The 56,428-nt window shown below is 68.7% G+C and carries 53 protein-coding genes (2 of these 53 running past the window's edge); 34 read left to right on the forward strand and 19 right to left on the reverse strand.

Annotation, left to right across the window (positions count from 1 at the left end):
- The 4 genes in view from GPX89_RS00550 to GPX89_RS00565 are tightly spaced (at most 14 nt apart) and all read left to right on the forward strand, a layout consistent with a single transcriptional unit that may run on beyond the window.
- Positions 1-360: the 3' portion of an SRPBCC family protein gene (locus GPX89_RS00550; RefSeq protein ID WP_407939350.1), read on the forward strand. The gene continues 273 nt to the left of window position 1, outside the view; only the last 360 of its 633 coding nucleotides appear in the window; its start codon lies beyond the left edge, outside the window; the stop codon is at positions 358-360.
- Positions 348-1,379, forward strand: a complete 1,032-nt coding sequence (locus tag GPX89_RS00555) for a 3-oxoacyl-ACP synthase III family protein (RefSeq protein ID WP_157354474.1) — start codon at positions 348-350, stop codon at positions 1,377-1,379. Before GPX89_RS00550 ends, GPX89_RS00555 begins: the two co-directional genes overlap by 13 nt.
- A 14-nt stretch (positions 1,380-1,393) precedes the next feature.
- A complete protein-coding gene (locus GPX89_RS00560) occupies positions 1,394-2,398 on the forward strand; it encodes a pyridoxal phosphate-dependent aminotransferase (protein WP_198347208.1) in 1,005 nt (334 codons plus the stop codon).
- Positions 2,398-2,910, forward strand: coding sequence for a MarR family winged helix-turn-helix transcriptional regulator (locus tag GPX89_RS00565; protein WP_157354476.1), 513 nt, complete (start codon positions 2,398-2,400; stop codon positions 2,908-2,910). The genes GPX89_RS00560 and GPX89_RS00565 overlap by 1 nt, the downstream gene beginning before the upstream one ends.
- 22 nt (positions 2,911-2,932) lie before the next feature.
- Here GPX89_RS00565 and GPX89_RS00570 read toward each other — a convergent pair whose 3' ends face one another.
- The gene (locus GPX89_RS00570) at positions 2,933-3,661 is read right to left on the reverse strand and encodes a Mut7-C RNAse domain-containing protein (protein WP_198347209.1); all 729 of its coding nucleotides are present in this window, start codon (positions 3,659-3,661) and stop codon (positions 2,933-2,935) included.
- 358 nt (positions 3,662-4,019) lie between these two features.
- Here GPX89_RS00570 and GPX89_RS00575 point away from each other — a divergent pair, with 358 nt between their 5' ends.
- The 9 genes from GPX89_RS00575 to GPX89_RS00615 all read left to right on the forward strand — a co-directional run bounded on the left by GPX89_RS00575 (position 4,020) and on the right by GPX89_RS00615 (position 13,612).
- Positions 4,020-4,454, forward strand: coding sequence for a hypothetical protein (locus tag GPX89_RS00575; RefSeq protein ID WP_157354479.1), 435 nt, complete (start codon positions 4,020-4,022; stop codon positions 4,452-4,454).
- Between the two features lie 124 nt (positions 4,455-4,578).
- Complete coding sequence (locus GPX89_RS00580) at positions 4,579-6,243, forward strand: condensation domain-containing protein (protein ID WP_157354481.1); 1,665 nt, start codon at positions 4,579-4,581, stop codon at positions 6,241-6,243.
- Between the two features lie 158 nt (positions 6,244-6,401).
- Positions 6,402-6,671, forward strand: coding sequence for a hypothetical protein (locus GPX89_RS00585; protein ID WP_157354483.1), 270 nt, complete (start codon positions 6,402-6,404; stop codon positions 6,669-6,671).
- Positions 6,668-7,963: a glycosyltransferase gene (locus GPX89_RS00590; protein WP_157354485.1), complete on the forward strand. Its 1,296-nt coding sequence runs from the start codon at positions 6,668-6,670 to the stop codon at positions 7,961-7,963. Before GPX89_RS00585 ends, GPX89_RS00590 begins: the two co-directional genes overlap by 4 nt.
- Positions 7,960-8,934, forward strand: a complete 975-nt coding sequence (locus GPX89_RS00595) for an ATP-binding cassette domain-containing protein (RefSeq protein WP_157354487.1) — start codon at positions 7,960-7,962, stop codon at positions 8,932-8,934. Before GPX89_RS00590 ends, GPX89_RS00595 begins: the two co-directional genes overlap by 4 nt.
- On the forward strand, positions 8,931-9,764 hold the full coding sequence (locus GPX89_RS00600; protein WP_157354488.1) for an ABC transporter permease: 834 nt from the start codon (positions 8,931-8,933) through the stop codon (positions 9,762-9,764). Before GPX89_RS00595 ends, GPX89_RS00600 begins: the two co-directional genes overlap by 4 nt.
- A 13-nt stretch (positions 9,765-9,777) precedes the next feature.
- A complete protein-coding gene (locus tag GPX89_RS00605; protein ID WP_328601377.1) occupies positions 9,778-11,130 on the forward strand; it encodes a hypothetical protein in 1,353 nt (450 codons plus the stop codon).
- A gap of 96 nt (positions 11,131-11,226) precedes the next feature.
- Complete coding sequence (locus GPX89_RS00610) at positions 11,227-12,054, forward strand: esterase/lipase family protein (protein WP_157354490.1); 828 nt, start codon at positions 11,227-11,229, stop codon at positions 12,052-12,054.
- A 7-nt stretch (positions 12,055-12,061) separates the two neighbouring features.
- Complete coding sequence (locus GPX89_RS00615) at positions 12,062-13,612, forward strand: hypothetical protein (RefSeq protein ID WP_157354492.1); 1,551 nt, start codon at positions 12,062-12,064, stop codon at positions 13,610-13,612.
- 4 nt (positions 13,613-13,616) lie between these two features.
- Here the strand turns inward: GPX89_RS00615 and GPX89_RS00620 are convergent, their stop codons facing one another.
- Entirely contained in the window at positions 13,617-14,111 is a 495-nt protein-coding gene (locus GPX89_RS00620; RefSeq protein WP_157354494.1) for a PadR family transcriptional regulator, read from the reverse strand.
- A gap of 209 nt (positions 14,112-14,320) precedes the next feature.
- Between GPX89_RS00620 and GPX89_RS00625 the strand changes: the two genes are divergently transcribed.
- From GPX89_RS00625 to GPX89_RS00640, 4 genes are all read left to right on the forward strand, one after another.
- Complete coding sequence (locus GPX89_RS00625) at positions 14,321-15,328, forward strand: AurF N-oxygenase family protein (protein WP_157354496.1); 1,008 nt, start codon at positions 14,321-14,323, stop codon at positions 15,326-15,328.
- Positions 15,329-15,437: 109 nt separating this feature from the next.
- On the forward strand, positions 15,438-16,940 hold the full coding sequence (locus GPX89_RS00630) for a flavin-containing monooxygenase (protein ID WP_157354498.1): 1,503 nt from the start codon (positions 15,438-15,440) through the stop codon (positions 16,938-16,940).
- A gap of 70 nt (positions 16,941-17,010) precedes the next feature.
- The gene (locus GPX89_RS00635; protein ID WP_157354500.1) at positions 17,011-18,417 is read left to right on the forward strand and encodes a tetratricopeptide repeat protein; all 1,407 of its coding nucleotides are present in this window, start codon (positions 17,011-17,013) and stop codon (positions 18,415-18,417) included.
- A gap of 47 nt (positions 18,418-18,464) precedes the next feature.
- Positions 18,465-19,514 (forward strand): aminotransferase class V-fold PLP-dependent enzyme, encoded by a 1,050-nt coding sequence (locus GPX89_RS00640; RefSeq protein ID WP_157354502.1) that lies wholly within the window; start codon positions 18,465-18,467, stop codon positions 19,512-19,514.
- 2 nt (positions 19,515-19,516) lie between these two features.
- Here the strand turns inward: GPX89_RS00640 and GPX89_RS00645 are convergent, their stop codons facing one another.
- Positions 19,517-20,218 (reverse strand): chymotrypsin family serine protease, encoded by a 702-nt coding sequence (locus GPX89_RS00645; protein ID WP_157354504.1) that lies wholly within the window; start codon positions 20,216-20,218, stop codon positions 19,517-19,519.
- Between the two features lie 52 nt (positions 20,219-20,270).
- Entirely contained in the window at positions 20,271-21,827 is a 1,557-nt protein-coding gene (locus tag GPX89_RS00650) for a carboxylesterase/lipase family protein (protein WP_157354506.1), read from the reverse strand.
- 67 nt (positions 21,828-21,894) lie between these two features.
- On the opposite strand from GPX89_RS00650, the gene GPX89_RS45250 reads away from it, so the two are divergent.
- Positions 21,895-23,274 (forward strand): ROK family transcriptional regulator, encoded by a 1,380-nt coding sequence (locus GPX89_RS45250; RefSeq protein WP_198347210.1) that lies wholly within the window; start codon positions 21,895-21,897, stop codon positions 23,272-23,274.
- Between the two features lie 161 nt (positions 23,275-23,435).
- On the opposite strand, the gene GPX89_RS00660 is transcribed toward GPX89_RS45250, so the two are convergent.
- Both GPX89_RS00660 and GPX89_RS00665 read right to left on the reverse strand, forming a co-directional pair.
- Entirely contained in the window at positions 23,436-24,005 is a 570-nt protein-coding gene (locus GPX89_RS00660) for a hypothetical protein (RefSeq protein WP_157354510.1), read from the reverse strand.
- Between the two features lie 33 nt (positions 24,006-24,038).
- On the reverse strand, positions 24,039-24,401 hold the full coding sequence (locus GPX89_RS00665) for a hypothetical protein (RefSeq protein ID WP_157354512.1): 363 nt from the start codon (positions 24,399-24,401) through the stop codon (positions 24,039-24,041).
- A 343-nt stretch (positions 24,402-24,744) separates the two neighbouring features.
- On the opposite strand from GPX89_RS00665, the gene GPX89_RS00670 reads away from it, so the two are divergent.
- The 4 genes from GPX89_RS00670 to GPX89_RS00685 are packed head-to-tail and all read left to right on the forward strand — an operon-like array spanning position 24,745 to position 31,081.
- Positions 24,745-25,764 carry a helix-turn-helix domain-containing protein gene (locus GPX89_RS00670; protein ID WP_157354514.1) on the forward strand — a complete coding sequence of 340 codons (1,020 nt, stop codon included), beginning with the start codon at positions 24,745-24,747 and terminating at the stop codon, positions 25,762-25,764.
- The gene (locus GPX89_RS00675; RefSeq protein ID WP_157354515.1) at positions 25,761-28,154 is read left to right on the forward strand and encodes an aminotransferase class I/II-fold pyridoxal phosphate-dependent enzyme; all 2,394 of its coding nucleotides are present in this window, start codon (positions 25,761-25,763) and stop codon (positions 28,152-28,154) included. Before GPX89_RS00670 ends, GPX89_RS00675 begins: the two co-directional genes overlap by 4 nt.
- 57 nt (positions 28,155-28,211) lie before the next feature.
- On the forward strand, positions 28,212-29,561 hold the full coding sequence (locus tag GPX89_RS00680) for a M20/M25/M40 family metallo-hydrolase (protein WP_157354517.1): 1,350 nt from the start codon (positions 28,212-28,214) through the stop codon (positions 29,559-29,561).
- Positions 29,558-31,081 (forward strand): YfcC family protein, encoded by a 1,524-nt coding sequence (locus GPX89_RS00685; RefSeq protein ID WP_328601378.1) that lies wholly within the window; start codon positions 29,558-29,560, stop codon positions 31,079-31,081. The genes GPX89_RS00680 and GPX89_RS00685 overlap by 4 nt, the downstream gene beginning before the upstream one ends.
- Here the strand turns inward: GPX89_RS00685 and GPX89_RS00690 are convergent.
- On the reverse strand, positions 31,078-31,659 hold the full coding sequence (locus GPX89_RS00690; RefSeq protein ID WP_157354519.1) for a TetR/AcrR family transcriptional regulator: 582 nt from the start codon (positions 31,657-31,659) through the stop codon (positions 31,078-31,080). The genes GPX89_RS00685 and GPX89_RS00690 overlap by 4 nt on opposite strands.
- Positions 31,660-31,726: 67 nt before the next feature.
- Here GPX89_RS00690 and GPX89_RS00695 point away from each other — a divergent pair, with 67 nt between their 5' ends.
- Positions 31,727-33,046: a family 1 glycosylhydrolase gene (locus tag GPX89_RS00695; RefSeq protein ID WP_157354521.1), complete on the forward strand. Its 1,320-nt coding sequence runs from the start codon at positions 31,727-31,729 to the stop codon at positions 33,044-33,046.
- A gap of 269 nt (positions 33,047-33,315) precedes the next feature.
- On the opposite strand, the gene GPX89_RS00700 is transcribed toward GPX89_RS00695, so the two are convergent.
- Positions 33,316-34,308, reverse strand: a complete 993-nt coding sequence (locus GPX89_RS00700; RefSeq protein WP_328601379.1) for an LLM class F420-dependent oxidoreductase — start codon at positions 34,306-34,308, stop codon at positions 33,316-33,318.
- On the reverse strand, positions 34,308-34,778 hold the full coding sequence (locus tag GPX89_RS45255) for a MarR family winged helix-turn-helix transcriptional regulator (protein ID WP_198347211.1): 471 nt from the start codon (positions 34,776-34,778) through the stop codon (positions 34,308-34,310). The genes GPX89_RS00700 and GPX89_RS45255 overlap by 1 nt, the downstream gene beginning before the upstream one ends.
- Positions 34,779-34,863: 85 nt before the next feature.
- Here GPX89_RS45255 and GPX89_RS00710 point away from each other — a divergent pair, with 85 nt between their 5' ends.
- Both GPX89_RS00710 and GPX89_RS00715 read left to right on the forward strand, forming a co-directional pair.
- Positions 34,864-35,187, forward strand: a complete 324-nt coding sequence (locus tag GPX89_RS00710; RefSeq protein WP_157354525.1) for a rhodanese-like domain-containing protein — start codon at positions 34,864-34,866, stop codon at positions 35,185-35,187.
- Between the two features lie 59 nt (positions 35,188-35,246).
- The gene (locus GPX89_RS00715) at positions 35,247-35,936 is read left to right on the forward strand and encodes a dienelactone hydrolase family protein (protein ID WP_157354528.1); all 690 of its coding nucleotides are present in this window, start codon (positions 35,247-35,249) and stop codon (positions 35,934-35,936) included.
- Between the two features lie 21 nt (positions 35,937-35,957).
- On the opposite strand, the gene GPX89_RS00720 is transcribed toward GPX89_RS00715, so the two are convergent.
- From GPX89_RS00720 to GPX89_RS00730, 3 genes are all read right to left on the reverse strand, one after another.
- The gene (locus GPX89_RS00720) at positions 35,958-37,064 is read right to left on the reverse strand and encodes an arylsulfotransferase family protein (protein WP_328601380.1); all 1,107 of its coding nucleotides are present in this window, start codon (positions 37,062-37,064) and stop codon (positions 35,958-35,960) included.
- Positions 37,065-37,152: 88 nt separating this feature from the next.
- A complete protein-coding gene (locus tag GPX89_RS00725; protein WP_157354531.1) occupies positions 37,153-38,379 on the reverse strand; it encodes an MFS transporter in 1,227 nt (408 codons plus the stop codon).
- The gene (locus tag GPX89_RS00730; RefSeq protein WP_157354533.1) at positions 38,379-39,029 is read right to left on the reverse strand and encodes a GntR family transcriptional regulator; all 651 of its coding nucleotides are present in this window, start codon (positions 39,027-39,029) and stop codon (positions 38,379-38,381) included. The genes GPX89_RS00725 and GPX89_RS00730 overlap by 1 nt, the downstream gene beginning before the upstream one ends.
- A gap of 151 nt (positions 39,030-39,180) precedes the next feature.
- Between GPX89_RS00730 and GPX89_RS00735 the strand changes: the two genes are divergently transcribed.
- Positions 39,181-39,642 carry a PaaI family thioesterase gene (locus tag GPX89_RS00735; RefSeq protein ID WP_157354535.1) on the forward strand — a complete coding sequence of 154 codons (462 nt, stop codon included), beginning with the start codon at positions 39,181-39,183 and terminating at the stop codon, positions 39,640-39,642.
- A gap of 59 nt (positions 39,643-39,701) precedes the next feature.
- On the opposite strand, the gene GPX89_RS00740 is transcribed toward GPX89_RS00735, so the two are convergent.
- Together GPX89_RS00740 and GPX89_RS00745 are read right to left on the reverse strand one after the other, a co-directional pair.
- Positions 39,702-40,085, reverse strand: coding sequence for a hypothetical protein (locus tag GPX89_RS00740; protein ID WP_157354537.1), 384 nt, complete (start codon positions 40,083-40,085; stop codon positions 39,702-39,704).
- Between the two features lie 102 nt (positions 40,086-40,187).
- A complete protein-coding gene (locus GPX89_RS00745) occupies positions 40,188-41,414 on the reverse strand; it encodes a cytochrome P450 (protein ID WP_157354539.1) in 1,227 nt (408 codons plus the stop codon).
- Positions 41,415-41,625: 211 nt separating this feature from the next.
- Here GPX89_RS00745 and GPX89_RS00750 point away from each other — a divergent pair, with 211 nt between their 5' ends.
- From GPX89_RS00750 to GPX89_RS00775, 6 genes are all read left to right on the forward strand, one after another.
- Positions 41,626-43,215 carry a carboxylesterase/lipase family protein gene (locus GPX89_RS00750; protein WP_157354543.1) on the forward strand — a complete coding sequence of 530 codons (1,590 nt, stop codon included), beginning with the start codon at positions 41,626-41,628 and terminating at the stop codon, positions 43,213-43,215.
- A 41-nt stretch (positions 43,216-43,256) separates the two neighbouring features.
- On the forward strand, positions 43,257-44,144 hold the full coding sequence (locus tag GPX89_RS00755) for an alpha/beta fold hydrolase (RefSeq protein WP_157354544.1): 888 nt from the start codon (positions 43,257-43,259) through the stop codon (positions 44,142-44,144).
- 10 nt (positions 44,145-44,154) lie between these two features.
- Positions 44,155-44,877, forward strand: coding sequence for a MerR family transcriptional regulator (locus tag GPX89_RS00760; RefSeq protein ID WP_328601381.1), 723 nt, complete (start codon positions 44,155-44,157; stop codon positions 44,875-44,877).
- A gap of 103 nt (positions 44,878-44,980) precedes the next feature.
- Positions 44,981-45,403: a nuclear transport factor 2 family protein gene (locus GPX89_RS00765; RefSeq protein ID WP_157354545.1), complete on the forward strand. Its 423-nt coding sequence runs from the start codon at positions 44,981-44,983 to the stop codon at positions 45,401-45,403.
- A 72-nt stretch (positions 45,404-45,475) separates the two neighbouring features.
- Positions 45,476-46,258, forward strand: a complete 783-nt coding sequence (locus GPX89_RS00770; RefSeq protein WP_157354547.1) for an SGNH/GDSL hydrolase family protein — start codon at positions 45,476-45,478, stop codon at positions 46,256-46,258.
- 77 nt (positions 46,259-46,335) lie between these two features.
- Positions 46,336-47,292 (forward strand): PLP-dependent cysteine synthase family protein, encoded by a 957-nt coding sequence (locus GPX89_RS00775; protein ID WP_157354549.1) that lies wholly within the window; start codon positions 46,336-46,338, stop codon positions 47,290-47,292.
- Here the strand turns inward: GPX89_RS00775 and GPX89_RS00780 are convergent.
- The gene (locus GPX89_RS00780) at positions 47,274-47,849 is read right to left on the reverse strand and encodes a TerD family protein (RefSeq protein WP_157354552.1); all 576 of its coding nucleotides are present in this window, start codon (positions 47,847-47,849) and stop codon (positions 47,274-47,276) included. The two genes, GPX89_RS00775 and GPX89_RS00780, sit on opposite strands and share 19 nt — an antisense overlap.
- 119 nt (positions 47,850-47,968) lie before the next feature.
- Positions 47,969-49,723: a hypothetical protein gene (locus tag GPX89_RS00785; protein ID WP_328601382.1), complete on the reverse strand. Its 1,755-nt coding sequence runs from the start codon at positions 49,721-49,723 to the stop codon at positions 47,969-47,971.
- Positions 49,724-49,973: 250 nt separating this feature from the next.
- Between GPX89_RS00785 and GPX89_RS00790 the strand changes: the two genes are divergently transcribed.
- A complete protein-coding gene (locus GPX89_RS00790; protein ID WP_328601383.1) occupies positions 49,974-51,089 on the forward strand; it encodes a serine hydrolase domain-containing protein in 1,116 nt (371 codons plus the stop codon).
- A gap of 55 nt (positions 51,090-51,144) precedes the next feature.
- Here the strand turns inward: GPX89_RS00790 and GPX89_RS00795 are convergent, their stop codons facing one another.
- Genes GPX89_RS00795 through GPX89_RS00805 form a run of 3 tightly spaced genes read right to left on the reverse strand, consistent with a single transcriptional unit; the run spans position 51,145 to position 54,476 of the window.
- Positions 51,145-52,908 (reverse strand): oleate hydratase, encoded by a 1,764-nt coding sequence (locus tag GPX89_RS00795; RefSeq protein ID WP_157354556.1) that lies wholly within the window; start codon positions 52,906-52,908, stop codon positions 51,145-51,147.
- A 57-nt stretch (positions 52,909-52,965) separates the two neighbouring features.
- Positions 52,966-53,820, reverse strand: coding sequence for a 3-hydroxyacyl-CoA dehydrogenase (locus tag GPX89_RS00800; RefSeq protein ID WP_157354558.1), 855 nt, complete (start codon positions 53,818-53,820; stop codon positions 52,966-52,968).
- Positions 53,821-53,822: 2 nt separating this feature from the next.
- Positions 53,823-54,476, reverse strand: coding sequence for a TetR/AcrR family transcriptional regulator (locus GPX89_RS00805; protein WP_235946614.1), 654 nt, complete (start codon positions 54,474-54,476; stop codon positions 53,823-53,825).
- Between the two features lie 108 nt (positions 54,477-54,584).
- Here GPX89_RS00805 and GPX89_RS00810 point away from each other — a divergent pair, with 108 nt between their 5' ends.
- A protein-coding gene (locus GPX89_RS00810) for a molybdopterin-dependent oxidoreductase (protein WP_157354560.1) crosses the window boundary here: on the forward strand, positions 54,585-56,428 show its 5' portion. It continues 445 nt past the right edge of the window; only the first 1,844 of its 2,289 coding nucleotides appear in the window; the start codon lies at positions 54,585-54,587; its stop codon lies off the right edge, out of view.

Raw genomic sequence — 56,428 nt, forward strand, 5'->3', positions numbered from 1 at the left:
ATCGGCTCGCACACCCGCATCTACACCCGCACGGTCGCCAATGCCGAAGCGCACACGGTCGACTACCACTGCGCCTGGGACCAGGCCGACCACCTGTGGATGATCTACCTGATGCGGGTCGTGGACGCGCAGCTGGTGCTGAACAAGCCGGGTTCCGTTGTCACGTGGACCAATTGCCACCACCCGTTCTACGACGACAACGGCTACCCGGAGACCGAGCCGCAGGGCCGTCCGGTATGGGTAGGCGACTTCTGGCACCTCTTCGCCGCCGGACACCTGCTGGAGCTGCGCAATCTCAAGGCGATCTGCGAGCACCGCCACGCCAACCGCCAGCCGATCAAGCCGGAATGGATGAACTGAGCATGAGCACCGACACCGTCAGCCTGATCGACGTCTCCGGCTATCTACCCGAGAACATCGTCGCCGCGGACTATTTCGTACAGCACGCGGACCCCGACGAGGTCACCTCGAACATCATGTTCAAGGCGCCCAAGTTCCGTCACCACATCGCCGCCGGTGAGACGCCCGCCGATATGGCCGAGCGCGCGGTCGCCCCGATCCTGGAGCGCCAGGGCCGGGACGTGTTGCGCGACATCGACGTTCTCATCGTGCACACCCAGCTGCCCGAGGTCGCCATCGTCGGCAACGGCGGCGAAGTGGCTGCCCGCCTGGGTATTTCGCCGGAATGGCTGATCGACCTGCACAACGGCGGCTGCGCCGCGTTCGTGCACGGCATGAAGCTGGCCCGCCAGATCCTGCTCTCCTCGCCGGCCCGCTCCGCGCTGGTGGTGACGGTGCAGAACGCGGCCGGCCAGATCTTCACCCAGGAGCAGGTGCGCGGCAAGGCGCAGGCCGCCATCCCGGGCGACGGCGCGGGCGCGGGACTGCTGGTGAAATCCGGTGATTCGCCGATCCTCGACATCGAGACCCGCCACCTGCCGGAGTTCGCCGGGCAGATGACCGCCATCGCCGAACCGCCGCGCCGCTACTGGGAGGCCGGAGCCGGGCAGATGCACGTCGGCTTCACCGAATCCAAGATCGCCAAGGTGCTGCAGCGCGGCAACCGGCTGGTGCCGGAGGTGGCGCACACGGTGTGCAAGCGCATCGGAGTGAAGTCCGAGGACCTGGACCTACTGGTCACCAACCAGCCCAACCGCGCCTTCCTGCGCAACTGGCGCGACGCGCTGCAACTGCCGCAGGAACGGCACCCCGACACCTTCGACGAATGCGGAAACCTGTTCGGCGCGGGCATTCCCGTCACCTTCGACCGGGCCGTCGACGAGGGCCGGGTACCGGCCGGCTCGGTGGTCATGTTCGCGGGCTTCGCGCACGCGGGCGATTTCGCCGCGGCCGCCGCGGTCCGATGGGGCGGACGCTGAAGGGGGCCAGCACGATGACCTCGCTGATAACGGCCGGACACCGGCTGCAGCTGAACGAGCTCCCCTTCGGCCCGCCGCCCTCGGTGCGCGAGGCGCTGAGCCGCGCGCTGGCCTCGGCCAACCGGTACCCGGAATTCCTGCCGGCGCGGCTGTCGCGGCTGATCGCGGAACGGCTGGGATGCGAGCCGGACCGGATCGTGGTGGGCGCGGGCGCGACCGGTGTGATCATGCACATCGTTCAGGAATTCGGTTCCGGCGCGGCCGAAGTCGTGATGGCGACCCCGACCTTCGACGGCTTCCCGATCCTGACCGGCATGGCGGGCGGGCGCCCGGTCACGGTGTCGCTCACCGGGGACGGCCGCCAGGATCTGGCGGCCATGGCCGCCGCGGTGACCGAGCGGACCCGCCTGGTGGTGGTGTGCAGCCCGCACAATCCCACCGGAACCCTGGTGCCGCCCGCGGACTTCGAGGATTTCCTGCGCGCGATCCCCGCCTCGATCACCGTGGTCCTGGACGAGGCGTACGTGGACTTCGTCGCCGAGGCCGAACGCGTCGACGTGTTCGCGCTGTTGGACCGGCATCCGAATCTGCTGGTCCTGCGCACCTTCTCGAAGGGGTACGGGCTGGCCGCGCTGCGGGTCGGCTACGCCGTCGGCGATCCGGAACTCATCGAGCGGATCGCCCGCTGGCAGTTGCCCTTCGGCATGACCGCGCTCGCCGAGGTCGCGGTGCGCGCCTGCTACGAGGCGGAGGCCGAGATCGAGGCGCGCATCGCGGTGCTGGGTGAACACCGCGATCGGCTCACCACCGGCCTGCGCGAGCTCGGCCTGTGCGTTCCCGACAGCTACGCCAACTTCTCCTACCTCACCCTGCCCGGTCCGGATGCCGAGCGGGTGGCAACCGCGCTGGCGGGGGCGGACATCCACGTCAAGACCTATCCCACCGGTATCCGCATCACCGTCGGCGATCGCGCGGCCACCGACGCGGTCCTCGCCACCGTCCGCAGTACAGTGCAGTAATGCACGAACATCCGCCTTCCGCACCCGACGGGCACCGGGCCGGAGCGGACGAGGAGATCGACTACGCGCTGCTCTCGCTGAATGCGCAGCTGTGCTTCGCGCTGTACTCCACGTCACGGTCCATGACCGCCGCCTACCGGCCGTTCCTGGATGACATGAACCTCACCTACCCGCAGTACCTGGTGCTGCTGGCCCTGTGGGAACGCCCCGGCATCACCATGAAGGATCTGGGCGAGCAGGTTCACCTCGACTACGGCACGCTCTCGCCGCTGGTGCAGCGACTACAGTCGCGCGGCCTGGTCGAGAGCGTCCGCAGCGCGACCGACGGGCGGGCGGTGGTGCTGCACGCCACAGAGTCCAGCCGCGAACTCCAGCAGGGCGCGCAGCACATGATCCAGACCGTGCTGGAGTTGGTCGGGGTTCCGGTCGAGGACATCGAGGAACTACGCGATCAGGTCAAGGCGCTGGGTGCGCGCCTGGACGCCGCGGCGGCGGCCGCCCGCGCTCGCTGAACCTCGCGGCCCTTCGCGGCCGTCAGGCGTATTTCGCCACCGCGTCGGCCACGATGGCGTCGAGTCGTGCGTGGTGTGCGCCCTTCCAGTAGGTCTGGCCGCACTCCACGCACTGGGCGAAGGAGTCGTAGCTGTCGCCGGTGTTGTCGGGCAGGTGGGCGCGCACGGCCTCGCGTGCGGCGGCGCGCAGCTGCCCGTTGCAGGAGGTGCAGCGCGTCCACGGCGCCAGGCGCGGGGCGAAGCGGGAGAGCACGTCGTCCAGCTGCTCGGCGGGCTGATGGCTGTAAACGTAAGCGCCGGAGTAGATCTCGCGTCGACGCAGCAGGCCGCGGTCGCGGGACAGCAGCACCCGCCGTTCGGCGGCCGAGCGGGCCGCCAGCGCGGCGTCGCCGATGTCCGGATTCTCGTAGGCCGCGTCGATTCCCAGTAGCCGCAGCCGCCGGGCCAGGGTGCCCAGGTGGATGTCGAGCAGGAAGCGCAGCGGCTCCGGACTCGGCTGCGGGCGGGCCACGGCCGCCACGGTGACGGTCTCGCCGGCGGTCGGGATGTGGCCGGTCGCAACCGGTTCGCCGTTCACCCGCAGCGTGCCCACCTCGGTGAGCGGTATCCCCAGCGACTCCACCACGTGCCCCAGCGTCGAGGTGCCGTCGATGCGGACCGGCGTGGCCCGGTGGCCGTGACCGTTCGAGCGCTGACCGACGAACACGCGCAGCTCCGGCGCGAACTCGACGGTGATTTCCCCTGCGTTCACCAGCCCAGGATCCCAGAAACGGGGGTCCGGCGAGCAACTCAATTTCGATCTTGGTCCGCGCGCGGGTTCCCGTGAATAGTGAAGTGGAGACCAATTTCTTCGGTGCAGTGGCGTGAAGCACAGTGGAAGGGCATCGGAACAGGTCGTTAACCAATTGTTTGCGTTCCTATGGCTTGCGCGGTTGGAATGTTGGTGTTTTTCTATCTGCGCAGGTCGATTTCGACCAACCGATGGACGAAGGAGTAATTCCCATCGGGTGCCATTCTCGGCAGCGTCGCCGCCGCACATACCGACCTGCTGCCACCGAGCCGCCCCTCTCGGCGCTCGCCCTGATGAAGGTTCGAAAGGAATACAGGCCATGAACGCACCCCGATTGGCCCGTGCGGCCATTGTTCTCGCGGGTCTCGCGGCGCCCCTGCTCACGCCTGCCCTGGCTACCGCCGCGCCGGCGGGCGGCGACTCACCCGCCCCCGCCGGCCCGGGCGCCACCTCCGCCCCGGGAGCCACGGCGGCTCCCACTCCCGCTCAGCCGACGATCCTGCCGCAGCTCGGAACCGGTAGCGCCGCGGTCGGCACCGGAAGTTCCACCGCCGCCGGGCTTGCCGGAGCCCTCGGCACCGGAAGCGCCGCGGCGGGCAGTCTGGCCTCGCTCTTCCCCGGTCCGGGTTCGGTATTGGGACTGCTCGGCACCGGCAGCGGCGCCGCCAGCGGTTCGGCGCAGGCCGGTGGCACGGCCGCACAGGCTCTGGGTTCTGGAAGCGCCGCCGCGGGCGCTGGTTCGTCGGGTAAGTAGAGCATTAGCTTTCAATTCGCCAGACGGCATAAACCGTTTAATGAGCGAGGGTTTCGCTCGCCGTGATTTATTTACGGATTTCTAACGGCTACTGCCTCGGCGGAATTAGATGAGGGAGACGGTCATGGATTACACCCATCTGTCCGAATTCGCCGTGCGCCCCGGCGCACTCACCCTGTGGCGGGCCGAACTGGCCGCCGGATCCGATTGGGCCACCGACGAGCGACCCTTCACCAACGTGCACGTCCGGCACTGCCGGGAGGCCGATGCCGCCGACCCGCGTCCGGGCCGGGGCCGCTGGATCGGAACGATTTTCGAAATGGACGCGCCCTTCGACGCCGGGCACTGGCGCGAGACGGTCCGGCTGTGGCACGCCCGGCACGAGGGCCTGCGCACCACGCTCGCCGCGCCCGGGCCGGGCGAGACTGCCATCGAGCCCGAGCGGCTGGTCTGCGCCGCGGCCGACCTCACCGTCGCCGCCGAACCCGTGCCCGGCGTCACCGGCTCCGAGCAGATCAACGAATACCTCACCGACACACTGGAATTGCGGCTCTCGCCGCTGCAGTGGCCGCACTGCCTGCTGGCCACCGTCGAGCATGCCGACACCGGGGATTTCACGGTGCTGGTGGGCGCGGACCACTCGGTCCTGGACGCCTACTCCCAGGCCATCGTCATCCTGGAACTGCGCAGCATGTATCGCGCTGTCGCACAGGGTGAGCCGGTGCGCGAATCGCCGACCTTCGGCAGTTCGGCCGACTTCGCGCACTGGGAGCGCACCGCCGCGGCCGCCCTCACCACCGAATGCGAACCCGTCCGCTACTGGCGGCGCTTCCTGGACGGCTCGGGCGGCATGCTGCCGCGCTTCGAACCGGCCATCACCGCCGCGGCCGGCGCGGTGTCGGAGCGACCGCAGGTGAGCGTGTCGCGAAAGCTGCTGTCGCTCGGCGAACTCGAACAGGTCGAACAGGCCGTCACCAACCGTGGCCACCGCCTCTCGGTCGCGGTCTTCACCGCCCTGGCCATCGCCTACCGCCGCACCTTCGGCTACATCTCACTGCGCGCCATCATGCCCATCGCCACCCGCTCCGATCTGCGCTTCCTCGAATCCATGGGCTGGTTCGTGAACGTCGTCCCCATCGACATCACCCTCGCCCCCGACCTGGACGCGGACAGCGCCCTGGAAACCACCCGAACCACCCTGCGCCGCTCCAGGATCGCCAACGACGCCACCTGGACCCGGGTCCTCGAACTCCTCGACTGCACCGACCGCCCCCGCTTCGGCATCTCCTTCCTCGACATCCGCGTCCTCCCCGACTACGAACTCGTCGAATCCCTGCGCGGCCACACCCTGCGCGCCGAGTCCTACTCCGGCGACGAGGTCTTCTTCTGGATAGTCCGCGCCGCCGACGGCCTCCGCCTCTCCACCCGCTTCCCCGCCTCTTTCCCGGCCGTGGAAATGGACCGCTTCCTCGCCGAATTCACCCGCGCCATGCGTGAATTCGCACGAAGCGCACGTCCCGGGCGCGCCTCCACACCGGCCGGCCCCACTGCCTCCGAGGTGCTGGCCGTCGAATCGGCTACGGCGGCCACGGCCCTCCACCACGGCGCGCCTGCTCGAACCGCCGCCGCGCGAGCTACGTTCGGAGTTCCACCAGGTGCGGGCGACCAGCAATCCACCTCCGTTCCGGCCGATGCGCCGGCCGCGCCCCAGACCATCCCCACCGCGCACACGGCCGCGGCGACACCGACCGAGCCGGCCCCGGCGGCCCTCACCCCGGCCCGGGTGTGAGCCATGCGCGCGCTATCGAAGGCCATAGGGGCTCACCGTGATAACCGGCCGGGCGGTCTGCTCGGCCGCGACCCCTCCGGCCGTACCCACCGGCTCTCGGCCACGGCCGCGCACGCGGCAGCCCGGCCGTGCGTCTACTTCCGGAATGGAGGTGCGCGATGACGCTGTTCAAGGTCTGCACCGGCATCCACGGGTATCGCCCGGGCCGTGGTGGAGCCGGCTCGCGATCTGTCGACCCGGGCCGGTTCGCGGTCGGCCGCATCTGTGCGGCCGTGGGTCCGGTGGCCAGCCTCTCGGCCTGGGCGGGCGACCATCGCGACGTGCGTGCCGGTGCGCTGCCCGGGTGCGATGTGCCGGGTGATTTCCACGCGCTGCCCGCCGCATCGGTCCAGCGCCGCACGAGCATCCGAATCGGAGGCGGGCGATGAAGGTGTTGCTTGCATTCGCCGGCAGCCGGGGTGACGCGCAACCCGGGATGTTGCTGGGCCGGGAGTTGGCTGAGCGGGGGCACGACGTCACGGTTGCGGTCTCGCCGAATTTGGTCGAATTCACTGAGCGGCATGGAGTTTCGACTGTGCCGTTCGGGGTCGACAGTGATGAGCTGTTGCGGGCGCAGCGGGATGATCGGCGGTTCCGGCATCCGAATCCGGTGCAGCGGGTGCGGGCGGTGGTGGATCTGCAGCGGCGCGGGTTCGCCGAGGCCGCGCTGGATCTGCTGAACCTCGCCGAGGACAGTGAGGTGCTCGTCAGCGGGATGGCGTGTGAGGAGATCGCCGCCGAGGTGGCGTGCCAGCAGGACATCCCGCTCGCGGCAATGCATTTCTTTCCGATTCGGCCCAGTGCGGCGGTCCCGGTCGTGCCGGCCGCCTGGGCGCGGCGGTTGCCTCCGACTCTGAATCGGCTCGGCTGGCAGGCGCTCACCCGGGCCCGTGCCGCGGCGCTCGCCTCCGAGATCACCGCCTTCCGGACCGTCGGCTCGGCGCCGGAATGCTCGTCGCCGTGCGAGATTCACGGCGACGGGCGGTTCACCGAGGACCCGGCTTCCTACGTCGCGATTCAGGCGTACGACCCGAATCTGTTCCCGGGCTTGGCCGAGGAGATCGGACCCGTGCCCTTCACCGGATTCCCGGTCGTGACCGACGCGGGCGCCGGGATCGGCGGGGAGTTGGGGGAGTGGCTGATCGCGGGGCCCGCGCCGGTGTATGCCGGGTTCGGGTCGATGCCGGTGGCCGATCCGATCGCGATCGAATCGATGGTGCGTGAGGTCGGCCGTCGGCTCGGGCTGCGAGTGTTGTTGGTGGGCAAGATGTTCCGGGAGAGGATCAGCCCGGATCTGGCGGTGGTCGATCAGGTCGATCACCGCGCGGTGCTGCCCCTGTGTGCCGCCGCCGTGCATCACGGCGGAGCCGGGACGACCGCGGCCGCGCTGCGAGCGGGGGTGCCGTCGGTGATCTGCTCGGTGCAGGCCGACCAGCCCTACTGGGGGCGGCAGATCGAGGCGCTCGGGTTGGGGGCGACCGCGCCCTTCGCCGGGCTCACCGCGAATCGTCTGGAGCGCTTGCTGATTCGGGCGACCGCGCCGGAGATCACGCTGCGGGCGGCAGCCTACGGCGCGCGGTTCCGCGACGACGGGGTCCGCCGCGCCGCCGATGTCATTGAATCCATTACCCCGGACAGGGTCGTCCGCGAGGTGCCGACCGAGATCGGAGGTGTGCGATGAGCACGGAGATCGCAATCGAAACCCGGGGGCTGGGCAAGAGTTTCGGATCCATGAACGCCGTGGAGGCGGTGGATCTGCGGGTCGAGGCGGGAACGGTGTTCGCGCTGCTCGGGCCGAACGGGGCCGGGAAGACGACCACCGTGCGAATGCTGGCCACGCTGCTGCGGCCCTCGCGGGGCACGGCAACGGTTTTCGACCACGACGTGGTCGGGCAGGCGACGGCCGTGCGGTCGATGATCGGGCTCACCGGCCAGTACGCGGCGGTGGACGAGAACCTCACCGCCTGGGAGAACCTGCGCCTGTTCGGGCGGCTGCTCGGCCTGAGCCGCCGGGCCGCCCAGGACCGGGCCGCCGAACTGCTCGAGGAGTTCGAACTGACCGGCGCCGCCCAGCGGCGGGTGAGTTCGTTCTCCGGCGGCATGCGCCGACGGCTGGACCTGGCGGCGACGCTGATCACGGTGCCGCCCTTGATCTTCCTGGACGAGCCGACCACCGGCCTGGATCCCCACACCCGCGAACGCATGTGGGGTGTAGTGCGCGGCCTGGTCGGGCGCGGCGCGACCATCCTGCTCACCACCCAGTACCTAGAGGAGGCCGACGCCCTCGCCGACCGCATCGCCGTCATCGATCACGGCACGGTGGTGGCCGAGGGCACCGCGGGCGAGCTGAAGGCGTCCATCGGCGAGGAGATGCTGCGCATCGACCTGGCGGATCCCGAGCAGCGGGCGCTGGCCGACGCCGCCGTCGAACGGCTCACCGGTATCACGCCCCTGCACGGGGACAACCCGTCCACCCTCACGGTCCCGCTCAGCGACATCGGCACCGCCGCCGACGTCATCACCGCCTGCCGCGACAGCGGAATCCGCCTGCGCGGCTTCGGGGTCGACCGCCCCGACCTGAACTCGGTGTTCCTGGCGCTGACCCAGCGCCCGGCCCGCACCCCGCTCCCGGCAGAAAGGGCGAGCGCATGACCGCCGTCTCCGGCACCTCGATCCTGGTGCATCCAACCGCGCGCATCGCGCGCGAGCCGCGGCTCACCCACGTCGGCCTGCGCGCGGGCCTGGCCCAGTCGCTCTACATGGCGCAGCGCGGCATGCTGACCTTCCGGCACAGCCCGCAACTGCTCTACGACGCCGTCCTGCTGCCCATCGTCGGGCCGCTGCTGTTCGGCAATGTCTTCGGCAAGGCCATCGCGGGCAGCCTCGACAACTATCTGCCGACGCTGATCCCCGGCGTGCTCGTGCAGATCGTGCTCACCTCCTCGGTCGCCATGGGAGTCCAACTGTCCGAGGACATCCGCTCCGGCGTCTTCGACCGCTTCGTCTCCATGCCCATCGCCCGCTTCGCGCCGGTGGCCGGGGGACTGCTCGCGGGCGCGACCCGCTACGTGATCGCGGCGCTCATGGTGCTGCTGGTCGGCGTCGGTATGGGCTATCGGCCCGACCATCCGCTCGGCCTGATCCTGGGTGCGGCCCTGGTCGTGTTCGCCACCACCGCCATGAGCTGGCTGTTCGCGTTCATCGGCGTGACCGTGGCCAAACCGGCTGCGGTGCAGGGCATGTCGATGCTGGTGCTGACCTTCGTCAGCTTCGCCTCCAATGCCCTGGTCCCGGTGGCCGCCATGCCCGCCTGGCTGCGCCACGTCTCCGACTACAACCCCGTCTCGCATCTGGTGGCGGCCGTGCGCACCCTCGCCGACTCCGGTTCGGTCGGCTCCGACTTCGCCTGGTCGGTGGGGGCCGCGCTGGTTGTCGCGATCGTGTTCGCGCCCTTGACCGTCCGCACCCTGCGTGCCCGTTGATCGGGAGACCTCCGTGACCGCCGTGCTGAACCGGCTCACCGCCGACGATGATCTGTTCCTGAAACTGCACGACCTGTACGGCAACGCCCTGGTCAACCAGCTGGCCTGGCGTTTCGACGAGTCCCTGGATCCGGCTGTGCTGGAACGCTTTCACGCGCACCTCGCGCACGGGTTCCTGGCACGCCGGGTGATGACCACCTCCGTGCCCTTCGCCCGTCCCTGGTGGGTTTCGGCGGCCGTCTCGGAACCGCTGGCCTATCAGGAGGAACCGGTCGACGAGAACGGCGTCCTGGATTGGCTTTTCGCACAGAGCCGGGTCGAGTTCGATCCGATCACCGGCCGGGTATGGCGGCTCTCCGCCGCGCCCACGACCACGGGCGGCACGCTGCTGTCGCTGGTCACCTCGCACGTGAGCTCCGACGGCGGTGCCGTGCTGTACGCGGTGGGCGATGCCCTGCGACGCCTGGACGCGGGCGACACCCCGGACATCGCAACCAGTTCCGGGCGACTGGTGGGCGCGATCCCCGCCACCGGCCTGCTGCGCGCCCACCTCACCGACGCGCTGGGCCGGCTGCGCGCCGCCGCGCTCAGCCTGCGCGCCGCCTTCGTGGCGCGCGATATCACCGAGCCGGAACGCAATCCGCGCCCGGAGGAGCCCCGCCGACTGCTGCCGGACACCTATTCGGCCGCCGACCTGGTGGTGGAAGTCGATGCGGCCGAATGGAATTCCATCGCCACCGCCCACGACGGCACCGCCAACGGACTCATGGTCGGCGTCGCGGTCGGAATCCTCGGCCGCAGCGGCCGCATCGGCGACGGCTCCTCGGTCCGCGTGGACATTCCGCACTCCATGCGCGGTCTCGACGATCCGCGCGCCAATGCCACCACCGGCCTGCCCATCTCGGTCCCCTACCGCAAGGGCGAGCACACCGACCTGCGCCAGGTCCGCACCGCCGTCAAACAGGCCGCCCGCGCCTACGCCGACCCGGCCACCACCCCCGCCCTGCAACACCTGCAGCCGATCCAGCAGATGCTCCCGAGATTCGTCCTCGGCTACTTCTCCCGCACCGCCAAGGCCCCCGAGTGCCTGTGCACCAACCTCGGCGAAACCGGCCAGAGCGTGGCCACCCTCGCCGGTGTGCGCGCAAGCTCGGTCCTCATGCGCCCGCTGCTCTGCACCGGCGAAACCGAACTCTTCCGCCGCCTCGAGATCGGCCTCAACCTCTCCTGGTCCAGCGACGGCCACACCGTCACCCTCGCCATCACCGGCGCCGACCCCGACCGCTTCCCGACCCGCACCGCCCTCCGCGATCACGTCACCGACGAGCTCGAAGCCTGGGGTCTCCGGCCGCGATTCTGGGCATAAGTGTTTGTGCACATATTAAGAAATCGATCCACCTGGATGACATCAAGTTGGTCGCGCTGGTAGATATATGCGTGCAACCCCATCCAGGAGGACCTTGTGCGCACTCTCGTAGGCGTCGTGGCCGCGCTCGCGATCATGGGCTCGACCGCGGGTGCGGCCACCGCGGAACCCGCGGGCAGCACACCGCTCGACACCCTCGCCGCCTGTCCCGCGACTGCTCGCTCCGACGCGCCGGTGCTGCTCATCCACGGCACCCATGCTGATGTGGAGAAGAGCCTCGGGCCAGTGCGTCAGGGATTACTGGACGACGGCCGCTGTGTCTACGGCCTCGACTACGACTCCGACGAGCCGCTGTCGGCCTCGGTCGACTATTTCACCGCCGCCGTGCACCGGATTCTCGCGGTGAATCAAGGGAACACCCTCGATCTGGTCGGAAAGTCGCAGGGCGCGTTGATCGCCCGCGCCGTGAGCCTGCGGTTCGCCGACCGGGCGACGAACCCGATCCGAACCGTCGTCGCGGTGAGCGGACCCCAGCAGGGCACGAGCATCGCGGGTATCCGGCTGCCCACCCTGCCCACCGGTTCGTCGGTACCGCAGGGGCTTCCGTTCCTCTCGCCCGCCATGTTCGACATGCTGGCCGGTTCGCCGTACCTCACCCGGCTCAACAGCGGACCGATGGTCGCGCCCGGGGTCCGCTACGTGATGACCGCGACCTCCTACGACGAGATCGTCACCCCCTACACCACGGCCTTCATCCACGCCCCCGGCGTCACCGACATCCTGGTGCAGGACGGATGCGCCGCCGACCACACCGGCCATATGGCGGGCTCCACCGATCCGCGCACCGTGGACCTGGTCCTCAACGCCCTCGACCCCGTGCGGCACCCGACGGTCCGCTGCGCGGCCAACGACAACCGAAAGTAGTCGCGCCATGCAGGAATCGACCTCATCCCGGACCGGCGCGGGCATGGGACGTCGCGCCTTCGGCCTCGGAATCCTGGGCGGCGCGGCCCTGACCGCCGCGGCCCGCCTCGCCCCGCCCGGCCATGCTGACCCGGTGCCGCAGTCGTATCGGATGACACCCGAACAGCTTTCGCGCACCGCCGATCGGGAATTCTTCGGCGTCAACGGCGCTCGCATCATCTCGGCCGAGAATGCCCGGCAATGGCACGATCCCGTCTTCCAGGACGCGCTGACCGCTGTCGGCCCGGGTCTGGTCCGGGTGCAGGGCGGCACCACCTCGCAGTGGATCGACTGGCGCACCGGCCTTTTCGATGAGCGGCCCGGCGGCGGCTTCGCCGGGCGCAATGACGGCCGACCGCCGCTCACCCTGGCCGACTGGGCGGATATCGTACGGCGGACCGGCGCGACACCGCTGTTCGATCTGAACGTGGTCACCTCGACCCTCGACGACCAGCTCGACATGCTGCGGGAGGCCCGGCGGCTGGGCATGCCGGTCCGCTACGTCGAGCTCGGCAATGAGCTGTGGGTTCCGATGCAGGTCTACGAGGACATCTATCCCACCGGCGCCGACTACGCCCGGACCATGAACGAGTGGATCGCCGCCATCCGCCGGGAATTCCCGCAGGCGCGGATCGGCGTGGCGGCCGCGGATGATTCGCTGGTCATGGGCGCCGGATTCGGGCAGCGCTACGCCGACTGGAATCAGGAGCTGTACGCGACGATTCGCGACGCCGACGCGGTCACCTTCCATCCCTACTGGATCGTCGACCCGATCGCGGCCGATATCGGCTCGACGGCCGTCGGCGGCGTCGTGAACTGGACCCACGTCGCCGACACCGTGCTGCGGGATATGCCCTCCGGCCTGCAAGCGTGGTTCACCGAGTACAACCAGATGGGCAAGGAGGCGACCCCGCCGCTGGATCGGCTGCCCGCCGTTCAGCAGACCTGGGCCGTGGGCCTGAGCGTGGCCTCGTTCACGCTGCGCGCGCTGCTCGATCCGCGCGCGGGCATGGCGGTCATGCACTGTGCCCTGAACGGCGCGCCGAGCACGACCACCGGCGGTGGCGGCACCACCAATCAGGCTGTGCACGCCCTCATCTCGGATGGTTCGGGCGGTTCGGTCCCGTACGGACGGACCGCCCTGAACATGGCGCTCACCCCGATCTACCACTGCCTCGACCAGGGGACCACGGTCCGCCCGCTGCGCCTGGATCCGGGCATCGGGACGCCCGCCGCACTGCTGCTGCCACCGTATGCCGGTGCGGCCGACGCGTTCACCGGTGCCGAACTGACCTCAGCGAGCGGCACCCGCGCGGTCCTGATCAACGCCTCGGACCGGCCCCTGCGAATCACCCTGCCGCCCAACCTGGTCGGCGCACAGGAAGTGCGGATCCAGACGGCCGCCCCGACCGCCGCCCCGGCCTTCGTCGCGGGCGACACCGTCTCCGAAACCAGCGCAGCGGTTTCCGATGTCCTCGACCTCCCCGCGTACTCGGAGGCCGTGCTGCGCCGTTCGTGAACGGTCAGGCGTGCGGACGGTTCTCGAAGTCGGCGAGGGTGACCTCGAGCCAGCCGATATAGGCGGCGGTCGACGCGCGGCCCTGCTCGTGCGCGGCCCGCATGACCTGTGCGGCCCAGCCGGAATCGATGTCGTCGATGGGTGCGAGCGCACCGCTGAGCTCATCGATCCGGGTGGGGGTGCGGACTTGCTCGCGACGGTAGTCCAATTCGGTGCGCAGCACCTCGACGGCCAGTTCGCGGCCGAGGGCTCCGGCCAGCAGGAACCGCATCATGAAGTCGGGGTTCATCGGCCGGGGCGCGGGTTCGTAGGGGGAGTGGGCCCAGTCCAGCAGGGTCTGCCGGCCGTCGACGGTGAGCCGGTCGACCTTGGCGTCCGGCTTGCCCTCGCGGGCCTCGACCTCGAATTCGACCAGCCCGCGCTCGACCAGCTTGCCCAGGGTTCGGTACACCTGCGGCAGCGTCACCCGGTAGCCGACGAACCGGCCGGGGCCGTCCATTCATTTGCCCAGGTCGTAGCCGGACATTGGGCGCAGGGCCAGCAGACCGAGGATGAGGGTGTCGAGCATGCGCCCAGCCTGTGCGCCCACACAGATATTCCGGTGACACGCGACGGCGGTCGGAGTCGATCTCTTGTTGACGCCCTGCCAGTGTCGGTGTAACTATGGGTAACAGTAACATGTGTCACTCTCCCCGAGAGGCTCTGACAATGACGTCAGCACCCGTGAAGACCGATCCCACGGTCGACCTCGCCCGGCAGTATGCCGAGAAACTCCTGCTGCTGTCGCAGGGCTCGGTCGACAAGCACTTCGATCCTTTCACCGATATCGATTGGGACAATCCCGATTTCGCGGTCACGCCGAACGACAAGCGCTGGATTCTGCCGGTCTCCGGTGACATGTTCGCCCGGCATCCCTGGTATCAGGCGCAATCCGAGGCTCGCAAGATCGCCATCGGGCTGTGGCGGCAGGCCAATATCGCCAAGGTCGGCCTGCAGTTCGAGACCCTGCTCATCGGCGGCATGGTGCAGCACACCTTCAAGCTGCGCAACGGCTCTCCCGAGTTCCGCTACTGCACCCACGAGGTCATCGAGGAGTGCAACCACACCCTCATGTTCCAGGAGATGGTGAACCGCATCGGGATCGACGTTCCGGGCATGGGGCCGATCCTCAAGCAGCTCACCTATGTCGTTCCGGCGTTGGCCTCGCTGTTCCCGAATCTGTTCTTCATCGCCGTGCTCTCGGGTGAGGAGCCGATCGACCACGTGCAGAAGGCGATTCTGCGCGCGGGCGAGGAGGTGCACCCGATCATGCGCGGCGTCATGGCGATTCACATCGCCGAGGAGGCGCGGCACATCTCCTTCGCGCACGAGTTCCTGGAGCACCATGTGCCGCAGGCGGATCCGTTCAGCAAGTTCGTGCTGTCGCTGGCGTTCCCGATCGTCATGTGGATCGGCGGACGGGCCATCGTGATCCCGCCGCGCGCGTTCTTCCGGGAGTTCGACATTCCGCGCGAGGTGCGCAAGGACGTGTTCTTCGGCTCGGCGGAGTCCAAGGAGGCGTTCGCGGGCTTCTTCGGCGACGTGCGCTCGCTGGCGAAGCGGATCGGGCTCATGAACCCCGTGTCCAAGCGGGTCTGGCGCGTCCTCGGCATCGACGGTCCGACGACCCGCTATCGCTCGGAGCCGGATCGCCCCGGTCAGGTCCGGGCGGCCTGAGGGCCTTGGTCCTCTCCCGGGCGGCGACAGTAGACGTAACCTGAAATAACATGTAATACTCGGTGCGCCCGGACGCCGGTGTCCGGGCGCGACCAGAAGCGAGTACCCAATGACGCGGCATGTCGACGTACTGATCATCGGCGCGGGCCTGTCCGGTATCGGCATGGCTTGCCACCTGACCAGGGAGAAGACCGGGCGCAGCTACCTGATCCTGGAACGCCGGACCGCCATCGGCGGCACCTGGGATCTGTTCAAGTACCCCGGCATCCGCTCCGACTCCGACATGTACACCTTCGGGTACGGCTTCCGGCCCTGGCACGGCACCAAGGTGCTGGCCGACGGACCGCACATCCGCCAGTACATCGAGGACACCGCCGCCGAGTACGGCGTCACCGACCACATCCGTTTCGGCCGCAAGGTCACCAAGACCGCCTGGTCGAGCGACAAGGGCGGATGGACCGTCGAGGTGCTCGACGAGCGCAGCGGCAAGACCGAGACCTACACCAGCGACTTCCTGATCGGCTGCACCGGCTACTACGACTACGACAACGGCTACCGGCCCGCGTTCCCCGGCGAGGAGAACTTCGGCGGGCAGATCGTGCACCCGCAGCACTGGCCCGAGGATCTCGACTACCGCGGCAAGAAGGTCGTCGTGATCGGCAGTGGCGCAACGGCTATCACGCTGCTGCCGGCGATGAGCAAGGACGCCGCGCACGTCACCATGCTGCAGCGCTCGCCCACCTACATCGCCGCGCTGCCCGCCGACGACCCGGTCGCGGTCGGCTTCAAGTTCGCGAAAGTGCCTGCCGCCATTGCCTACAAGGCCGGTCGCGCCCGCAATATCGCGTTGCAGCGGGCCAGCTACCAGCTCTCGCGCACCAATCCCAAGCTCTCGGCCAAGCTCATGCTGGCCGCGGTGCGGGCGCAGGTCGGCCCGAACATCGACATGCGCCACTTCACCCCGTCCTACAACCCGTGGGATCAGCGGCTGTGCGTGGTGCCCAACGGTGACCTGTTCCGGGTGCTTCGCAAGGGGGAAGCATCCATCGTCACCGACACCATCGAGACCTTCACCGAGAAGGGCATCCGGGTGTCCTCGGGCGAGGAGATCGAGGCCGACATCGTGGTCAGCGCAACCGGTCTGAGCGTGCAGATGCTCGGCGGCGCGACCCTCGAGGTGGACGGCGAAACCCTCGCGACCCGGGACCTGGTGGCCTACAAGGGCGCGCTGCTGGGCACCGTCCCCAACATGATGGTCATCCTCGGCTACACCAACGCCTCCTGGACGCTCAAGGCCGACCTGGCCGCCGAGTACTTCTGCCGCCTGCTGAACCACATGCGCGACAACGGATACAACGAGGTCGTCGCGATTCCGGAGGACGGTGACAAGTCCGAGGCCTCGCTCATGGGCGGCGCCCTCACCTCCGGCTACATCCAGCGCGGCGACGGCGTCATGCCCCGCCAGGGCACCCGCGGCCCGTGGCAGGTCATCAACAACTACTTCCGCGACCGCACCATGCTGCGCAAGGCCCCGCTGGAGGACGGCGTCCTCCGCTTCCGCCGAACCACCGCGAAGGCCGCCACGGCTCCCGCCGAATCCCGCTCGGCCTGAGCGATTCCCACTCGCGAACCCGACCGTGCCCTGTGTACGGTCGGTGTTTCGCGTGGAGGGGAGAACACACATGAGTTATCCGGCCGAGTCGGTCGAGCTTCGGGATCGGGGTCTCGAGGCAGTGCGTGCGGGGGACCTCGAGTCCGCGGAGCAGCTGTTCCGGCGGGCGTTCGAGACCGGGCACGCCGGGGCCGCCAACGACATGGCGGATCTGCTGCTGCGGCGCGGCGATCGCGACGACGCCGTGCGGTGGTGGCAGCGCGGTGCCGAAACCGATGATCCCGACTGCCTTTTCGAGATCGGCTACCTCGATGAGGAGCGCGGCGATCTGGTCGCCGCCGAGCAGTGGTACCGGCGCGGCGCCGCGGTCGGCGGCGGCAGCTGCCTGCTGAATCTGGCCAAGATCGTGGAGGGCCGCGGCGAGCGGGACGAGGCTCTGGACCTGTACCGGCGGGCCTGGGAGGCCGGACTGGACAAGGCCGCCTTCAATATCGGCCGCATCCACGACGACGGCGGCCGCGGTGACCAGGAGGCCGCGGCGCTCTGGTACACGCGGGCGGCCGAGCGCGGAAACAGCGGCGCCGCTTTCAATCTCGGTTTCGTGCGTGGTGACCAAGGCGATGTCGCAGGCATGCTGGACGCGTGGCGGCGGGCCGCCGGGTTCGGGCATCCCAAGGCGGGGCACGCGCTGGCCGAGCACTACCGGCGGCAGGGCGCGGCGGCGCAGGCGCGCTATTGGTCCGAATTCGCCGATGGCCCGAGTGTTTTCAGTCCCGAGTTCGAAGCCTTCGGCGGATGGGGTGCGGCCGCCGCGATCCACAAGCAGGACCTGCTCAACGACGCGCTGGGCGACGGCTACCTGCGCTACGACCTCACGGCACGGACGCTGACGACCGATACCGACAGCTACGGCGGGCTGACCATGCTGGGCAGCTTCTCCAATCTCGACCAGAGCTGGCTCTGGGCCTGGGACAACCCGTATCTGGATACCGATCGCCCGGCGTTCGAAGCGCTCGCCGAGATCCGGGAGTACGGTGCGCGGCAGGGCATTCCGGAGTTCATGATCGGCAGGCTGGATCTGTCGAACTTCCCGAATCCGAAGCAGGCGGCGACCACCATGGTCATCGCGGCCGCGACGCTGCTGGGCGGCAACGGGGTCAAGGCGATGGGGATCAACGACGGTAAGGGCGTCACCTATCTGCATGTGGACGATCCGCGCCTGCCGGCCGACGAATATGACCCGATCGCCGCACCGCGCCTGCTGATGACCGCCGCGCAGGTCTTCCCGGTCGACCAGGCACTGATCGTGCGGGGGTTCATCGAGCACTACGGCACCCGGATCCAGCTCTCGCGGGAGGTGATCGCCGGTGATTTCGCGCAGGGCCATCGGCTGGCGGTCGCGTTCACCGAGGATGGATTGATCAAGGCCATCACCTCCGATCCCGCTCGGCAGGAGCAAGATCGAGCCAGTAACTGACCGGGTGGACCTTTTCGGATGGGCGCACGCGGTCGCAGGATGGAGTGATGACTACTGCGCCCGCGTTCGAATCCATTGTGCGAGCCGAGTTCGCGCCCACCACCACCTATCTGAACGCGGCCAGCTACGGGCTGTTGCCGAAATCCGTGCTGGCGGCGGTGACCACGGCCGACGAACAGCGTGCGCACGGGGAGTTCGACATCCCCGGCGTGGACTCGATCATCGACGAATGCCGCGCCGCGTTCGGGCGGCTCACCGGGTTCGCGGCGAGCCGGGTGGCGGTCGGGTCGCAGGTGTCGCAGCTGGTCGGGTTGGTGGCGCAGAGCCTGCGGCCCGGCGCGAACGTGCTGGTGCCCGAGCATGAATTCAATTCCGTGCTCTGGCCCTTCCTGGTGCGCGGCGATCTGAACGTGCGGGTGGTGCCGCTCGCGGAACTGCCCGGGGCCATCCGGTCCGGGGACGATGTGGTCGCGGCGGCGGTGGTCCAATCCGCCGACGGCGCGGTGCTGGATGTGGCGAGGACCGTGGCCGCCGCGCGGGCGCACGGAGCACGCGTGCTCTTCGACCTCAGCCAGGCGGTGGGCTGGCTGCCGGTGCACGACACCGGGGCCGATTGGATCGTCAGCGTCGGCTACAAGTGGCTGCTGGGTCCCAAGGGCACCGCGTTCCTGGCGGGAACGCCTGCGGCACTGGATGACCTGAGCCCGGTCGCGGCCGGCTGGTACGCGGGTTACAACCCGTGGGAGACCTGCTACGACGGTCCGCTGCGGCTGGCCGAGGACGCGCGGCGCTTCGACGTCGGGCCGGTGTGGCAGGCCTGGATCGGGCAGCGCCGCAGTCTCGAACTGATCGAAGGCGTCGGCATCGACACCATCCATCGCCACGATGTCGCCCTGGCCGACCGGTTGCGCAAGGGACTCGGCCTGCCCGAGGGCAATTCGGCCGTGGTGTCGCTCGAGGTGTCCGAGCCGGCGCTGGAGCGGGTGCGGGCGGCGCGCGTCGTGGGCGCCATGCGCGCCGGGCGGCTGCGGCTGGCCTGCCACCTCTACAACACCGAGGAGGACGTCGACCGCGCCCTGGACGCGCTGATCGGCTGAGGCTAGATCGGCTGGAAGCCGCTGCCCACGCCCTTGCCCGCGTCGACGGCATTGCGGACGGTGTCGAAGGCGACGGCGATGACCGGGGTGTGGACCGGGTTGTTGGCGTCGGTGCAGCTGAAGCGGATGACCCGGGTGTCGCTGATGAGCGGGGCCGACACCATGCCGACCAGCTGGTCACCCAGGGTGACCGGCGCGCCCGAGTCGCCATAGCTGGAGCACGCCTGCTCCATGAAACCCACCGGACTCGATGCCCACACGACACCGCAGGCATTGCCACTGGTCCGGCCGTTCTGGCACACCACACTCCAGGCGGGCGGGGCCGCGGCGAGCCCGGCGATGGTGCCGCCATTGACCGATCGCAGCGGGGTGACCACGCTCGGATCGAATTCGATGACGGCGTAATCGAGTTCGGCGTCGGAGTCGCGGACCACGCCGACCACCCCGGCGTCGGGGAACTGCTCCCCGTGGACCGGCGTCCCGGCCTCGGCGCAGTGTCCCGCGGTGAAGCCGACCAGCCGTCCCGCGGCGTCGTAGCCGATGGCGGTCAGGCTGCATTTGGTGGACCGGCCCAGCACCAGCCCGGAACCGCCGCCGAGGGCGGCGACGGTGTCGCCCGAATCGGCGGAGGCGGCCGGTGCGGCGGCGAATCCGCAGGCCACGACCACCGCGGCCGGTGCGATCCAGCGTTGCGCAACCTGCATGACGAACCACCCATCCGATTCGGCGCCTTTAGCTACACCGTAGCCCTCGCGATCAACGCAGCCAGATCGGTCGCTGTGCGGCGAACGGATCGGACTGGACGTGCGGTGCATCGGACCAGATCATGGTCTCGCGCCGGTCGAGAGTGTAGCGGGGCCAGGCCGTACCCGGGTCCGTGTTGCTGACGAAGGCCACCCACGCCCGGTGTACGGCGTCGGCCAGCGCCTGCGGCGGATTGTCGCCCGCCACCGCCGTCACGCCCCGCGCCTTCAGCAGGTCGAAGGCGAACGGCACGTCCAGGCAGTGGAACGACTGTCCTTGGAACTTGGGCGCATTCGAGGTCCAGGTGAATTCGTAGAGCCAGGTCGGCTGATCGCGCCCGGCCCGCATCTCGGCCGCCCGGTAGGACGGCATGCGGATGACGGCGTCGCTCTGCGCCTGTCCGGCAAGCTGATTCGCGGTCAGGCCCGGGTAGGCGAGCCGGAAGGCGTCGCCGGTGGTCGGGGCGAAGCCCAGCGCGCCCAGCGCCGCGGGCAGTGTCGCATCGGTGATCTCGGGCTGCGCGCCGCTCAGCGAGGCGGCGTTGAACTCGTGCGCGGTGAAGCCGATCATCAGCGGAATATCCTGGTCGGCACCGGATTTCAGCACGTCGGCGCTGGTCGCGGGAATCAGCGTGCCGTCCGCGAAGGGGGCCAGGCCCAGCATGGTGGCGGCCGAGCCGTCCGGGTCGGGGGCGCGCAGCTTGTCCTCCATGTCCTGCAGCGCCACCTTGCTCACGTCGCGCAGCGCGGCGGCGGTGGCGGGCATGCCGGTGCGCTTGGTGAACAACTCGGACACGGCCTGCGCGGTGGCCCGGTCATTGGGCTGGGTGAGCGCGCCCGACTCCGAGATGCCCGCGCGGAACAGCCCTTTCGCGGAGGGGGTGTTCATCAGCGCCCACACCGCGCCGCCGCCCGCCGACTGCCCGGCGATCGTCACCTTGGCCGGGTCGCCGCCGAAGGCCGCGACATTGTCGCGCACCCAGGTGAGTGCGGCGATCCAGTCCAGCACGCCGCGATTGTCCGGGGCGTCGTCCAGGTGCAGGAAGCCCTCGATGCCCAGCCGGTAGCCGACCGACACCAGCACCACGCCGTCGCGATTGAAGGCCGCGCCGTCGTACCACGGGCTGGCCGGGCTGCCCGCCACGAAGCCGCCGCCGTGAATCCACACCAGCACCGGCAGTTTCGCGTTCTTGTCCGGGTTCGGGGTGAAGACGTTCGCGGTGAGGATGTCGTCGCCGGGGATCGAGGGCTCGGGAATCGCGGTGACCTCCGCGAGCTGCTTGATCTGCGCGGTCGGGCCGTAGCGGGTGCAGTCGCGGGTCTCGACCCACGGCACGGGCGGCTCGGGCGCGGCGAAGCGCAGATCGCCGACCGGCGGCTGTGCGAAGGGGATGCCCAGGAACGCGATCCCGGTGTCGCGGCGCTCGCCCCGCACCGGGCCGTACGCGGTGCTGACCGTGTCCGGGTGCGTCTCGTCCGATCCGGACTTGCCGCTGGAGCACGCCGCGGTCAGGGCCAATGCGCCCGCTCCGAGTAGTAGAGTCCGCCGCCCGAACCGTTCCACCGCCATGCCACCCTCAGATCCACAATTAACGTCAAGACTTGAAATAATTATTCGACACCATAGTCTCGACCCCGTGGACTCCGCACCCCCGCCCACCGACTCGGCCGCCATCCGCCGCCGCAACCTCGGCCTGGTCCTGCGTCACATCGCCGACCACGGCCCCTGCGCCCGCACCGAGGTCGCCGCCGCCACCGGTCTGGCCCACGGCTCGGTCACCGCCCTGGTCACCGATCTCACCGACCGCGGTCTCCTTCGCGAAGACGATGCCCTCCGCTCCGGCACCCGCGGCCGCCCCGGCCGCCCGCTACGCCTGGCCCCTGACCGCGCCGCCGTCGCCGCCATCCAGATCACCTCCGAACACCTGCGCGTGGCCGTCGCGGACCTGGCCGGTGAGACGAAGTGGCACGAGACGATTCCGCACACCCTGACCCCGGGCACGCCCGAGGCGATGGCCGAGCTCATCGCGGACGTCATCACGCGAATCGGCGACACGCTTTCCCGGCTGTCTGCGGGCCATGAATCCACCTCCGGTGCGACCGCATGGCCGCTGCGGGCAGCATCGTCTTCGGGTCCGACCGCGTCCTCCGCGGATGCGGGATCGTCTGCGGGTGGGATGGCGTGGCCCTGTGGGGAGAAGGTTTCACCGGGACCGGCCCTGGCCCGGGTCGTGGTCGCCATGGCGGGCCCGGTCCTCGACGATCCGGCGCAAACCGTCGTGGTCGCACCGGATTTCGGCTGGCTGGGGCCGGTCCGCCTGCGCGACCTGATCGCCGCCCGGCTGTCTGCCCCGCCGGTGGCCATCGATGTGGTCAACGACGCCAACGCCGCGGCGCTGGCGGAATTCCATGCCTCGAGCCGAGATTCGCGCGGCCTGGTGCTCATCGAGGCGGGCACCGGCATCGGCGGCGGCGTTGTGCTGTCCGGCCGCATCCACACCGGTAGCCACGGTATCGCGGGCGAGCCCGGCCACATCCCGGTCGCGATGGACGGCCCATCGTGCGTGTGCGGCGCGAACGGATGCCTGGTCTGCTATGCCGGTCCAGAAGCGGTCTTCGAGGCCGCCGGCCTCGCCGATCTCCTGCACCGCAAGGGATTACAGTCCGCGCAGGCGGAGTTGCTGACCCGGCTGTCGCGGGCCGACGCGAGGGCCACGGCCGCGATCGACACCGCGGCCCGAGCCTTGAGCGCGGCTATCCTCTCGATCACCGCGCTGTTCGACCCCGACGAGGTGGTGCTGGGCGGGCTGCTCGCCGAATGGTTTCCGTGGTTGATGCCGACCGTGGAGTCCCGCCTGTCCGGCCGCCGCGCCCTGGCCCCCGGCCTCGCCCTGCGGATCACGCCGACGACCCTCGGCGCGGACGCGATCGTCCTCGGGGCCGTGGGCTTCGCCCGCCGCGCAATCCTTTCCGACCCCGCGGCGGTCCCGCCGCTGCCGGCCGCGCCCCGAGCCTGACCGCCGCGCCGAGCCTGACCGCCGCGCCTGACCGCCGCGCCGAGCCCGGCCGCCGCGCCGAGCCCGGCCGCCGCGCCGAGCCCGGCCGCCGCGCCGAGCCCGGCCGCCGCGCCGAGCCCGGCCGCCGCGCCGAGCCCGGCCGCCGCGCCGAGCCCGGCCGCTCAGCCGCGCGCGGTACTGAAGGCCAGCCCGGCGAGGATCACCGAGACCATGACCGTCACCGACGCGACGGCCCAGCGGCTGAAGTGCCGATGCCCGGTGCGGACATTGGTGACCGTGAGCGCCCGGAACTCGCCGTGGCGATTCTCGTGCCCGTCCGCGAACGCGGGATCCCCCAGCAGCAGATCCGTTCCGAACAGCGGCAGGAAATGCAGGATCCATTGGGCCCCCGCATCATCGGTGATCCCCACCCGCATCCCCCGACGCCGTCGAATCGGCGCCACATACCCGGCCACCCGCGCGAGCGGACCGACCCGCGGCCGCGCCGCCCAGTGCACGATCAAGGCGGTGACGGCCACCCCTCCCGCCGTCACCGCCATCGCCGCCCGCGAAAGCGGCAGCATTCCCTCCCAGAGCAGCGCCGCCGCCAAACCGACGAACCAGAGTGGTTGCAGCGCGGGCATAGTCATCGGCCGCGGCGCCGAACTGATCGTGCCGATCAGACTCGACCGCCGATATCCGGAGGTCGGCAGCGCCAGCGCCGCCACCCGGTCGGAGGATTCGGTGGACATGAGATCGCCTCCCCTTGATCTCGAAAGGTGCTGTCACGGCCGCACCGGTGCCGGAACCTCTGATGCGATGCCCTCGGTATCGCGGAGCCACAGGACCGCGACAACCTGCCGCAGCTCGAGACCCAATTCGGCGGCGCGCAGTTCGGCCACCGCGAGGGCGTACTCCGGATCTTCCGACGAGTGATCGCTCAAGGTCTCATCGAGAATCATTGCGCTGCACGCCTCGTCGAAGGAGAGCAGTCGGCCGGGAAGCCAGCCGATCATGTAGGTGTCGATGGAAGGCCCTGTACGGATTGCCTTCTCGGGTGTCCTGTCGCTGCGGATCACCCACGGATTGTCGACCGGTGTCATCTCGAGGGTCATGAGATCCGACACCTCCTCGAAAGTGGTTGTCACACAACGATACTTCAGTGCATGGATGCTACAAAGTAATACCTTGTGCTCATTATGGATACTTCAGAAGCATTTGATGCTTACAGATACGCATGGATGTTTCGAAATGGCTGAAATATCGCGGATATCGATCAAATTGACTGCATTTCAAGGGCTTGATGGCATCGTTCACGCACGGATGCGTGCGTTGTCGACTTCCCGTCATGGGGCATTCGTCCGCTTAGCCTGACCTGTAAAGGAATACGCGATTCCTTGCAAGTGTTGCGATGGCGAAAATGACACATCGTGCTTAGTATGGGCTGCGCATGACACGTCTGAGCAATGCAGATCATGATGGGAGACGAGCATGTCTCGCGAGGCCTCGGACGGCGAGCCTATCGGCGTGACGGTCAAGCGACTCCGCCGGCAACGCAATCTCACCCAGGAGGCGCTGGCCGAGCGGGTCGAGTGCTCGCGCAGTCTGATTCAGCAGATCGAGAACGGCAAGCGCAACCCGCCGCGCGAGCAGCGGGAGAAACTGAGCGCGGTGCTGGGCGAACGGCTGCCCGGGCTCGACGACGAGTCCGACGCCGACGCCGAGCGCAGTGAGATGCGCATCGGCTTCAATATCCTGCTGTCCCGGCAGCCGGATATCGCCTCGCGCGTCCTGGCGATCGGCCAGAGCCTGGTCGCGCTCGGCGACTCGGCCGCGCAACTGGCACCGCTGCGCGAGATCGCCGACCGTCAGCTGTCCCGCGCCGAGGAGGTGCTGACCCAGATCCCCTCGGGCAGTGTCGTTGTGCGCGAATGGAATACGGTCAACGACTGGCTGACCGTGCTCGGCCGCGCGCAACGGAGCATTCGGGCCATCCACACCGCCGATCTCGGCGCGATCGGGGGCGATGTGGGCGACGAGTACCATCGTGCGATTCTGGACAAGGCTCATTCCGGTGTGTCCCTGCAGCGTGTCTATGTCCTCGACGACATCAAGAACGTGGAGCCCTATGAGACCAAGCTCTGGCAGCAGGTCAAGGCCGATGTCGAAACCATCTTGATCAACCGGGCCTTCGCGCCGAACGCCCAGAGCATGCTCATCGTCGACGACGACTTCGTCCTGACCGGTGACTACGACTTCCGTCGCAGGGAGCGCGACTCCAGCCGATTCTCGTCCCTGCGGCACGACGTGCAGACCGCGCACCGCAAATTCGATCAACTCTATGAACTCAAGAGCGCCCAGATGGCCCTGGTGGTCAACGATCTCGTGGATCGGGTGGGATTGACCAAGTTCGAACGTCTGGAGCACGGCGATTGCCGGACCCGGTTCTGGGCGGCGCTCGAGGCGGCGTGGCATGACGAGGAGTTGCCCGTCGAAGGTGGTCGAGGGTGAACGAGCCGGTCGGCGTGCCGGATCCGGTCGAGATCGCGGATCGGTCCGACGCGCGCAAGAAGGTCGCGCGCGCCTTCCTCTCCCCGGCGAGCCGGTTTCCCGGCCTGGACGGACGCGTCCATCACGGCCTCATCGACGCCTATCACGGTGAGACCGGGCTGCCGATGGACGAAAGCGCGGCCGCGGCAGTGAATTCCGCGTGGGCGGAGGTGATGGCGGGACACAATTCGGTGGCGGGCGGGCCTCGGTCGGACGAGTTCCGGGATGTGTCGCTGTACAACAAGCGCCAGCCGCTGGTGTTGCGGCGGCTGGCCGCCGACCGGCTGTTCCAGCGCCTGTCCCGGCCGGTGCCCGGAATGCCCCCGGTCGCGGTCGATCCCGAGGATGTGGTGGTCTGCCCGTACTCCAGCACGGTGCTGCTGGAGGAAGCAATCGCGACACTGGCGAGGCCCGGCGGCGTACTCGTATGCCCGGAGGGCTACTACAAAAGCGTTGCGGGACATATCGCCAAGTTCGGCCTGCGCCTGGTGACCAGTCCGGTCACGGCCGATACCCGCTTCCGGATCGATCCGGAAGCGCTGGCTCGCACCTTGGAAGCGCATGCGCGACAGGGAGATCTGTGCGGCGTGCTGCTCACCTTGCCCGGCAATCCCGTGGTCGCCGACTACACGGTCGAGGAGCTGGCCGAGATCGGCCGGGTGCTGGTCGCGGCGGACGTCCCGATCATCTGCGATATGTCGTTCGATCTGCTGGTGGAGGGCCACACACCGATCGCGACCCTGACCGTGGACACCGACGCGGGGCCGGTCGCGCTCTACGACAGGGTGCTGTCGATCACCGGGAATTCGAAGGCGTACAACGCGTTCGGTCCGTGCAAGCTCGGCGCGGCCTGTTCCGGTGACCGGGCCTGGCTCGACCAGATCCGCGACCGGCTGCGCGTGTCCTTCCAGCGCGAGACGACGCACCTGGTGCGGGCCGTGCTCGAGGCCACCTCCGCCGAGTACCTGGCGCACAACCGGAAACTGCTGCGCGAGCAGGTGGATACGGCGCATCGAATGGTGGCCGCGATCAATGCCCGCTTCGGCCGATCGCTGTTGCGCCCGCTCGGCAGCGCGGACGGCATGTTCATGACGGTCGAATTCGACGATGCGGTCATGGCTGCGGCCGGTGTGCGTTCCAGCGCCGATCTCGAGGACTTGCTCCTCATGGCGGCAGGGGTCGACTGTGTCGCGTTGGATCGCACCGGATCCCCGCGCATGGGTGTGCGGCTCAATGTGAGTACGCCCCGGCGTGGCACCGGCGAGGACGGTCCCGGTCTACTGGGCGAGCTCTTCGACCGGATCGAGCGGCTGCTCGAACGCATCGACGGCGGCCTCACCTACGCGGGCGTCCTGCTGGAACGCCGGATCCCGGCTCGCTCCCGCCGGGTGACGACGGTCGGTGTACTGCGCGAGACGTCCGCGCGCGAACTGCGGGTCGCGCTGACACCCGACGATGTCGAGCAGCTGGTCTCCCACGGACTGCGGGTCGCGGTGCAACGCGCCGCGGGCTGGCGGGCCGATTTCACCGACGCGGCCTACACGGCGGCGGGCGCGTCCGTGGCGGACACCGCGGACGCGGTCTTCGCCGCCGCCGATCTGGTGGTCTGGGTGAAACCGCCGGTCTACGACCTGGAGACGATGCCGCTGCGACCGGGCCAGCTGCTGCTGGGCTTTCAGGATCCGGTGCGCCGGCGGGAGCGCATCCGGGTCCTGCGTGGGCGTGGTGTGGAATCGCTTGCCTTCGAGTGGATTCCGCGGGCTTCCGATACGGCCCAACCCGATCCGCTGTCGGCCATGAGCCGGATCGCGGGCGGCGTCGCCTACCGGGAAGGCCGCGAGTGGCTGCTGGCGGCGGATCCGGAGCGTCCGGTCCGCGCGCTGGTTCTCGGCTGCGGCGCGGCCGGATTGGCGGCCATGGACGCCGCCGACGCCTACCGCGACGAGCCGCCGACCGCGGTGGGAAGGCACATCGAACAGAAAGATGACGCCTACGCACACGGTGCCCAGGAATTCCTGCTCGACCCGAACCCGGCCGAGGTCGCCGAGCACATCGCCGCGGTCCAGCCCAATCTCGTGATCTGCGCGGCCGGGCAGCGCGGTACGCGCGCCCCGGTGCTGCTGGATCACACGGCGCTGCAGTCGCTGCCCAGCGGTGCGGTCGTCGTGGATCTGACCGGCAAGGCCGGAGGCAATTGTGTGGCGACCCGGTCCGACGACACCGTCACCGTGGCGGACGAGGTCACGGTCATGCACCGCTCCAACTTCCCGTCCACGCGTCCGAAGGCCGCGAGCCGCGCCTATGGCGCCGCCGCGTCCGCCGCGATCCTGAGGTTCGGTGCGATGACCTAGGCGGGCGTGTCGCCGGAGATTCGCTGTATTTCGAAGGCGCGGTGGTTCGATAGCGGGATGGAACTGCGCCGGGATTTGGGTGGGACTGTCGACGGGTTGATGCCCGAGTTGAAGGGGCTGCTCGGGCAGCTGGTGGCGATACCTTCGATCGCGTTTCCGGAGTATCCGAAGGAGAACGTGCGGCGGGCGCACGACTTGGTCGCTGAGGAGTTGCGGAAGTCCGGGGTGGGGGAGATTCAGGTGTTGAATCTGCCGGATACCTCGCCGGTCGTGTACGGGCGGATTCCGGCTCCGGAGGGTGCGCCTACCGTGCTGCTGTACGGGCATTACGACGTGCAGCCGTCCGGCGACGAAAGTCTTTGGCATACACCGCCGTTCACGCCCACCGAGAAGGACGGGGCGATTTACGGGCGGGGTGCGGCGGATTGCAAGGCGAATGTGGTGGCGCATATCGGGGCGTTGCGGGCCTATGGGGGCAAGCCGCCCGTCGGGATCACGGTGGTGATCGAGGGGCAGGAGGAGTACGGGTCGGTCTTCGATGATTATCCGGCGGAGAAGCCGGAGCTGTTCCAGGCCGATGCGCTGCTCATCTGCGATGCGGGGAATATCCGGGCGGGGCAGCCGACACTGGTGACGGCGCTGCGCGGGGTGGCGGATGTGTTCGTGGAGGTGCGGACGCTGGCCGCGCCGGTGCATTCGGGACAGTTCGGCGGGGCCGCGCCGGATGCGTTGCTGGCGTTGGTCGCCGCGTTGGCGACCTTGCACGACGCGGACGGGAATGTGGCGGTGCCGGGGCTGCGGCGCGACAAGTGGCAGGGGGCGAACTACACCGACAAGGAGTTCGCCGAGGTGACCGGGATGGCGCCGGGGATGCCGCTGCTCGGGACCGGGCCGATCGGCGAGCGGATCTGGTACGGGCCCGCGATCACCGTGATCGGATTGGACGCGCCGCCGACGAAAACCGCTGCGTCCGCGGTGGTTCCGTACGCGAAGGCGTATCTGAACGTGCGGGTGCATCCGGAGCAGGATCCGGCCGAGGGGCAGCGCGCGGTCATCGAGCATCTGAAGAAGGTGCGGCCCTTCGGGATCGAACTGGAGGTCACCGGCGGTGACATCGGCGCCGGATTCGCCGCGGGCACCAACGGTCCCGCGTACGCGGCGATGGGTGAGGCGATGAAGAAGGCGTGGGGTGTCGACGCCGTCGATTCCGCGATGGGCGGGTCGATTCCGCTGACCAACACCATGGCCGCGGCCAACCCGAACTCCGAGGTGCTCATGCTCGGCGTCGAGGACTCCAACTGCAATATGCACGGCTACAACGAGCGAGTGCTGGTGAGCGAGTTGCGGAATGTGGCGCTCGCCGAGGCCGAGTTCTTCCAACTCTTCGCGGACAGGATGCGCAAGTGAGCGAAGCCGGGACGATCGAGACCGAGTCGAAGCCCGCGCCGCACAAGAAGAAGCGGGCCTTTCCCTCCACGTACACCATTCTCGCGGGCGTCACCGTCGCGGTGTGGCTGGCGGCCTTCGTGATTCCGCCGGGCGCCTACGACATGGACGACAAGGGACACCCGATCGCGGGCTCCTATCACCGCCTCAGCGACGTCAAGGGCTTCGGGGCGCGGGTGCGGGATCTGTTCCTGGCTCCGGTCAACGGGCTCTACGGGATTCAGGACGGCAAGACCGGTCAGGTCGCCCCGGATGTGGACGGTTCGCTCTATGGTGCGGCGGCGGTGTTCCTGTTCGTGCTGGCGGTCGGCGCGTTCATCACCGTCGCCTTCGCCACCGGCGCGCTCGACAGCGGCATCGGGCGGCTGGCGTACAAGCTGCGCGACCAGTCGTATCTGCTGATCGTCGGCATCATGGTGGTGTTCGCCCTCGCGGGCACCGTGGAGGGCTTCGCCGAGGAGACGCTGGGCTTCTACGCGCTGCTGGTGCCCTTGACCCTGGCGCTGGGCTATGACCGGATGACGGCGGTGGGCGCGATCATCGCCGGTGCCGGAATCGGTGTGCTGTGTTCCACGGTCAACCCGTTCGCCACCGGCACCGCGTCCTCGGCCGCGGGTGTCGCGCTGGGCGACGGCATCGTGCTGCGTCTGGCGATGCTGGTGGCGCTGACCGCGGTCACGGTCGCGTACGTGGTCTGGTACGGCCGCCGCGTCAAGGCCGATCCGGACAAGTCGCTGTCCGGCTGGCAGCCCGGGGACCGCGACGTGAAAGCCCATGAGCACGAACCGGATCCGATGACCAAGCGGCAGGTGGGGGTGGTCTGGCTGGTCGGCCTCACCTTCGCGTTCATGATCTTCGCGGTGATCCCGTGGGGCACGGTCGTCAACGGGCAGGGCGCGAAACCGTTTGCGTGGGAACTGGGTTGGAGCTTCTCCGAGCTGACGGCCCTGTTCCTGGTGGGCGCGGTGGTGGTGGGCCTGGCCGGCGGGCTGGGCGAGGGGAAGATGTCGGAGAACATCGGCAAAGGCTTCAGCGACTTCGTGGGCGCGGGCATCGTGATCGTGCTGGCCCGCGGCGTCACCGTCATCATGAACAACACCCAGATCACCAGCACGGTGCTGCACGCGCTCGAAGGCGTGGTGTCGGGCACCTCCTCCGCGGTGTTCGCGGTCGCGGTCTTCCTGGTGAACGTGCCGCTGGCCTTCCTGATCCCGTCGACCTCGGGGCATGCCACGCTGGCCATGCCGATCATGGCCCCGCTGGCCGACTTCGCGCATGTGCCGAGGTCTCTGGTGGTCACGGGCTGGCAGTCCGCGTCGGGCTGGGCGAACCTGGTCACCCCGACCACCGCGGTGGTCACCGGTGGTATCGCATTGGCGAAGGTGCGTTACGACCGTTACGTGCGGTTCGTCGCCCCGCTGATGGGGATCCTGTTCGTGCTGATCTGCGTGTTCCTCGCCATCGCGGCGTGGATCGGCTAGGTGCCCGGGAACTTGCGTCCGGTGAACTGGGTCCAGCACTGCCCGAGGTAGAACTCCATATCGATGGACGGGTCGATGAGCCATCGTGATTGCAGACCGTCGGCCAGGGCCATGAACGCGGTCGCCATGACTTCCGGGTCGACGGTCTCGGGGACGAGGCCGTTGCGCTGCATGCCGCGCAGGAGTTCGGCGAATCCGGCGGTGCCGCGTTCGTAGTGCTCGCGCATGAACTCGTGGGCGGGGTGGCGGGGGTCGGCGGCGGCCGCCTGCATGTGGGTGAACAGTTCGATGAGGCCGGGCACCCGGGTATTGCGCCGGATGATCTCGACCAGGATCTCGGGACCCGGGTTCTCGAGGGTGCTCGCGTCGATCTCGTTGCGTTTGCGCAGCACCGCGACGAACAGCTCCTCCTTGGAGCCGAAGTAGTGCAGCAGCCCGCTCTGGCTCAACCCGACCGCTTCGGCCAGCTCGGCCACCGAGGTCGCCAGGAATCCACGTTCGGAAATCGTGCGCAGGGCGGCTTCGAGAATCTGCTCTCGCCGCTCGATGCCTTTTCCGTAGGGTCCGCGTTTCGCCATCGGCAAAGTCTAAGCGGACTCTGAGAGTTTCTTGTCCTTGAAAACCGAAGACTGTACGGTTTTCGGCATGGGATCCCGCCGCCGTACTCTCAGCCTGGTCGTTCTGGCCGCTTCCGCCGCGTTGACCGCGACCGCCGCCCCGGCGTTCGCGCGGCCGGAACCGCCCGCCCGGATCGATTCGCTGGGACCGGACTTCCTCTGGGGCGTGGCGGCCTCGGGCTTCCAGTCCGAAGGCCACGCGCCCGACAGCAACTGGTCCCGCTACGCCGCCGCCGGGAAAACCGCTGACCCGTACCGGGATTCGATCGACTTCTACGACCGGTACCTCTCGGATATCCAGCTGGCCAAGGGCCTGGGCGTGAAGGTCTACCGGATCAGCGTGGAGTGGGCGCGGGTGCAGCCGCAGCCGGGAGTCTGGGACGAGAACGGATTCCGCTTCTACGACAACGTGATCGGTGCGATCAAGGCGGCGGGGATGCGACCCATGATCACCCTCGACCACTGGGTGTATCCGGGCTGGGAGGTCGACCGCGGCGGCTGGGGCAATCCCGCCATCGTGGACGACTGGCTGGCCAACGCGCGCACGGTCGTCGACCGATTCGCGTCGGCGGATCCGATGTGGGTGACCTTCAACGAGCCGGTGGCCTACCCCATCCTCGAGACCGCGGCCGGACGCCTGCCGATCACCGAGACCGGCGCCATGCGGGATCGAATCGCGCAGGCGCACAACGCGATCTACGACTACATTCACACCCGGCAGTCCGGCGCGATGGTGACCAGCAATGTCGCCTACTTCCCCGGCGCGGACGACGCCGTGAACGGCCCGCTGATCGACAAGATCGCCGCCAAGCTCGACTACGTCGGCATCGACTACTACTACGGACTCACTCCCGAAACCCTGGGCTCCCAGGCGGATTTCAACCAGATGTGGAAGAAGCCGCTGCAGCCCGAGGGCATCTACTACGCGCTGAGCCACTACGCGAACAAGTTCCCCGGCAAGCCGCTCTACATCGTCGAGAACGGCATGCCCACCGAGAACGGCGCGCCCCGCGCCGACGGCTACACCCGCGCCGACGACCTGCGCGACACCGTCTACTGGCTGCAGCGCGCCAAGGCCGACGGCATGAACGTCATCGGCTACAACTACTGGAGCCTCACCGACAACTACGAATGGGGTTCCTACACACCGCGATTCGGCCTGTACACCGTCGACGTCCTGACCGACCCGACCCTCACCCGCCGCCCCACCGACGCGGTCCCCGCCTACACGGCGATCACCCGCGACGGCGGCGTCCCCGCCGATTACCGCCCGACCCGCGCCCCCTCGGCCTGCTCCCTGGTCGATGCCGTCGAAAGCTGCACCGACCCGGTAGCCGTGCCCCACTAGTCCATCCGGCGGCTCGCCGGATCGGCCGCGGGACGCCCGGCTCGGGCCTCAGGAGCTTCCCCTGGACGGCCCGACCGCGCACCGGGCGTCGCCCCACCGCGACCCGATCCGGCGAGCGATACCGGCTTCGTCTCGGGCGCGCAGGTGCTCGTGTGCATCGTGCCCCGGTGTCGCGGCCACTTCCGGGGCGCTGCGCCGAGCCGGTTGGGCATCGGGTTCGGCCCGCTGACACCGGTAATCCGCTGTCAGCGGGCGTTTTCCATGTCCGTTCAGCGCAGTGCCGGGATGACCTCGCGCTCGAAGAGCTCCGGACCCGAGGTGTCGTAGGCGGTCTCGGGGAAGTAGTGGATCGAGTAGCCGAGGCCGAGTTCCTTGACTTTGGAGAGTCGTTCGACGATCTGTTCCGGGGTGCCGACGGCGGGGGAGTCGCGGAACATGCCCTTGACGTATTGGGCCGTGTTCTCCGCGCCGTAGAACGGCGTCAGCCGGGCCTCGAGTTCCGCCAGTCGCTGCTGGACCTCGGCTTCGGTGGCGCCGACCAGGGTATTGAAGTTCGAGCTGCGAGTGATGGCGTCGAAATCCGTTCCGACCTCGGCGCAGTGGGCGCGCAGAAGTTCGGACTTCTGGGTGAAGGTCTGCGGGTCGCCCGCGAAGTTGGTGTACTGGGCGTACTTCGCCGCGATGCGCAGGGTCACCTTCTCGCCGCCGCCCGCGATCCAGATCGGAATTCCGCCCTCCTGCAAGGGAAGTGGCCGCACGATCGCGCCGTCGACCTGGTAGTGCTTGCCGTCGAGGGTGGCCTTGCCGGTGGTCCAGGCCTGTTTGAAGATCTGTACGCCCTCGTCGAGGCGGCCCAATCGCACGCCGGGGGAAGGGAATCCGTAGCCGTAGGCGCGCCACTCGTGCTCGTACCAGCCGCCGCCGATGCCCATTTCCACGCGGCCGCCCGAGATGAGATCGACGGTGGCGGCGACCTTGGCCAGGTAGGCCGGGTTGCGGTAGCTGACGGCGGTGCACATCTGGCCCAGGCGGATGCGTGAGGTGCTCGCCGCCAGCGCGGACATGAGCGACCACGCCTCGTGGGTGGCCTCCTCGGTCGGCACCGGGGTGGTGTGGAAATGGTCGTAGACCCACAGCGATTCCCAGGTGTCCCCGGAATCCGCCCGCTGGGCCAGGTCTCGCATCACGCCCCATTGCGCGGCGGGGTCGATCCCGACCAGATCCAGCCGCCAGCCCTGCGGGATGAAGATGCCGAAACGCACTAGGTGTCTCCTCTGTTCGAATTCGGTGTGGCCATCTCGGCCGGGCCCAGCACCTTGCGCAGCGCCGAGGCCATGGTCTCGAGTTCGGCCTCGTCCAGTTTGCCCCCGAAGCGCTGTTGGATCTCGGCCAGATAATGCGGCGCGGCCTCGCGGAAGCGCCGGCGGCCCGCATCGGTGATGCTCACGAACGCCGAGCGCCCGTCGTCCGGATTGGATTCACGCCGCACCAAACCGTGCGACTCCATCTCGGTGACCAGCCGGCTGACCCGGGTGCGGCTGAGCACCACGCGCTCGCCCAGGTCGCTCATCCGGAGCCGGTGCGGCGCATCGAGTTCCAGCAGCACGTCGTACCAGCTCAGCGGGAGTCCGGTGGTCCGGCGCAGGGCGGCGTCGAGCTCGGGCACGAGTTTGGCGTGCACCTGGAGCAGCGCGGCCCAGGCGTGGACGGCCGGATGGGATCGGGTTGACACCGGCCCATCATAACCAGTTGCGTGCGCCCGCACATAAGTAATAGCGTGCACACGCACACATTTTCGTGCTCGGAAAGGAAATCCCATGACCGCACTCATCACCCGCGACGAACTCGTCAAGGAGATCGAGGCCGGATCGGTGATCGTGCTCGACGCCCTCGGCGGCGAGCACTACGCCAAGGCGCATCTCCCCGGCGCGCTCGCCCTGGTCGAGGCCGACGTGGAAAGCCAGGCCCCGCAACTGCTTCCGGACCGCGACGCGGCCATCGTCACCTACTGCTCCAACCCGGCGTGCCCCAACAGTCAGGCGGTCGCCGCCAAGCTGGAGAAGCTGGGCTACACCAATGTCCGCAAATACCGTGAGGGCATTCAGGACTGGACCGAAGCGGGCCTGCCGATCGAGAACTAATTGTCCCAGACACGTTAGGATGCGGTGGCCGGTTAGATCCACGACGGAGGGGCTCGACGATGAGCGCGATCCAACTGACCACCCCGAACGGACCCATCGACGCATACATCGCCACCCCGGCCGGGCCAGGTCCCTGGCCGGGCGTGGTGGTCCTGCACGACGGTATGGGCATGGGCGCGGACGTCCAGGGCACCGCGCGCCGCCTGGCCGACAGCGGTTACCTCGCCATCGCCCCGAACCTGTTCGCGCGCGGCCGCGTTCGCTGCGTCCCCGGCATGATGCGTGAACTGCTGTCCAACGGTCAGGGCACCACCGTGACCGACATCCTCAGCGCCCGCGCCCATCTCATCGCCGATCCCGCCTGCACCGGCCGCGTCGCCGTGGTCGGCTTCTGCCTGGGCGGCGGCTTCGCACTCCTGGTCGCCACCAAGGGATTCGACGTCGCCGCCCCCTTCTACCCCTCCGGCCGCGGAAATTACGACAAACTCCTGCGCGGCTCCTGCCCGATCGTCGCCAGTTACGGCGCGCTCGATCCCGCCAACCCCGGTCGCGGTTCGAAACTCGAACGCGTGCTGACCGATTACGGCATCGACCACGACGTCAAGACCTACCCCGGCGTCACCCACTCCTTCGCCAATCTCACCCCCGCCGAGCCGGTCATTCGCGTGACCGGGCTCGGCTACAACGAGGAAGTCACCGAGGACGCCTGGAAACGGATCTTCAACTTCTTCGAAATCCACCTGCGCTGAGGGCCGAAGGGGCGAGCGCGGCTACCTCTGCAGCCAGGGAATGTCCGCCGCGGCGTACCGATAGGCGCGGAAGACGGCGTTGGACACACCCGGGAAGACCTGGGCCGTATCGGAATCCGGGTATTCGGTGAAGGACGGGACCACGTACTCCCAGCAGATTCGGCTGTCCGGCGTCACCTCGAAAATGCGACCGAAGGCGGCCTCGGTGAGCAGGGTGTTGCCATTGGGCAGCCGCTGTGCGCCACCCATGTACGGGGTGAAGAACGCCTCGCGCGGCGAGTCCTGATAGGTCCAGCCGAGTTCGCCGGTGGCCAGGTCGATTTCGATGGCGCGGGTGTAGGTGACCGATTCGCCGGTACGGAAGGTGCCGTTGTCGAACACCAGCAGCTTCCCGTCACCCAGCGGCGTGGCGTGATGCTGCTGCGCCACCGTGGCGCGGTCGACGAGAGTTCTCGCCGTCCCGGTCCGCCGGTCGATCACGATGACCGCGGAAACGCTGCGCAGACTGGCGACGACGGTGTGCTCGCCGACCGGGTGCACGCTGTTGATCAGCGGCCAGTGCTCGCGCCAATAATGCGGCTGCAGCACGAAATCGGCGGGATCGAGGTGTTCGGCGGCCTTCCACTCCCACAAGGTGGTCCCGTCGGCCGCGACCTCGCGAATCACGTCCGCCCATACCGTGCCGTCCGCCTCGGTGCCGGGCACGCCGCCCCGAATGCGTTCGGCCTGAGCACCGGTCAGCGGTTCGACCGCGGTGTAGAGAATGCGCCCGTCGTCGTAGTGGTGAGCGTCGTGATGCTGCAACTCGTCCCGGTGCTCGGCGATCAGCGTCCCGTCCGGCGCGTACTTGCCCATCGATCCGCCGCTGTACTTGCGCCACATGGGAAACAGCACACCCGCCGCCAGCGTCACGCCGTTGTAGGCGAGCGTCCCGTCCGCCAGCAGCCGCCCGTGCCGCCCCGGCCGGTACGGCAACTGCCACTGATGCACCAGCTCACCGCGCAGGCCGACCAGGTCCACCCGGCCGTCGCCCGCCAGCGGTGCGTACAACGTGTACCCCGGGAAGGCGAGCTCCGGATCGACATCGATCAGTCCGACACCCCGCCGCTCGAGCGTGTTCTGCTCCACGAAACCTCCAAATATTCAGCCCGTCGAATATTCAGCAGTCCGGAGCCGAGATGAAGGTTTCCGATCTGCCTGAGGCGAACTCGCGTCCTCAGGCCTTCCGGGCGCGGGTGACGACGGCCAGGCAGAGGGCGCAGGCGGCGGCGAGGACGGCGAACATGGCCGGGTAGCCGACGCCGGTGGTGTCGTGGCAGATGGCCATGACGGCGGGGACGCCGAAGCCGAGGTAGCTGACCGCGTAGAAGACGGCGGTCAGGCCGGCCAGGTCGTCGGGGCGGGCCATGCGCTCGATTTCGAGCAGGCCCGCGACCAGGCCGCTGCCGAAGCCCATGCCCAAGGTGATGGCGGTGAGGATGGTCAGCCACATGGTGAGGGTGGCGGAAGCGGCTGCGGCGAGGGCCATTCCGGTGACGACCAGGGTCAAGGCCAGGACGGGCAGGCGCAGGGAGCCGGGGCGGTCGATGCGGCGCGCGACGGACTGGATGCCGAAGCCGCAGCCCAGGGTGATGACCGTGACGAGGGTCGAGAACGCGATGGGGGCGTTGTGGACCTTGGGCATCATGAGGGTCGGCATGACCGCGTAGGCCGCGGCCGAGCAGGCGAACAACCACAGCGACAGCGGCAGCGCCACGGTGCGGAAGCGGTGGTGCGCGGCCGCCGGAACCTTCAGGTCGTCCCACAGCCGTCCCGGAAGCCCCTGCGGGGCAGCGGTTTCCGGCGAACGCACCAGCACCGCCGCCGCCACCAGGCACAGCAGCACATTGATCAGGTAGGCGAGGGTGTCCGGCCACGGGGCCCACTGCGCCAGCACTCCGGCCACGCCCGCGCCCACGCCGAAGCCGCCGGTCAGGCTCATGGCCGAGCGGCGAGCGCCGGTGCCGGACAAGGTTTCTCCGGTGTAGGGCGCCTGGGAGAGTTCCTTGAGCCAACTGCTGCCGACGGCCATGGCCAGCCCCAGCGCGATGCCGCACAGCACGCGCCCGGCGGAAAGCATGGGGACCGAGTCGGATCCGAAGGCCAGCAGCGTCGAGCCGACGGCGGCGACGAGCGGCGCGGGCCGCATCATCGGGCGGCGGCCGTAGCGGTCGGAGAGCGGGCCGCCGATGAGCAGCGCCGGGATGATGCCGAGCACGTAGTAGAACAGCAGCAGGTCCACGGTGGCGACCGACAGGCCGTCGCGCTTGTACATGACCAGCAGCGGGGTGAATTCGTTTCCGCCCCAGGCGATCGCGAAGATCGCCGTGGCCACGCCCAGCCACGCCTTGGGGTGGGTGCCGAGGCCGGTTTCCCGGGTGCCGACGGATGTCAGCGTCGCCATCACAGTCCTCTCAGGGTGACGCCGTGCACGTGGGTCAGATGCTCGGCGAGTGCTTCGGCGAAACCGGCGGCGTCGGCGGCTTCGATCAGGTCGGTGATCACCGTGTGCTGCTCGATGATTCGATCGGTATTGGTCTCGCCGCGGTGCAGCGCGACGCTGTTCATGCGGCGCTGGCGTTCGCGCAGTGAGTCGTAGAAGCCGGTGAGCAGCGGGTTGTCGGCGGCGACCACGTATTCGCGGTGGAAATCGGCGTCCACGATGGCGAATTCGTCCAGGTCGCCGGCCTCGGCGAGTTCGCGCTGGCGGTCGAGGGACTCGCGCAGCCGGGGGATCAGGCCCGCGCGCGCGATCCGGGTGAGCGCGTCGACCGCGCCGGTCTCGACCACGTAGCGGGCGTGGATGACGTGCTCGGCCTCGTGCGAGGGCACCGGCACCACGAGCGCGCCGCGCTTGGGGTAGAGCCGCATCCAGCCCTCGGTCTCGAGTCGCAGGAAGGCTTCGCGGACCGGGGTGCGGGAGGTGCCGAGTTCCCCGGCCATCTCGTTCTCGCTGACCAGTTCCCCGCCCGGCAGATCGCCCGTGAGGATGCGTTCCTTGATCTCGCGATAGGCCCGTTCGGCAGCGGAGAAGGTCTTGGACACGACTTGCATACTAGTTTCGGCATCGGGTGAATTCGCCTGGATGTGGCCGGGTTCACGCGGGAGGGTGAGGGAGTTGCGCCACAACCCTCTCACCCCGCATGATTCATGCTGTTGGCGCTACGTCAGTAACGTAGGCCGTATCCAGGACGAGGAGGTCCGCATGGCGAACGACGCCCCGCCGCTGAACGAGGTCGTGAACGGTGGCTTGGAATTCACGATCCCGGTCGCGCACAAGATGGGTGTGCGGGCCGAGGAGGTGCGCCCCGGTTTCGCGGCCACCTCGGTGCCGATCGAGGGCAACGGCAATCACTTCGGCGTCATGTACGCCGGCGTGCTGTTCACCGTCGCCGAGGTGCTCGGCGGCGCGATGGCCATCGCCAGCTTCGATATGAGCAAGTACTTCCCGCTGGTGAAGGACCTGCACATCTACTTCCGCAAGCCCGCCGCCACCGATGTGCGCGCCGAGGTGTCGATGTCGGCCGAGGAGATCGCCCGCGTCATCGAGGAAGCGGACGCCAAGGGCAAGGCCGACTATGTCCTGAAGGCCGTGGTGACCGACGCCAACGGTGTGGTCGTCGCCGAGACCGAGGGCCTCTACCAGCTGCGCACGCACGGCAAGTGAGCCGCTGACACGCCTGAGCCCCGGGGACGGCCCCGGGGCTCAGGCGTTGTCGGGGTCGCTCAGGCGACGATGATCCAGCCCTCGCAGCCGGTCCCGGCGCTGCCCGGCCACTCGGAGCCGGACACCTTGAACGGGATGGCGCCGGGCATCGGGCTGCCCAGGTCGACCTTGGTGGTCTGCGCGCCGTAGGTGTCGGGCAGCGCCACCCGCTGGCCGTTCAGGTCGATCTTGGCGTCGTCGGTGAAATTGTTGGAGGTGGTGATCTCCAGCGTGGTGGGCGTCATCGAATGCGCCATGAGCGTGGTCTGCGCGCACTTGCCCTTGGAGTAGTCGAGCGTGATCCGCTGCGGCGCGGCGTCGGCGGACGCGGGGGCGGCGAAGGCCCCCGAGACGGCACACGCGAGCGCGGCCAGGGCGATGCGGCGGAGGTACACGGTCTTCACGAACAGAACCCCTTCCTGTGGTCACGGCTGTAGACGACCCCCCGATCGACGACGATCATGCCGTGCGCGGGTGCCGGGCACGCGGTAGACGCGCGGAAAGAATCACCGGAATGCCAGGCGCAGCGGCAAGCTGCGGTGGCGGCGCACGAAAATACTCGGAAACCACTGCGGCGGGACGTCTTCGACGAGGGTGAATCCGGTGGTGCGGTCCAGCAGCGCGGTCAGCGCCGCGGTGGCCTCCAGCCTGGCCAGCGCCGAGCCGATGCAGAAGTGGATGCCGCGGCCGAAGGCGAGATTGTTCGCGCCGCTGCGGCGGTCCAGATCGATGACGTCGGGGTGCTCGAAGCGGGCCGGGTCCCGATTGGCCGCGCCCCACGACAGCAGCACGTGACTGCCCGCGGGAATCTCGATGCCGCCCAGCGCGGTATCGGCGGGCACGTGCCGATGATGGCCGCGGAAGGGCGATTCCAGGCGCAGCGCCTCGTCGAGGAAGGCGGGCAGCAGCGCGGGTTCGCGGCGCAGCTCGTCCTGGAGGTCCGGGCGGGTGGCGAGCAGCCGTGCGGCATTGGCGATCAGGCCCGCGGTGGATTCGCCGCCCGCGCCCACGAGTTGGACGAGGATGAGCACCGCCACCGCGTCGGTGATCTCCCCGGCGGCGTGGGCGCGGGCCAGCGCGCCGAGCAGATCGTCACCCGGATCCTGCTGGGCGGCATGGAATTCGGTGTAGAGGTAGGCGGTCAGGTCGGTGGCGGCGGCCGCCAGTAGGGCGAACCGGTCCGCGTCCACCACGCCGCCGAGCATTTCGGTGCTGTCGTAGGCCCAGGTGAGCAGTTGTGGCACAGCGGCATCCGGCAGGCCGATGATGTCGGCGACCAGTGACAGCGGGAGCCGGTCGGCCATGCCCGCGGCCCACTCGATGCGATCACCGTGCAGCTCCTCGGACCAGAGCCGGTTCACGAGTTCGGTGACGGTCGGAGCGAGACCGCGAATCCGCTTGGCCAGCAGGGGTTGTACGAGTTTGCGCTGGGCCTGGTGGCTCGGCTCGTCCGCGGTGGCCAGCACGTGGACGGCCCGCCCGCTGCCGTCCATGTCGAAGGTGGATGGCGGCAGTCCCGGCTGTCGTAGCAGCGCGCCGGTCAGGTGCGAGGAGAAGTCGTCGGTTCGATTCACCGCCTCGGTCACCAGATCCCACGATGTCACCAGGTAGAAGTCGGTGCCCGGGATGCGGTGGACCGGTGACTCCGCGCGCAGGCGGCGGTACAGCGGGTACGGGTCGTCGAGGTGGGCGGGGTCGAAGAGGTCGAGGGCATCGGGTGAGAGCAGGGTCATCGCGGTCCCAACTGTGGAAGGTCTCGTGTGCCCCACGGTTTCCCGGCCTGGAATCGGGTGTCAACGACCGTCTCGCCGTGAGACGGCACGGCCCCGGCGGCTCACCCGCACGCTGGGCTTTCCCGCCCGTCTCGAGACTCCGGACCCCCGTCCGGGACGGCCGACTAGTATCGAATGCCTACGCGAAACGCTGCTGGCCCAGGAGGCTCGGGTGATCGTGCGCAAACGGATGTGGGCGGGACGAGGAGCCGGAGCGGTGGTCGCGGTGGCCGCCCTGCTCGCGCCGGTCTTCGCGGTGAACGGGCCGGTGGCGCGGGCGACGGCACCCGATGTGGTCACCATCGACAGCGGCGGCCTGCACGGTGTCGTGGCGCCGGACTATCGGCTGTTCAATGGAATCCCTTATGCCGCACCGCCGGTCGGCGCGCTCCGCTGGCGGCCGCCGCAGGCCGTGGCACCCTGGCCGGGCATCCGCGAGGCGCGCGACGCGGGTCCCAAATGCGCCCAGGCCACCGGGCTGGGCGGGCCGCGCTCCACCGACGAGGATTGCCTGTACCTGAATGTGTGGACCCCGCCCACCCTGCCCGCCGACGGCCGCGGCCTGCCGGTGATGGTGTGGATCCACGGTGGCAGCCTGCAGACCGGCGCCGGAAACATCTACGGCGCAGCGCCTCTGGTTTCGCAACCCGACGGCGACAGCATCGTGGTCACCATCAACTACCGGCTCGGAATCCTCGGTTTTCTGGCCGCCTCCGCCCTCGACGACGGGACGGGCGCGGGGGATTACGGCCTGATGGATCAGCAGGCGGCACTGCGCTGGGTGCAGCGCAATATCGCGGCCTTCGGCGGCGACCCGAATCGGGTCACGGTGGATGGTGAATCGGCGGGCGGGATTTCGATCTGCGCCCAGATGGCCGCCCCCGGCTCGGCCGGGCTGTTCCAAGCGGCGATGATGCAGAGCGGTCCGTGCTCGGGTCAATCCCTCGCGGACGCCGAGGCCGAGGGTGACGCCTGGGCCGCCGGAGTCGGTTGCGCCGGACCGGATGCCGCCGCCTGCCTGCGCGCCCTGCCACCCGACGTGCCGGTGGACCACACCCCCGAATCGACGAACGTGGTCTACGGCAACGACTTCTTGCCCCAGGATCCGGTGGCGAAGCTGAAAGCCGGTGGCATGGCGCGGATTCCGACGTTCATCGGATCCAACCACGACGAGATGGCGCTGTGGGTGTGGATGAAATACGGCATCCCCCTCGGCGCGCGACTCGACGCCACGGTCTACCCCACCGTCCTGCGGGACCAGCTGAAGCTCGACCAGGACAGCCTCGACCGCGTCATGGCGGAGTACCCGCTCTCCGCCTACGCCCAGCCCGCCCTCGCCCTGAGCCGGGTCTGGACCGACAAGGTCGTCTGCAACCTGATCGGCCAGGTCGCCGACTTCAGCCGCCAGAACCCCACCTACGTCTACCAATTCGACGACCCGTCCCCGCTGTCCCCGCCCAGCACCTTCCCCCTGGGCGCCTACCACGCCTCGGAGCTCCCATCCCTGTTCGACCTGGTCCAGGCCGGTCCGCTCCTGCACGGCGTCATGACCCCCGACCAGCAACGACTGCAAGCCGAAATGCGCAGCTACTGGGCGCGTTTCATCACCGCCAACACCGCGGACCCGCGGGGCCTCCCCGCCATCCCGCGATACTCGGCCACGGCCCCGGCCTACCTCTCGTTCCGCCCCACCGGCAGTCGGCCGTCCGATGCCTTCGCCGCGGATCATCGCTGTGAGTTCTGGAGCGATCTGGCGCGATAAGGGTTGACCTTGACGCTACGTCAGGGTTGGAGGCTGGTCGCATGACGAACGACAGCATTGCTTCGGACCGGCTCGCCCCGCCGGTCGGTGGATTCCAGGAGATCGAGGGGCGACGGATTTTCGTGCACACGGCGGGCAGCGGGGGACCGGCGGTGGTGTTCCTGCCGGGCGCGAGCGCGGTAGGTTTGGACTATTACGGTGTGCAACAGGGGGTTTCGCAGTTCACCACGGCCGTGGTGTACGACCGCGGCGGCTCGGGCTACAGCGATCCGCTGCCGTTGCCCCGGACCGCCGCCGCGGTCGCCACCGAACTGCGCGAGCTCCTGCGGGCCCGGAACATCCCCGCGCCTTACGTTCTCGCGGCTCATTCCCTCGGCGGCTTCTACGCCTACCGCTTCGCCCAGTTGTTCCCGGCGGAGGTCGCGGGCCTCGTCTGGCTCGACGGGCTGCACCGCGACTGGGACGACTTCGTGCCCGCCGCGTCGAGCCTGGCCGCCACCGAGCGAATGGCGGGGGACCCGGAACAGATCGAGCAGATGCGGCCCGCGGTGTGTGCGATGACCGCGGACCTGCTCGCGAACTATCCCGCGCGCCTGCGGGATGCGCTGATCGAGGCCAAGACCAGCGACGAATGGCTGCGCGCGGGGGTGGCCGAACGGAGCACGCTGATCGCGCCCGCCGCCGAACTGCGTACGGGGCCGGGCCTTCCGGATGTCCCGGTAATCGCGCTGACGGTGGTGGGTAACGACCCGTTCTATCGGGAGTTGCACGATGCCAAGACGAAAATGGATGCGGCCCTGGTGAATTCGGTCTCGTGCGGGGAACAGCGGATCCTCTCCGACACCCTCCACCACCGGCTCTGCTTCGACCGCCCCGACGCCGTGGTCCAGGCGATCCGCGACGTCGTCGACCGCCTGCCGCGGACCTAGACTCGGCGCGGTGCTCACCATCGGTCAACTCGCGGCCACCGCCGGTGTGACGGTGCGAACCGTCCGCCACTACCACCACGTCGGCCTGCTCTCCGAGCCCGACCGCGACGCCTCCGGCTACCGCCGCTACGGGGCGCAGGCCGCCGTGGACCTGATTCGAATCCGGACGCTGGCCGACGCGGGCGTCCCGCTGTCGCGCATCGACGCCCTGCTGCACGCCCAACCGGCCGAATTCGCCGCGGCCATCACCGATATCGACGCCGATCTACAACGCAGGATCGACCAGCTCACCGAGTATCGCGCCCGCATCGCCGAACTGGCCGGCGGCGAGCGTCTGGTCCTCCCGCCCGACGTGGTCGCCCTCCTCGACCGCATGCGTGCCCTGGGCATCGGTGACCTGCGCATCCGCCTCGAGCGGGATGCCTGGATCTTGATGCGGGCGTTGACCCCGCAGGCCGTTCCGCAGCGCGTCCGCGAGAAGCATGCCGCCCTGGACGATTCCGAAACGGTCCGCCTGATCCTGGCCTGCGATGAGTCGGTCGACTGGGACCCGCACGACCCCCGGTTGGATCGGCTCATCGATGACCTCGACGCCCTCGCGATCGAGAACGAGCGCATCGGGGCCCAGCCGTCCGCCCTGCCGCTGGTCTCCTCGCACATCGCCGACACCTCCCCGGCCTGGCAGCGCGTCCTCGGTGCGCTGTCGCACCGAGCCGCCCGCCGAGCCACGTGAGCGGTACTCAATTTTTTGACTACTCAGACTCTGGACATTCGGGTCGACCGGAGGATACCGTCGAGAGGCATAAGCAATGAGTTGAATAGGGAAGTGAGGCGTCATGCACCCGTTCCGGAAGGCTGTCGAGGCTCGTGACGAGGCCGCGATCGAGGCTTTGCTGGCCGACGACGTCGTATTCACCAGTCCCGTCGCGTTCAAGCCGTATCCGGGTAAGGCCATCACCGCGGCGATCCTGCGCGGGGTGATGCGGGTGTTCGAGGACTTCCGCTACATCAAGGAGATCGGCGCGGAGGACGCCGCCGACCACGCTCTCGTCTTCGAGACGACCGTCGGGGGCAAGCGGATCACCGGGTGCGACTTCATCCACCTGAACGCCGACGGCAAGATCGACGAGTTCATGGTGATGGTGCGGCCGCTGTCGGGGGCGCAGGCGCTGGCCGAGGCGATGGGCGCGCAGTTCGAGCGAATTCAAAAAGAGGCGGTTGCGGAGATCGAACGGGCAGGCGGCGGTCTCGTGAACTGATGCGGCCGGGCCCGCCGCCGGGCCCGGTTTCCTGGGATGATCCACGGACAGACACCGAAAGGCCGATCCGCCATGACCAATGGCAGCTACACCCGCTATGTCGCCGTCGGCGACAGCCAGACCGAGGGTGTCGGCGACGGCGACGACCTGACCGGCCTGCGGGGATGGGCGGACCGGCTGGCCGAGCGACTCGCTCGCACCAATCCCGAACTGCGCTACGCCAATCTGGCCGTGCGCGGCAAGCTCGCCCACCAGATCCGGACCGATCAGCTGGACGCGGCGCTGGCGATGCGCCCGGATCTGGTCACCGTGCTGGCGGGCATGAACGATCTGCTGCGCCCGAACTTCGAACCCGACGTGATCGCCGGTCACGTGGAGGCCATGTTCGCGGCCTTCACCAAGGCCGGTGCGGTGGTGGGCACGCTGACCTTCCCCGATATCGCCGACAACATCCCGCTGGCCCGCCCGATTCGCGGCCGGATCGCCCTGCTCAACGACCGTATTCGCGCCGCCGCGCACCGGCACGGCGTGATCGTGGCCGAAACCGGTGGCCACGCCGTGGTTTCGGACCCGCGCATGTGGAATCCGGACCGCCTGCACGCCAGCCCGCTGGGCCACCAGCGCATCGCCGACGCCATGGCCGAGGCGCTGCGCCTGCCCGGCGCGGACGACTCCTGGACCCGCCCGCTGTTCCCCGCGCTGCCCGAGCCGGGCGTGCTGCGATCGATGGCGAACGAATTGCAGTGGGCGGCCGTGGCCCTGGGACCCTGGGTGATGCGGCGGCTGCGCGGGCTGTCCTCCGGCGACAATCGGTCGGCCAAGCGCCCCGACCCGCTGCCGGTGCTCATGCTCTGAATCCGGCAGTGAAACCGGTTCGGCTGCCGGACAATCGACCCTGAGCCCAGCGGGGGGCGGGAAGGGTCGGTGCGACCATGCTCATCGGCGACAATGCCCTGGCGGCGATCGGCCATACGCCGCTGGTCCGCCTGCACCGCGTGGTGCCGCCCGATTGCGCGGAGATCCTGGTGAAGGTGGAGGGCCAGAATCCCACCGGCAGCATGAAGGATCGCATGGCGCAGGCCGTGATCGGCGTGGCCGAGCGGGACGGGCGATTGAAACCCGGTGGCACCGTGGTCGAATACACCGGCGGCAGCACGGGCGCGGCGCTGGCGCTGGTCTGCGCGGCCAAGGGCTATCGGCTGCGGATCGTCAGTTCGGCGGCGTTCAGCGCCGAGAAGCTCACGCAGATGGCGGCTTTCGGCGCGGAACTCACCCTGGTCCCGAGTCCGGACGGCATGTTCACCGAGCGCCTGTTCCGGGACATGATCGCCACGGCCGCCCGGCTCGGCCGCGAACCGGACACCTTCTGGACCGATCAGCTGCACAACACCGACAGCATCACCGGCTATCACTCGATGGGCCAGGAGATCTGGGCGCAGACCGAGGGCCGGGTGGACGCGTTCGTGCAGGCGGTCGGCACCGCGGCCTCCCTGCGGGGCGCGGCCTCGCTGCTGCGCTATCACAAGCAGCGCAGGCTGCACGTGGTCGCGGTCGAGCCCGCGGAATCGCCGGTGCTCTCGGGCGGCGCACCGGGCGCGCATCGCATCGAGGGCATCGGCATCGGGTATCCGCCGCCGCTGTGGGATCCCACGCTGGTCGACGAGGTGATGGCCGTCTCGACCGCCGACGCCGAAGCCATGGCCCGCCGCCTGGCCCGCGAGGAGGGCCTGTGCGCCGGCACCTCCTCGGGCGCGAACGTGCTGGCCGCCATCGAGATCGGCCGACGCCTGGGCGCGCGGGCGCGCGTGGTCACCGTCCTGGTGGACTCGGGCCTGAAATACCTGAGCACCCCGGTGTTCCGGCGCGAGGCTCAGACGTTGACGCCGTAATCCCGTGCGATACCGGCCAATCCGGAGGCGTAGCCCTGCCCGATGGCCCGGAACTTCCATTCGGGGCCGTGCCGATACAGCTCGCCGAACACCATGGCGGTCTCGGTCGAGGCGTCCTCGGTGAGGTCGAAGCGGGTCAGCTCCGAGCCGGTGGCGGCGTCGATCACCCGGATGTAGGCGTTGCGCACCTGCCCGAAAGCCTGCCGCCGCGTCTCGGCCTCGTAGATCGACACGGGGAAGAAGACATTGGTGATGTTCGGCGGCATGGCCGCCAGATCCAGGTTGATCACCTCGTCGTCGCCCTCGCCCTCACCGGTGAGGTTGTCGCCGGTGTGCTCGATGGTGCCCTCGGGGGAGCGCAGGTTGTTGTAGAACACGAAATGCTTGTCGGAGACGACCCGCTGGTCGGGTCCGCAGGCCAGCGCGCTGGCGTCCAGGTCGAAATCGGCTCCCGTGGTGCTGCGTACGTCCCAGCCCAGGGCGACGGCCACCTTCGTCAGATTCGGCGCTTGTTTGGACAGTGAGACATTGCCGCCCTTGGCCAAACTCACACTCATCGAATTGCCTTCCCTCAGGATCGGTTCATCCATGCCCCATCGTCCTCGCGACGCGGCGCGTCGGCCAGCGAATAGGCGCGCCGGGGGCGGTTTCGCCTCGGATGTACCTGCACTCCAGGTCATCCGAGTGAGCGCAGGAACTCCGCGAGATAGCGTCCGCTGTAGTCGGTGAGGCCGTTGTTCTGTACCGCGGCCGCGCCGATGGTGTCGATGTGGTTGTAGCCGGGCAGGGTCTGCACGATGGCGGTCTGGGGGACCGGGAACACCAGGCCGGGGCCGAATTGCACGACGCTGTCACCGGCCCAGAGCACCAGGTTCGGTTTGGTGCGTTCCATGCCGTGGTAGCGCAGCTCGCCCATGTCGCCGGTGCGGGCGCCGCCGTAGCCCGCGGCGATGTCGAGGACCACGCGCAGCGGGAAGTAGGTCTCCCAGTAGGCGTAGGGGCCGCCGGAGCCCAATTGCCGTGCCACGTCGCGGATGTCGGCGACCTCGTGGCCGGGGGCGGTGTAGGGCACGCCCTGGACGTTGTCGTAGTTCCGCCAGGTGTAGAGCACCGACCGGTCGGATGGTGCGTAGCGTTCCTGCGGCCCCGCCGACAGACGCAGGTAGTTGCCGAGAATCGGAATCTGGGTCGCGGAACCGGGATTGGGGAAGCTCTTGGGCCGCACCGGCCCGCCGTCGAGCACGCCCATACCCTGCTGCAGGAGTTCGAAGTTGCAGGAGTTGTTGTCCAGCAGCTCGCCGAGCAGGGCGGTATTGGTGAACCGGTAGTCGCGCAGGGTCCCGGTGCCGTCCGCGCCATCGGTGGCGAAATCGGCCCAGGTCGAGGCGAACAGGAAGTTCAGGGTGGAGTCGATCTCGAAGTCGTGCGGAAGGTGCGCCAGCAGGTGGCTTTCCCCGTCGGGGTCCAGATGCGCGGCCAGTCCGGCGAGACGGTAGATCAGGAACGCCTTGGTCCCGATGACCGGCGTCGCGCCGAGGATGCGCGGGAGCAGGCCGATGTTCTGGGTCGCCTTCAGCACATCGTTGACCGGCGAGATGATCGCATTGGTGAGATCGTGCAGGAACGGGGTGTTCTGGATGGCGACCGGGTCCGAGGACACCATCGAATCCTGGGACACGAAGGCCGCGCACTGGCTGTAGCCCGCGGCGTCGGGGTCACCGTTGCCGAAATCCCAGTCGGCGAAGAAGCCGGTGACCAGCCCGCCCATCGAAATGCCGGTGCACACGTACTTGTGCTGGCGCACAAGCTGATCCGGGATCTCGTGCAGCATGATCTCGTACTGGTCGCGCAGCACCCGCTCGAGCCCCATGGAGTCGAGCACTGCCAGATCCTGGGAGTTCTTGAACCCCGGGAACACTCGCCCGTCGATGGGCATGCCGTTGAAGTAGTAGTCGACGGCGTCCAGGTAGTTCCCGGTCTTCAGCGCATAGTCGAATCCCGTCGTCTCGTCGAGGCAGCTGCTGCGCCGGGCCATGGCCCAGAACTCCACCTTGCGGCCCAGCTGCGCCGCCGAGCGCACGGTATTGGCGGCCACACTGTCGGAATTCATTGCGCCGCCGTCGAATCCCTGCTGCTGCACCACCACCGAATCGGCGTCCGCCGAATCCGTCGGTCCGTCGGCCGCGCGATAGCGCAGGAACCCGGCCCGATCGCACTCCGGCGGATGCGCGGGCGCGTTCGGCGGCAACGGCAGCAGAAAACTGACCTGCGAGACGATCACGCCGTCCCTGTCGTCCAGGACCGTTTCCTGCCGATCGGTCGCCGCACTGACCGGCGCGACCGCGTGCGCCCGAGCCCCCAGGGGCGAAATCAGCGCGGCCACCGTCCCCGCGGCCACCGCGACCGTCCCCCAGCCCAACGAAATTCTCACGAACAGCATCGTCACCAGCCGGGATGTCCGCGGTCATTGGGCAGTGCGAAAGCAAACGATCCCCACCGCTGTGAACAATTCCGAATCCCGCGAGAACGGGCTCGGCGGTCGGGGTCGTTGCGCTAGGTTGCCCGCCCCGAGGATGAGGACGGTGTCCGGGGATTCCCCGATGCGTAGAGGCCGGTCGGGTTTTTAGGGTCGGTGTATGCGAATGAATCCGTTTCTCGGGCGTCACCGGTGGCGATCTGTCGTGCCGGCGGTCGCGGCTTGCCTGGCCTTGGCGGCGGTAGCCGGATGCGGTGGGCGCACGGCGAAATCGGACCCGGCCACGCCGTTGCCCGCGCAGGTCACCGATGCGCTCACCGATCTGGTCGGGTCCGGGCTGCCAGCGGCGCAGGCGGTGATCAGCGGCCCGGAGGGAACGCGGACCGCCACCGCGGGGACCGGATACGTCGAAGGGTCTCACTTCCGAATCGGCAGTGTCACCAAGAGCTTCGTCGCGACGGTCGTGCTGCAACTCGTGGGCGAGGGCTCGGTGGAACTCGAGGCTCCGATCGAGAAGTACCTGCCGGGGGTCGTACAGGGGAACGGCAATGACGGGAACCGGATCACGGTGCACCAATTGCTCCAGCACACCAGTGGATTGGCGGACTTCGCGCCCGAGGATCCCAGCGAGAAGCAGCCGCAGCAACTGGATCAGATGTCGGACGGCAAGGCGTACCGCGATCTCGGACCGGCCGATCTGGTCGGCATCGCGATGACCATGCCGCCGCAATTCGAGCCCGGGGCGCAATTCCGGTACACCAACACCAATTACGTGCTGCTCGGGATGATGGTCGAACGCCTCACGGGTCGGCCGCTCGCGACCGAGATCAGCCGCCGGATTCTGGATCCGCTGGCCATGCGCGACACCTATCTCCCCGTGCCCGGCGAAACCGGTCTGCGCGAACCGCATCCGACCGGGTTCCACAAGGTCGACGGCACGTGGGCCGACATCACCGATATCGAGGCGGCGTGGACCGGCGCGGCCGGAGCGATCGTCTCCACCGGCCCCGATCTCAACCGCTTCACCACTGCGCTGATCACCGGGAAGCTGCTGCCGCAGGCCCAGCTCGACCTCATGAAGAACACCGTTCCGATGACGCCCGACGGGGCGATGGCCTACGGCCTCGGTCTCATCCGGCTCCAACTCCCGTGCCAGAACCGGACCGCGGAGGCTTGGGGCCACGCGGGCGGCATCCCGGGGTTCAGCACCCTCGCGGTCGCCACTCCCGGCGGCACCGCGATCGCCGTCAGCGTCAACACCGAGGAAACCAACGACCACTTCTCCCCGGCTCTGACCGCCATCGTCTGCGCGGTCGCCTGACTGACGGCCGTCCTCGGCCCGGTCCGTGGGGACCGGGCCGAGGACGGGACGGGGACTACTTGCCGATAACGCCGTACTGGGTGAGCAGCTCACCGATCTCGTTGTTGCCGAGCCGCTTCGCCAGGCCGCGCCACAGCAGGTCGGGGCCGGGCAGGGTGACCGGGTCGCCGTCGCGCAGGCGGGCCATGGCGGCCAGCAGGGTGCGGACGTCGTAGGTGGAGTCGAAGACCTCGGGGACGCCGCGTTCGATATCGAGGAGCTGGTACGCGGCCTCCATGCCGGTGCGGACCGAGTACTCGGTGGTGAAGATGCAGTCGCGCGAGGTCTCGGCGAACTGGCCGATGAAGGCGAAGTTGGTCGCGCCCTCGGGAACCACCTGGGGGCGGTCGCCCGCCTTGCGGGGCATGAAGAAGGCGGTGATGTAGGGCATCATGACCGGCACGCACTTGGCCGCATCAGCGGCCAGTTCAGCGATATCGGCCTCGGGAACACCCAAGTGGTACAGCCATTCCTGGGTGATCTCCTCGCCCGTGCACTCCTGCATCGTCTTCTTCACGTAGTCGCCGGGCTTGTCGACGAACAGCGAGTAGACCCAGACCACGATCTGGTCCTTGGGCTGCTGCTTGAAGTGCGGCTGACGGTTGACCGTCCAGCTCATCAGCCAGCTGGAGTCCTTGACGGTGACGATGCCGCCGGTGACCACCTTGCCGCTGAAGGGATCCCGCTTGCAGATCTTCTGAATGTAGTCGGGGATGCGCTGATCCAGCGTGGTGACGGTGGCCGACTCCCACTTGGTCTCGGGGATGTGCCCGCCGAAGACGTCCGGGTTGCCGAAAGCCTGGTCCTTCGCGGCGATTCGACGCCACAGGTCCCAGGCGGGCGCGGGACCCTCGTTGAGCTTGGCGGGCGTGTGCTGGTCGCCCTCGTCGGAATTCTCGGTGAGCGAGCCGATGGTCATCAGCACCAGATCGTCGGGCCCCAGGTCGACCCCGCCCTCGACGCCCTCGGAGATCCAGTGAATCCTGGTGGCCTGCTTGCGCTTCGCGGTGATATCGAAGTCGACGTCGGTGACCGTGGTGTCGAACTTGAAGGTCACGCCCTGGTCCAGCAGCCAGCGGTAGAGCGGCAGCACCAGCGACTCGTACTGGTTGTACTTGGTGAACTTCAGCGCCGAGAAGTCCGGTAGGCCGCCGATGTGGTGGATGAACCGGTGTAGGTACAGCTTCATCTCCAGCGCGCTGTGCCAGTCCTCGAAGGCGAACATGGTGCGCCAGTACATCCAGAAGTTGCTCTCGAAGAAGTCCTTCGAGAACACCTCGTTGATGCGCTTGCCCTCCATCTCCTCACGGGTGGCGAGGAAGATCTTGGTGATGTCCTTCTGCGCCTTGTCGTTCAGCGTGAAGAGGTTCTTGGTCTGGGCGCTCTGCCCGCGATTGACGGTGGCGCGCTCGAGGGAGAAGTTCGGGTCGTCCTTGTTCAGCCAGTAGAACTCGTCGAGCACACTCGCGCCGTCGACCTCGATGGACGGAACGCTCCGGAAGAGATCCCACAGACATTCGAAGTGGTTCTCCATCTCGCGGCCACCGCGAATGACGAAACCCTTCTTCGGTTCCTTGATGCCGTCGAGCGCGCCGCCCGGCAGTTTCAGCTCTTCCAGAATGGTGATCTTGTTACCGGGCATCTGCCCGTCGCGGATGAGGAAGGCCGCGCCGGAGAGCGAGGCCAGGCCCGAGCCGACGAACCACGCCGTCTTGCCGTCCACGTTCGCGGGCTTGCGCGGACGGGCGAACGCCTCGTAATTGCCACTGCTGTAGTACATAAGAACTCCTATCCCTGAAATTGGTCCCGAAGTGCTTGCGCTGCCGTGGATCTCGGCTCAGTACTTGTAGAACCCCTCTCCGGTCGCGATCCCGAGCTTGCCCTGGTCGATGTAATTGGTCTTGAGCCACTGCGCGATTCGCTGCGAGGTCTCGTCGCCGTTGACCATGATGTTGTAGGGCGTGGTCAGGCCGATGATGTCGAGGATCCGGAACGGCCCGGCCGGTGCGCCGGTCCCGATGGTCCAGGTCTTGTCCACGTCCTCGGGGCTCGCGTATCCGCCCTCGGCCAGGTTCATGGCGGCGTCGAGCAGCGGCACCAGCAGCGAGTTCAGGACGTATCCGGCCTTCTCCTTGTGCAATTCGATCGGCACCATGCCGATGGCGGTGGCGAAGTCGACCACCGCCTGATACACGGCCGGATCGGTGTCGACGGTGCCCATGACCTCGGCGGTATTGAAGTGCCACACCTGATTCGCGAAGTGCAGCGCCAGGAACCGGTCCGGCCGGCCGGTGAAATCCTTCATGGCGCTGGGCAGCAGCGTGGAGGAGTTGGTGGCGAAAATCGTGCGCTCGGGCGCGAGCTTGCCCAGCTTCTCGTAGGTGTCCTGCTTGATGGCGAGCACCTCCGGCACCGCCTCGATCACCAGGTCGGCGTCGGAGACCGCCTGTGCCAGATCGGAAGTCAGCGCGATGCCCGCCGCGGTGGCCTCGGCCTTGCCGTCCGCGCCGCCCGCCACCTGCTCGCGGTAGACCGCGGCCAGCTTGTCGAAGCGTCCGCGCGCGGCGGTCAGCGCGTCCTCGGTGATGTCGTAGGCGGTGACGTCGAATCCGCGGAACGCGGTCTGGAATGCGATCTGGGAACCGAGCACGCCGGTCCCGAGCACGGTGACCTTGCGGATGTCGATGCTCATTGTCATTGCCTCCCTAGGGATGTGAAGAATCCAGCGATGATTTGCGCGATCTGCGAACGCAGATCCGCCATGGCGTCGTGACCGGGATGCGCCCCGGTGGACGGTTGTACGAGAGCCAGATGCAGGGCGGCGAACACGCTGCGTCCGGCCAGGCGCGCCTGCTCTTCGACCGGGCCCGCATCGATGCCGCGCGCGCGGGCGTCGGCGACGAGCCGCTCGGCGATCATGGATTCCAGCCGCGCGACCAGGGCCAGACCCTCGGACCGGTACTTGTCCGTCGGCGACCCGAACAGCAGTTCGCGCTGGTAGGCGATGGTGTTCTCGGGTCGCTGCTCCGCGGTGCGCAGCAGCGGCCGCACCATCGCGAACACCGCGGTGAGGGAGTCGGTCCGCGCCCGCGCCTCGGCAGCGCCGTCCTCGAGCGCGGTGCGCAACTCCTCGTTGTAAACCATGAGCAGCAGTTCGCCTTTGGAGGCCGCGTACCGGAACAGCGTCCCGGCGGCGATATCGGCCCGGTCGGAGATCTGCTGCGTGGTCGTGCCATCGAATCCGTGTTCAGCAAACATGGCTGCGGCGGCGTCGAAGATCCGCGACTGCTTGTCGTGCATCTTCCGCTGCCTTCGGGTGACGTGCACCGATCTGGCCTGCGCGACCATCGGACACCTCCAACTCCGCATCAGAAATGAGTATGCTCAAAAATGAGCGTACTCCCGGTTATCAGAAGTGCAACCCACGGTGTCGCCGACCGGGCGTATGTTGATCCCATGGGCACGCATCTGACCCACTGGGGTGTCTTCGAGGCGGACAGCGACGGCGACCGGTTGACCGAGGTGCGCCCCTGGCGCGAGGACCCCGAGCCCATGCCGCTGATCGAGAATGTCGCCTCGGCGCAACATCATCCGGCCCGCATCGACCAGCCGTATGTGCGAAAGGGCTGGCTGGAGAACGGGCCCGGGCCCGCCGCGCGCGGCGCGGACGAATTCGTCCCGATGTCCTGGGAGACCGCGCTGGATCTGCTGGCCGGTGAATTGGCCAGGGTGTACCGGGAATTCGGCGCGCAGTCGGTCTACGGCGGCTCCTACGGCTGGGCCAGCGCGGGCCGATTCCATCACGCGCAGAGCCAGGTGCACCGCTTCCTGAACTGCCTGGGCGGCTATGTCGCGCACCGCAACAGCTACAGCCTGGGCGCGTCCACCGTGCTGCTGCCGCACATCCTCGCCGATATGGGCACCATCATGTCGCGCGCCACCACGAAATCGGTGCTGGCCGAGCATTCGAAGCTGGTCGTCTCCTTCGGCGGGCTGTCGCCGAAGAACGCGGCGGTCTCGCCCGGCGGTGTGTCCCGGCACAACGGCCGGGGCTGGATCCGCACCGCGCGGGAGAACGGCTGCCGGTTCGTCACGGTGAGCCCGCTGCGCGACGATATTCCGGCCGAGGCTCAGGCCGAATGGATCGCCTCGCGGCCGGGCAGCGATGCCGCGCTGATGCTGGCGCTGGCGCAGGTGCTGGACGCGGAAGGGTTGGCCGACAACGCTTTTCTCGACAGCTACACCGTCGGCTACGAACGCTTCGCGGACTATCTGCGCGGCGGCGTCGACGGGATCGTCAAGGATCCGGAGTGGGCCGAGCCGATCACCGGCGTTGCCGCGGAACGGATTCGGTCGCTGGCTCGCGAGATGGCGAGCACCCGCACGCTGGTCACGGTGAGCTGGTCGCTGCAGCGCGCCCGCTACGGCGAGCAGCCGCTGTGGCTCGGCGTGGTGCTGGCCGCCATGCTCGGCCAGATCGGGCTGCCCGGTGGCGGTTTCGGGCACGGCTACGGTTCGTCCGCGAATGTCGGTCTGGCCGTGCGCGTCACCTCGCCGCCCAAGCTGCCGCAGGGCCGCAATGGCGTCGAGGACTTCATTCCGGTGGCGCGGATCGCGGATATGCTGCTCAATCCCGGTGCGCCCTATGAGTACAACGGCGAGCACCGCACGTACCCGAACATTCGCCTGGTCTATTGGGCGGGCGGCAATCCCTTCCACCACCACCAGAACCTGGCCCGGCTGCGCACCGCGTTCGGCCGTCCCGACACCGTGGTGGTGCACGATCCGTTCTGGTCGGCCACCGCCCGGCACGCCGATATCGTGCTGCCCTCGACCATGACCATCGAGCGTGACGACTACGGCTCGGGAGAGGGCGACCGCTTCTTCTTCCCGATGCCCGCCCTGACCCGCCCGCACGGCCAGGCTCGCGACGACTACTGGATGTTCGGGGAGCTGGCCGAAAGGCTGGGTGTCGGAAAGGAATTCACCGAGGGCCGCACGGCGCAGGAGTGGTTGCGCCACCTCTACGACGAATGGCGGGACCGGCTCGGCGAGCGCGGCTACGAGATGCCGGACTTCGAGGCGTTCTGGGCCGGTGAACCGGCGCAGCTGCCCCTCGAGGCCGAGGAGCACGTCGCCTTCGCGGACTTCCGCGCCGACCCGTCGGCCCATCCGCTCGGCACTCCGAGCGGCCGCATCGAGATCTTCTCCGAGACCATCGCGGGCTTCGGCTACGACGACTGCCCCGGCCACCCCGTCTGGCTCGAACCCGACGAATGGCTGGGCAGCCCGCAGGCGGC

This window comes from Nocardia terrae (genome assembly GCF_009760405.1).
Taxonomy (GTDB): domain Bacteria; phylum Actinomycetota; class Actinomycetes; order Mycobacteriales; family Mycobacteriaceae; genus Nocardia; species Nocardia terrae.

Bases quoted from the DNA above. Each gene is read 5' to 3' on its own strand.
- GPX89_RS00730 (WP_157354533.1), bottom strand. From the start codon at position 39,029: ATGCAAGTCGTGTCCAAGACCTTCTCCGCTGCCGAACGGGCCTATCGC.
- GPX89_RS00775 (WP_157354549.1), top strand. From the start codon at position 46,336: ATGCTCATCGGCGACAATGCCCTGGCGGCGATCGGCCATACGCCGCTG.
- GPX89_RS00590 (WP_157354485.1), top strand. From the start codon at position 6,668: ATGAAGGTGTTGCTTGCATTCGCCGGCAGCCGGGGTGACGCGCAACCC.
- GPX89_RS00595 (WP_157354487.1), top strand. From the start codon at position 7,960: ATGAGCACGGAGATCGCAATCGAAACCCGGGGGCTGGGCAAGAGTTTC.
- GPX89_RS00725 (WP_157354531.1), bottom strand. From the start codon at position 38,379: ATGGCGACGCTGACATCCGTCGGCACCCGGGAAACCGGCCTCGGCACC.
- GPX89_RS00560 (WP_198347208.1), top strand. From the start codon at position 1,394: ATGACCTCGCTGATAACGGCCGGACACCGGCTGCAGCTGAACGAGCTC.
- GPX89_RS00555 (WP_157354474.1), top strand. From the start codon at position 348: ATGGATGAACTGAGCATGAGCACCGACACCGTCAGCCTGATCGACGTC.
- GPX89_RS00800 (WP_157354558.1), bottom strand. From the start codon at position 53,820: ATGAGCATCGACATCCGCAAGGTCACCGTGCTCGGGACCGGCGTGCTC.
- GPX89_RS00765 (WP_157354545.1), top strand. From the start codon at position 44,981: ATGCACCCGTTCCGGAAGGCTGTCGAGGCTCGTGACGAGGCCGCGATC.
- GPX89_RS00585 (WP_157354483.1), top strand. From the start codon at position 6,402: ATGACGCTGTTCAAGGTCTGCACCGGCATCCACGGGTATCGCCCGGGC.
- GPX89_RS00805 (WP_235946614.1), bottom strand. From the start codon at position 54,476: ATGGTCGCGCAGGCCAGATCGGTGCACGTCACCCGAAGGCAGCGGAAG.
- GPX89_RS00795 (WP_157354556.1), bottom strand. From the start codon at position 52,908: ATGTACTACAGCAGTGGCAATTACGAGGCGTTCGCCCGTCCGCGCAAG.
- GPX89_RS00600 (WP_157354488.1), top strand. From the start codon at position 8,931: ATGACCGCCGTCTCCGGCACCTCGATCCTGGTGCATCCAACCGCGCGC.
- GPX89_RS00580 (WP_157354481.1), top strand. From the start codon at position 4,579: ATGGATTACACCCATCTGTCCGAATTCGCCGTGCGCCCCGGCGCACTC.
- GPX89_RS00635 (WP_157354500.1), top strand. From the start codon at position 17,011: ATGAGTTATCCGGCCGAGTCGGTCGAGCTTCGGGATCGGGGTCTCGAG.
- GPX89_RS00695 (WP_157354521.1), top strand. From the start codon at position 31,727: ATGGGATCCCGCCGCCGTACTCTCAGCCTGGTCGTTCTGGCCGCTTCC.
- GPX89_RS00670 (WP_157354514.1), top strand. From the start codon at position 24,745: ATGTCTCGCGAGGCCTCGGACGGCGAGCCTATCGGCGTGACGGTCAAG.
- GPX89_RS00565 (WP_157354476.1), top strand. From the start codon at position 2,398: ATGCACGAACATCCGCCTTCCGCACCCGACGGGCACCGGGCCGGAGCG.
- GPX89_RS00660 (WP_157354510.1), bottom strand. From the start codon at position 24,005: ATGTCCACCGAATCCTCCGACCGGGTGGCGGCGCTGGCGCTGCCGACC.
- GPX89_RS00650 (WP_157354506.1), bottom strand. From the start codon at position 21,827: ATGGCGGTGGAACGGTTCGGGCGGCGGACTCTACTACTCGGAGCGGGC.
- GPX89_RS00575 (WP_157354479.1), top strand. From the start codon at position 4,020: ATGAACGCACCCCGATTGGCCCGTGCGGCCATTGTTCTCGCGGGTCTC.
- GPX89_RS00615 (WP_157354492.1), top strand. From the start codon at position 12,062: ATGCAGGAATCGACCTCATCCCGGACCGGCGCGGGCATGGGACGTCGC.
- GPX89_RS00735 (WP_157354535.1), top strand. From the start codon at position 39,181: ATGGCGAACGACGCCCCGCCGCTGAACGAGGTCGTGAACGGTGGCTTG.
- GPX89_RS00780 (WP_157354552.1), bottom strand. From the start codon at position 47,849: ATGAGTGTGAGTTTGGCCAAGGGCGGCAATGTCTCACTGTCCAAACAA.
- GPX89_RS00710 (WP_157354525.1), top strand. From the start codon at position 34,864: ATGACCGCACTCATCACCCGCGACGAACTCGTCAAGGAGATCGAGGCC.
- GPX89_RS00755 (WP_157354544.1), top strand. From the start codon at position 43,257: ATGACGAACGACAGCATTGCTTCGGACCGGCTCGCCCCGCCGGTCGGT.
- GPX89_RS00625 (WP_157354496.1), top strand. From the start codon at position 14,321: ATGACGTCAGCACCCGTGAAGACCGATCCCACGGTCGACCTCGCCCGG.
- GPX89_RS00645 (WP_157354504.1), bottom strand. From the start codon at position 20,218: ATGCAGGTTGCGCAACGCTGGATCGCACCGGCCGCGGTGGTCGTGGCC.
- GPX89_RS00690 (WP_157354519.1), bottom strand. From the start codon at position 31,659: ATGGCGAAACGCGGACCCTACGGAAAAGGCATCGAGCGGCGAGAGCAG.
- GPX89_RS00770 (WP_157354547.1), top strand. From the start codon at position 45,476: ATGACCAATGGCAGCTACACCCGCTATGTCGCCGTCGGCGACAGCCAG.
- GPX89_RS00640 (WP_157354502.1), top strand. From the start codon at position 18,465: ATGACTACTGCGCCCGCGTTCGAATCCATTGTGCGAGCCGAGTTCGCG.
- GPX89_RS00715 (WP_157354528.1), top strand. From the start codon at position 35,247: ATGAGCGCGATCCAACTGACCACCCCGAACGGACCCATCGACGCATAC.
- GPX89_RS00745 (WP_157354539.1), bottom strand. From the start codon at position 41,414: ATGACCCTGCTCTCACCCGATGCCCTCGACCTCTTCGACCCCGCCCAC.
- GPX89_RS00620 (WP_157354494.1), bottom strand. From the start codon at position 14,111: ATGGACGGCCCCGGCCGGTTCGTCGGCTACCGGGTGACGCTGCCGCAG.
- GPX89_RS00630 (WP_157354498.1), top strand. From the start codon at position 15,438: ATGACGCGGCATGTCGACGTACTGATCATCGGCGCGGGCCTGTCCGGT.
- GPX89_RS00680 (WP_157354517.1), top strand. From the start codon at position 28,212: ATGGAACTGCGCCGGGATTTGGGTGGGACTGTCGACGGGTTGATGCCC.